The following is a 57671-nucleotide window of genomic DNA, read 5'->3' on the forward strand; positions in this document are numbered from 1 at the left end:
CTAAAGATAGCATATGGGACTGTTCCTGTAGCATCATCTATCGCCAGGAATAAGGTCAGCCATGGTCCTCGATCCTCCAACCAACGGTGATGGCTGCCGTCCAATTGTAGTAATATCCCTTCTTGAGGCATTCGCTGACGCCGGTATCGGTGACGTGGAGACCGGCCTCGCCGAGGGCTGGACAGGCCGGCCTTTGATAAAACCCGCCGTAAAGTGGAGCGGGAAATCATTATCCCCTCCCGTTCCGCCAGGAGTTCAGCTAGGTGGGTATGATTAACCCCACTATACTTCCCCTCTGCCAAGGAAACTACCTGCTGACGGATGGCTTGAGGCGTGACGTTAGCTGGCGTGCGGCCACGATTGCCATGGGCCAGAGTAGCAGCGCCTTCCTTTCGATACGCTGCCAGTATTCGCCATCCGTGGCGCTCACTCACTCCCATCACTTTGGCTGCCTCTTGCATGGGCCAATGCTTTTCCAGTACCCCGTTTAGAGTCTGTAACCTGTTCTGTTCTTTTGCAGTCAATGTCAGTTCTTTCATTGACTGACATTATCCCTGAACAATAACCTACTGACCTAATCGTATCCCACCAACACAAAGGGTAAAAGTGAAGAGAAGGGGTGTGAAGACCCCAGGTTGACTCTAATCGACGACCGTATTTACATGGTTTATACCGCCTATGATGGCCTGGTGGCTCAAATTGCTCTGGCTTCTATCAGCGTTAGCGATTTCTTGAACTATCGCTGGGCAGGCTGGCGAAGACATGGGCTGGTCTTCCCCGGATTTACTGATAAAGACGGCATCTTATTCCCGGAACGTTTTAATGGGAAATTCGCCATGCTTCACCGGGTGGACCCACATATATGGATAACCTTTTCCCGCCCTCTGCGCTGCCCCTGGCCCAGGGGAGAACACCAGATACTGACCGGGGCGCGTTCCGGGATGGCATGGGACGGGGCAAAAATTGGCGGTGGTGCCCAGCCAATAAAGACTAAGTACGGTTGGTTGCTCATCACCCACGGTGTTGACCATGCTCATATCTACCGGCTAGGAGCAATGCTGGTTGATTTAGCAGATCCAACAATCCTCCTTTATCGTTCACCCAATCCCATACTCGAGCCCACAGAAAAGTATGAAATAGGCGAAATAGACAAGTGCGAGGTGCCCAACGTGGTTTTTACCTGTGGGGCAGTGCCGCGGGAAGATAATAAAGAGATATTATATTCAGGGAGTGAACTACTGGTTTACTATGGTGCTGCTGATACAGCGATTGGTGTCGCTAGCGCTAGAATTGCCGACCTTATCCCTACTTAAGGCCATTGTACGTTTAATCATACTTGGCTGTTCGGTGTGTAAAGGTTAGCTTGGCTTCTTGTAGTAGGAGCTTAGGAATCCAGGACAGCCGCTTGAATTACTGATCGATGGTATGAGAAATAAATCGAAAAGTCTCCTGGGGCTTATCTAATCAGGACAAGAGTACCGATGAACTTTGCATGGTATATCGGAAAAACCTGGCAGGTAATTTTACTATAGTTGCTTGAAAAACCCTGCTAATCTTTTGCTTTCTTGTACAACAGCTTTTTTATTATTTACTGCCCCCCCTAAAGAGAGAAAGAAACCTGTCTTCATACTCATGGAATAGTCCCCATCTATCGAGCTCTCTCTTTAGCATGGACGGGTCAGTTTCACCCCTTTCAACCTGTCTGAATAGCTCTTCGATCCTTAACCTGGCATCCATTGGCACACCAGCACTATCTATATTTAACAGACCTCTTCTTCCCAGCTCAAAGATGTTACTTCTTATCGAACCTTCGGTTAATTCCTTAATAAATTTTAACAGTGAAACATCCCATAAATCATCAACACCCTTAATAATTGCGGCGAGCATATCCCCTTCCTTTTCTATTTTCTCATTTAGTGTACCCGCTACCACAGGCAAGGGGTCTGATACAATTGATAGTGCTTCCGGCCTGGGTTCGTTCTTATAATTGTAGAAAAGTCCAGGTGCATGAGGTCCATACTCCTTAATTACCACTTCAAGATATCTTCTTGCGTTTTCACCGAATCCTTCCAGATTTAAAAGGTATGAAGGTGTTACTATCCTTGGCCTCTCCGCACTGACTTTTCCTGCCCTGATAATTGTTTCTTCCTTCTTTGACGAAGGGTGTACCAGTTCAGTATATACAGGCACAGTTAGTAAATAGTAATTCACACGAGTAATGCCAAAAGTAGCCAGTTGCTGTGTTGGCAACCTTAATACCTCGGTATTATCTATCGCATATCTAATTCTTTCATCTCCGATTTCCATTAACCCACCCCTTGGATACAGCTCTGAGCTTTTCATTCTGAGGGCGGATGATAACGGGTCTGCTTAAGCGCATACTCGCAATTCATCTCCAGTGGTGCTTAAATCCAATTTCAAATATCCCCCTGAACCCATTCTACATCGATTTCAATGTAGCTTCAAGCGAATCCATTTTATCCGGGAAATCAGTGATGCTGAAACGGGAGATACTGAAACAAGTTCAGCATGGCAAGGTGGAAGAAATCAGCTATCTTAAGCCAGATATTAAAGATTAATGGTGTGTGATGTGCAGGAAAAAGCGGTCAATATTTATCCAAACGCCTATGTCGTTCTGAGAAGCCCAATTCATCGGGGACCGAAGAATCTCTCGAACTGGGTGAAAGGTTTAGATTCTTCCCCCGAGGCCGAGGCCGACAGGTCGGCCGACACTTTAGCTCAGGTCGGCTGATGCTTTGGCCAAAATCGAGGTCAGAATGACAACTGCTTTATCTTCGTGGCAACAAAAATGGGTCATCTGCTAATATGTACAGTGGAGCTAAGTATTACCCGCTTTCTTTGAAGTTCTAAACGATACTAGCTATCGTGTATCGACCCTATCCGAGTGGGATCGGTGCAGCACTACACTAAAAAATTCAATAGTAATGGTGCGATAACTTGTTCATTCCCATACCGCGCGAGGAAGAGCGTACTACAAGTGGTTGGAAACCTTTCAATGTGATGAGGTGGCCGGTATATTTATTGGGGCTGTAGACAAGCCTGATAGCTGGGGCAAGGCTGGGCAAAGGTGATATAATGAGAACCAAGGTTAAAAGCAGTGTACAGCTTGCATCCACCGAGGCACTGGTGCTAGGTGAATTAGAAGCTTGGCTGAATAGAACTGGTTCGGCTGGACGGTGTCTCATCGCATCGATGCCCTCGCTTCCGAATGGAGGCAAAGGATATTGCGACCTATAAGCATTCAGGGTGGGGTTATGAAGAGTACGATTAGCTAAGTGGTGGCACCGCCAATGGGGAGGAGTGGGAGGAAACATTTGCACATCGCCCATTTAAGCCTGACCAACTTCCGTAATTACCATCGCCTTGAGCTCGATCTACCGCCACACCTGGCGGTGCTCCAGGGCGGTAATGCTCAGGGTAAGACCAACCTCCTTGAGGCGATCTATCTCCTGTCCACTGCCAAGTCCCATCGTGCTACTGCGGAGCGGGAACTGATCAACTGGTCCACCTCAAGGGAGGAGCACCCGGTGGCCCGCCTGGTGGCCCGGGTTCAGAAAACGATGGAAAGCCTTCGGGTAGAGCTCGCCCTGAACGTAGCATATACCAGTCCTGAGGCTCATGTTCAAAAGCGGATCAGGGTAAATGGCGTGCCCCGCCGCGCCATCGACCTGGTCGGTCGGGTCAACGTAGTGCTCTTTAGCTCTCAGGACATTGACCTAATTGGCAGTACACCCTCGCTGCGTCGCCGCTACCTGGACATGACAAACTCCCAGGTCAATTCAAGATACCTCAGCGCCCTTCAGAAGTACAATAAGGTGCTCCTGCAGCGAAACCACCTCCTGAGGTTAATCGGGGAGCGGCGTGCTGATGGGAGCCAGCTTGACTTCTGGGACCAGGAATTGCTGGAACAAGGTTCCTATCTCATAGCGCAGCGTGAGCTCATGGTAGATGAGATCAACGAACTGGCTCAGCCGATCCACCACCAGATCACTGCAGGGCGAGAGGAATTGAGTATCAATTATCTGCCCAGTACAGGCACAATGGATTTTGGAGATAGGCTTCGGGATGTTCGTAAAAGGGAGATTGCCCGCGGGATGAGTCTGGTCGGTCCTCATCGTGATGACCTGGTATTTATGGTAGGCGATGTCAATATGAATGTTTATAGCTCCAGGGGCCAGCAGCGCACCATCGCCCTATCTCTGAAGCTAGCCGAGGCTCGCTTTATGCGCTTAAAAATAGGTGATGAGCCAATCCTGCTTCTAGACGATGTGATTTCTGAGCTTGACGCGGCGCGGCGTCATCAACTGCTAGGTTCTATTGCAAGCTATCAGCAGGTGGTGATCACTACCACCGATCTCGACCACTTCGACCCCGGATTTCTGGCTGGTGCAGTGCTGTTTGGGGTGAGCGAGGGAAGGATCAATTCCCTTTAGCGTGCTCCCTATTGTGGGGGCGGGTTGCTAGTCTGACCCTCCTGGAAATAGATACTGTTAATGATCGACATTGCTTGCGCTTCGTCCTCGTTCTCTGAATTCCTGATGTCATAGTGGCAGCGACCTACCCCGCCGTCAAGTCTGGTCTCTTGTCGCCTTCACCGGTGCTCTGATCAGGAACAGGGATACCGCTGAGATGAGGCACAGTATTGCGGTGATCAGGAAGGCCAGGTCATAAGAGCCACTGGCTTCGTGGACGAATCCGTATAGTACGGGGCCGATTGCTCCAAATAGCCCTGCACCAAACAGGAACACGACGCCAAAGAGCGCCGACATGCTAACCACCCCGAACAGGTCTCCCAGGTATGTGGGGAAAACTGAGAGGCCGCATCCGTAGCAGAATCCGATAAGCAAAGAAACCAAAAGAAGCTCCCTCTCGCTACTAACCCCCATAGCAAGAAAGCACCCCAGGGCGACGCCAATGGTGCAGAAATATAAAGCTGGCTTCCGGGAGGTGCCGAATCTGGACATCATCCAATCGGAGAGAAAGCCGGTGAGAAGCCGTCCCGCCACCGCTGCTAGCACCAGGAAGCTCAGGATTGTCACTGCATCCCCTGATGGTATATCCAGATCGCCTCCCCAGAAAACCAGGTGGCCAATGATCCCGACTACAGCGATATTATAGAACTGGGAGAGTATGAGCAGCCACCAGCTAGAGGTTCTGACGGCCTCTTTTACCGGCCACTTCTCTGAGCGGGCGAGGAAGTCCAACCGCTGCTCAAGCTCTTCAGCCTCGGGCTTGACGCCATCGGGGTACGCCCCCGATGACTCAGGGTCTTTCTTCAGAAATGCTCCCCCTATAACGGCACCCGCCACCATGATGAGTCCAAGGACGATGTAGCTATGGCTCCAGCCAATAACCTGGATCAGGCGGTGGATGAGCGGCAATAGCACTACCACACCTAACCCCGAGCCGGTCATGGCGATAGCTACAGTCAGGGCCGCTCGCCGCATGAACCACCTCCGCACCGTGGCCACTGTAGGAACGATAAAACATAACGCTATACCTGAGGGGGCGAGGACCCCGAAGAGCAGGTGGAATTGCCATGGCTGGGTTATCTGACTCAAAAGGGCTGTCCCAACTCCTCCGACGACAGCACCTATGATGACGAGCCTTCTCACCCCGATTCGATCCACTAGCATCCCCGCTACCAGCCCGAATATCGCTATCGTGATCGTATTAAGGGAATAGCCGAGGGACAGCATCCCCCTAGACCAGCCGAATTCCACCTCCAGTTCCGGGGCGAATATGGAGAAGGAGGCGATGGACGCCGAACTAACAAACATCGCCAGCCAGGCGGCCACTACAATTACCCAACCGTAGAAAAGCCTCTCTCCCTGTGCCGGCATGCTTCAGTCCCTCACTGCTCCAGACATACGCCCCCGATTATAACACATACACATATAGGCAATACAGGCGCTATACCTACGTGGGATAGCGTCATTTGTTATCGGGGAAGCTTATGAAGCCGGGGTAGGGAGAAGTCCATTACAAAACGAATACCAGGGAAGGTAAAAAAATGTTAATTCTATCTGTGGTATTGATAATGGCAGCGGTTGTAACAATCTACTATTGGTTTGATTTCCATTTTAAAGGGGTAGTTCATGTAATTATGGAGGACTGGTATATAAAATTCGAGAGAGACTACAATCGCTGATATATGGATGTCGGTTTGCGCTTTGGTAGGTGCTGTGGGTCTTTTAACAGGACAAGCTTATGGTTTAGTGTTTGCATTACTTGCGGCGGGGTCTCTACTATTGCTGGCCCTCATGGATATAACCTTCAATATACAAAATAACCTATATCGCCATCATTGTATCTCTATGAGACCGCTGAAAAAGAGGTGCCCCGATATAATCGGGGCCGGGGGTCTCCCCGATGTATCGGGCAGCTTTAAAAAATCCCCCAAGATTGGGGGATTAGGGGGTTGATTGAGACTATTTCAGCAGTCTCTCTATGCTTGAGAATAGCTGTCCTTTGACATCACCCGTTGTTTTCCTATCGTATGAAGTAGCCACCAATTATTTACTATGTATGGACGCTTTGCAGAAACGGAATTAAGAAGAGGGCAAGCAGAAATAGCACGCTGTTTTTATTATTTTTTACATGCCGTCATGATAGTGCTATAATTGCGTGAAAATCCTAATCAGGCAGATTTGGCGAGGAGAGAGTTGGATAATGACAGAAGATATTAGATGTCCCAAATGCGGCTCCAAAACAGTTGTGCGGACAGTAAAAAGAGGCCCGAATGTTAGCCGCTCATTCCATGTATGCACTCGTTACCCTGAGTGCAAAGGGAAAGTAGCAATAAGAGAGCAAAATGGCACCATTATTCAGGCGAAAGCAGTTCATAAGACCTACGATACGGGCAAGGTGACGGTGGATGCCCTCAGGGGTGTTGATCTGAGCATCACGAGGGGGGAGATGGTGGCCGTCATGGGGCCCTCCGGCTGCGGTAAAACAACCCTCCTTAACGTCCTTTCGGGGCTAGATGATGTTACCAGGGGCAAGGTGGTCATTGATGGTGACTCTATTCACGCTATGTCGGACAAGCAGCGCACCCGCTACCGAGCGGAGAAGATGGGGTTTGTCTTCCAGTCCTTCAATCTGCTACCGGTCCTCAGCGCCGTGGAGAACGTAGAACTTCCCCTCCTAATGGCCGGGGTGAAGCCAGGGAATGCCCGGAGGCGGGCACAGGAGGCCCTGGCCCTCGTGGGCCTGGAAGAGGAGGCGCCCAAGCTCCCCGCGGAGATGTCCGGCGGCCAGCAGCAGAGGGCGACTGTCGCCCGGGCGCTGGTCAATGAGCCAGCCATCGTGTGGGCCGACGAGCCCACGGGCAACCTGGACAGCGAGAATGCTGCCGAGGTAGTTAACCTGCTGTGCAGGATGAATAAGGAAAAGTCGCAGACCTTCGTCATAGTCACTCATGATATTGCCGTCGGTCGCAAGACGGATCGGATCCTGCGGATGGCGGATGGCCAGATCGTGGAGGAGCTCCGTATGGGTGGTTGCTAAACGCTGCTTCAGTTGGCGACGTAGAGAACGCTGCTAGAGTTGGAGGTGAAATATGTTTGCAAGGATAACGCTGTTTGAGATCGATACGCTCAGAATCAGCCTGGACGACGCGCTGGAGCGATTTAAAGAGTTAATCGTGCCAGAGGTGCGAAAACGGGAAGGATACGAGGGTATGTATGTGATGCGCACCCCCGAGGGCAAGGGCCTCATTTTAAGCCTGTGGGCGAGTGAAGAAGCAGCTGCGGCTGGCATAGCGAGTGGATATTACGAGGAGCAGGTCGCCAAGTTTATGGCCCTGTTTCGCGCGCCGCCTGGTCGTGAGAACTACGAGGTGGTCTTTGCTGAAGCCCCCGGTTTGAAGGGCGACTAAGTTTCTGTTGTCAAAATGGCTAATCCTGGCTACCAAGAGTAATCGGGTTGACTGAGAGCAATATGAGGAAGTAATGGAAAAGTTATTTGGCATACCGATCGATCAACTTATGATAGTCCTACTGGTCATCTTCGGCCTGGGGGTCGCCATCATGGCTGTGGTTGCCGTGCGAAACCGGGTAATCTTTAAAATGGCGTTGCGCAACCCCCCTCGGCGCCGGGCACAAACAGCCCTTATTGTGCTGGGCCTGATGCTGGCCACCCTTCTCTTCTCCGCCTCCTTTACCACCGGTGACACCCTTTCACATTCCATTCGGGTCGAAGTGCTGAGCGTGATCGGAGAGATTGACGTAATGGTGCTGTCAGAGACGCCAGAGGCGTCTGGCCGAACTGCCTACTTCGACCAGGCCTATTTTGAGACTGTTCGCGAGGGCCTGGAGGGCGTTCCCGAGGTGGAGGGTGTGGCCCCTCTGGCCGCCGAGGTTGCTCCAGTCGTCGCGCTGGACACGGGATTGAACGAGCCCCAGGTCAGCATCTTCGGCTATGCCGGGGAGTGGATGAGCGGCTTTGACGTGCTGGAGGATGAACAGGGGAGTATTCTCTCTTTATCTGACTTGGCTGGCGGTCAGGTGTATATAAGCAGCGAGCTCGCCAGTGAGCTAGGGGTGGACACCGGTGACACGGTGAACGTGTATTTGGGGTCTCAACCCGCTGCCATGGAAGTGGCTGGGGTGTACGAGAAGGGGGCGAACCCCGCTGGGGAGCTTTCTCTGGTAATGCCCCTGCCCCAGCTACAGGCGCTGTCGGGCAACGAGGGCAAGATAAACTACATTATTATCACCAACCGGGGAGATGCCATCCAGGGAGCTCAGCATACTGACGCGGTGTTATCCAGCCTGGAACCCCTGTTAGAAGGGAGTGGGCTGGAGGCAGAACCGGTGAAGCAGGATTTCCTGGATGATGCCGACGCTGCTGGGAGCGCCTTCTCCGCTATCTTCCTGATGTTCGGACAGTTCTCCATTGCGGCGGGCATTCTGCTTATATTCCTCATCTTTGTTATGCTGGCGGCGGAGCGGAAAGGGGAGCTGGGCATCGCCCGGGCGGTAGGCGCGCAGCAGGGACACATAATCCGCATGTTCGCATTCGAAGGGGCCATCTACGCTCTTATCGCTGCCGCCGTAGGTAGCCTGCTGGGAGTGGCGGTGGGATGGGGGATGGTCCGTATCATCGCCATTGCCTTGGGCCAGGTGGACCTTGAGTTGACCTTCTCTTTCCAATGGCAGAGTGTGATCATGGCCTACACCCTGGGGACAGTGCTCACCTTCGTCGTGGTCATTATCTCTTCATGGAGGATAAGTCGCCTTAATATCGTTCGGGCCATCCGGGATATACCCGAGCCTCGCATCAGTCGCAAGACTATCAAGGGGTTGATTCTGGCCATCCTGCTGCCGGTGTTAGGACTCACCCTCACCGTTTCAGGCCTTAAGGATGCACAGTTGAGCAGCTTCATGTTGGGGACCTCGCTTATAATTATCGGCTTGCCCCTACTGGCCAGGCGCTTTGGCCTGCAGGAGCGGGCCGCCTTCACTATTGCTGGTCTGGGCCTGGTGGTATGGTGGCTCCTTCCCCCAGGCGCCCTGGAATCCATTCTGCCAGAGATGCAGCAGGGCATGGAGATGTTCTTCCTTTCCGGCATCATGCTGGTTATTGGGGCAGTGTGGGCCGTCATCTACAACTCAGATCTGCTGATAGCGGCTATGGTAGGACTCTTCGGGCGCATCCGGGGCCTGGCCCCGGTGCTCAAGATCGCCGTATCCTACCCCTTACAAAACCGCTTCCGCACTGGCATTACCCTGGCCATGTTCTCCTTGATAGTGTTCACCCTCATCGTGATGGCCTTTATCACCCACAATATGGGTGCAATTTTCTCGGATACGGAGACGCTATCCGGCGGCTTTGACATCCGCGCTGATACCAGCTACACCAACCCCATCCCCGATATCCGGGCCTCCCTGCAGCAGGGTGAAGGTGTGACCCTGGAAGACTTCGAGGCCATCGGCAGCTTTAACGGAGCGCTGGTAAAGTTGAGGCAAGAAGTGCCGGAAACGGAACAAGAATTCACCGACTTCTACCTCCAGGGAGTGGATGCGGGCTACACTGACAGTGTTACTTACGGTTTCACCATGATGGCTGAGGGCTACGACTCACCACGGGAGGTGTGGCAGGCTCTTCAGGAAGAGCCCGGGACGGCTGTGGTCGCCGCCTTCCTCGTGCCTGTCAGGGGTGACTACAGCATGGGTGGCCCCGACTTGGACTTTCAACTGGAAGGGTTCTTCATAGATGACGAGACCCTGCCGGAGGTGTACATACAGGCGCAGGACGCCCGCACCGGGGTCGAGCAAAGGCTCCGGGTCATCGGGGTACTGGATCAGCTAGCCTTCTACGCTGGCGGGGTGGTAACCTCCCAGGAGACGGTGAATGCCCTGCTTTCACAGCAAGTGCCGCCTCTAACTTATATGTTCCGGCTCGAGGAGAGCGTGGATGCCGAAGCCACCGCCAAGGCGTTGGAGAAACAATTTCTAGTGCACGGAATGCAGGCAGAAGTGCTGGAAGAGGAGATCCGAGATATAGCCAGCATTAACCTGATGATGAATAACCTGCTCCAGGGCTTTATGGGTTTGGGCCTGGTAGTAGGTATTGCTGCCCTGGGGGTCATCGCTGCCCGCTCCGTGGTGGAGCGAAGAAAGCAGATCGGCGTGCTGCGAGCCCTGGGCTTCCAGAAGGGTATGGTGCAGCTCTCCTTCCTGCTGGAGTCCTCCTTCATTGCCTTGCTGGGCATTGCCCTCGGTGTTGCCCTGGGCGCGGGCCTCTCTGTCCAGATCATCGACCAGATGAGTGAGTTTTTCGAAGGGATGAAGTATCAGATTCCCTGGGTCAATATCGTGGTGGTGGTCGTCATTGCCTATGGCGCTTCGCTGCTTACCACCTATCTGCCGGCGCGGCAGGCTGCTAAAATCTATCCCGCGGAGGCGCTTCGATTCGAATAGTTTTCGCTGGCATGTTGTCCGAACAATTGGGATTCCCCCCTATCCTCGTTGACAATTCCGCCTTCAGCTAGTATTCTGCTTGTTGGTGTGCCATCTCATGCGCCCTTTCGGGGCGCATTTGGACATGATTTTAAGGGTCTTGTGGAGGTTTTTCCCATGTCGAAAAAGCTAGCGGTGATTCCGGAGCTGTGTTCCGGCTGCAGTATCTGTGAACTGGTGTGCGCCATCCAGCACTTCGGGGTGAACAACCCCAAGAAGTCGGCTATAAGGGTGCTGATTACGTACCCCCATCCGGTCATGAGAATGCCCATCGTGTGCAGTCAGTGTAAGGGTGCCCCGTGTGCCAAGGTATGTCCAACCGACGCCATTCGATGGATTGAGGGCGTCATCCACTTAGACGAGGAGGACTGCATTTCATGCTATAAATGTGTGGAGGCGTGCCCCTTCGGGGCCGTTTACGCTCATGAGGACTGTGACCTGCCTATCGTGTGTGATATGTGCGGGGGCGATCCGGAGTGTGTCAAGAAATGCCCCAAAGGGGCGCTCAGGCTCATTCCTGAAGCTGCGCTGGGTGAGTCCAGGCGCCTTGACAATGTACTGAGCTATACCCAGATGAAGGAGATCGAATTCTACGAGAAGGGAGAGAAGAAGATTATCCACTATGCCGAGATAGGTAGGGAAGAGCTATGAGTCTGAAGAGCGGATATTTTAAAAAGCACCTGCACGTAGACCTTGCCAAGGACAGTGCCGAACGAAGGGATCTGCCGGATGTATTCATCGATAAGTATATCGGTGGACGGGGCTTCGGCGCGAAACTGGTATGGGATAACCTGAGGAGGCACGATTTCAAGATAGACCCCCTCGGTGTGGAGAATCTCCTGGTCATCGCACCGGGGCCCCTGACGGGGGTATACCTGCCCGCATCGGGAAAGACCTCATTTGTCGCCATCTCACCGGCTACCGGCCTCTACGGCGATTCCTCGATCGGCGGCAGCTTCGGTGTCGAGCTGCGGCAGACGGGAGTTGACGTTCTCTCCATTACCGGTCGGGCGCAGCAGTTGTCCATCATTTTCGTTGACAACGATAAAACCATGGTCATTTCCATGCCTGAACTGGAGGGGAGAAGCTGCCTTGAGGCTGAGGGAATGATCAAGGAGCGGCTGGGCACCTACGCAGTTCATGTCGCTGTTATCGGCGTCGCCGGGGAGAACATGGTGAGATTCGCCTGTGTCAATGCCGACTGGGGCCGCAATGCCGGCAGGACCGGGTTAGGGGCGATCATGGGCTCAAAGAACCTGAAGGCGGTCGTGGTGCGGGGACAAAAGGACATTCCGGTTTATGACGTGCCCGGGCTGGTAGCGGAGACCGAGAAGGCCTGTAAATACCTCGAGGAGCACAAGTATTTCAAGATGTGGCAGCAGGAAGGCCTAATGAACGTCATCGATTACGCCAACGAGAAGGGGATTCTGCCAGCATACAATTTCAAGGACAGCGTTTTCACCAGGCACGATCAGATTAACGGCGCGACGATGCTCGACCACTATAAGATAGGCGATAGCGCATGTTTTTCGTGTCCCATGTGCTGTAGCAACATCTGCCTGGTGAAGAATGGTAAGTATGCCGGCACGGTGGTCGAGGGGCCGGAATATGAATCGTGTGCCATGTTAGGCCCGAACCTGGGAATCGATAATTTCGCTGCTATTCTCGCTGCAAACCGGCGGTGCGATGAGCTCGGGGTGGATACAATTTCGACAGGCAATATCGTGGGAGCGGTGATAGAGGGGTACGAGAAGGGAATCCTGTCGCTATCCGACCTCGATGGCAGGGAGATCACCTGGGGGGATGAGGATGCCATCCTGGAACTGATACAGAGGATCGCCGACCGGCAGGGGATCGGCGATGTCCTCGCTGACGGGGCTCGCCGTATAATCGAGAAGTGGCCCGAGATGGACAAGGTTATACTCCAGGTCAAAGGCCTGGAGCAGTCGGCCTACGACAGCCGCCCAAGCATCTCGATGGGGTTGGCATACGCAACCTCGGACATAGGCGCGCACCACACACGGGCGTGGACTATCGCCAAGGAAATGGAGGAGGGGCAGGGTTGGTCTGACGATGAGAAGGTCGATACTGTTATCTATCACCAGAAGCTGCGCCCGCTATTTGATATGCTCGGTGTCTGCCGCCTGCCCTGGATTGAGCTGGGACTGAGCGAACGGCATTACGAGAATTTCTACAGGTATGTGACGGGAAAGGAATCGACTCTTGAGGAACTGCTAGAACTGTCGAATGATATTTATGACCTGACGCGTCTGATAAATGTCCGCCTTGGCGTGAGTCGCAAGGACGATAGTCTTCCCCACAAGGTATGGGCTAACCCTCCTCTAACTGGGCCCAATGCTGGCAGGGTAATCGACAGGGATGATTTCCAGAGGCTTCTTTCGCTGTATTATAAGAAGCGGGGCTGGGACGAGGAAGGCAAGCCGCCGGCCAGGCTTGAGAAGAAGTTCGACGATTAGTAAGTAAGATTTCTCCCTATGAAGCAGGGGAGGAAAACTGAATAGACATTACATACCGCTGGCTTTCAATTAATACCAACCACGTTTATTTAGCCTGGGTTTGCCCACCTCGCCAAACTTCCTTTCATATGCTTGTTATAGCTACAGTGCTATAATATCGCAGCCAGTCAGATTTGGAGGGCGAATCAATGGATATACTAGAAGTAATTAAGACTAGAAGAAGTATAAGAAAATACACGCCAGACCCCATCTCCGAGGAGGAAATAAACAAGATTCTGGAAGCAGGCAGATGGGCGCCATCTGCGAGCAACAGGCAGCCTTGGAGGTTCATAGTTTTACGAAGCAGTGAGACGAAAAGAAAACTGGCGGAAACATTTACTTGGGGCGGATGTCTTTCACAAGCTCCTTTGGGGATTGCGGTAACGGTAAATCCAAGAGCGTCAAACCACCCTGTTGAGGATGGGGCTGTAGCAACGCAGAACATGCTTCTCGAGGCTCATTCGCTAGGCCTGGGAGCGTGCTGGATTGGGGCTTACGGCAGCGTAAATGAAGAAAGCGCAATGGACATCCTTAATGTTCCCGATGACGAGAGGCTCCTTTCTATTATTGCCATAGGTCACCCGGCCGAATCTCCCCAGAGTACGAGAAAAGAGCTAGACGAGTTGATTTTTACTGACAGGTATGGCAGAGCATAATGGGAAGTTTCCAATAAGTCTCATCTCACCCAGGTGATTCTGTTTTTTAAGCTCAGATAGCCGGATTATGGGGGCTACCCGAGAATGGGTGGCCCCTTATCTTACTAGCACACAACCTCACGTTGTAATTTTATAACTACATCTCGCGCACACACCCGTCCCCATTAACCTACCCCAATTCCGCCTTAACTACAAAAAGCATACTAGTCACTTTGTGGCAATCATACAGGTTTATAGATAGTGCGTTGTACTACTCCAGGGCCTGTCCCTTCTGGAATGCCTTCTATGGCGCTCTCTAAAATATGCTAATATATAGTCACGGTGAAGGTAGTAGTAGCAATGAGCGGCGGGGTGGATTCCTCCGTGGCCGCCGCTCTGCTCAAAGAGGAGGGTTACCAGGTCATTGGCGCGACCATGCAAATCTGGCCGTCGAACGAGCTGGCCGATGAGGCGGACAGATTCGGCGGTTGCTGTGGTCTCGATGCCGTGTCGGAGGCAAAAAGGGTAGCCTATAGACTGGCTATCCCCCACTATGTAATGAACTTTAAAGACCTTTTTGAACAAAAGGTCATAGATGACTTCTGTCGGGAATACAGCCTGGGAAGGACCCCCAATCCCTGTATCAGGTGTAATGAGCATATAAAGTTCGATGCCCTACTCAGCAGGGCTAAAGGTCTGGAAGCCGATTTTTTGGTCACGGGCCACTATGCGAGAATAGAATACAATGAGGTACGTGGGAGGTATCTTCTTAAGAAGGGGGTTGACCGTGGGAAAGACCAGTCCTACGTGCTATATAGGATGAGCCAGGATCAATTGAGGTATGCTTTAATGCCCCTGGGGGGCTTTACCAAGGAGAGGGTAAGGCAAATGGCTCGAGAACTGGGATTGCCGGTGGCAGACAAAGCGGAGAGCCAGGAGATTTGCTTCATCCCGGACGGTGACTACACCGTGTTCCTCAGAGAATATATGCCACAGGCGGTGAAGCCAGGGCCGATACTGGACCGGGAGGGTAATACCCTGGGAGAGCATCGAGGAATCCTGTTTTATACTATCGGACAGCGCAAGGGGCTGGGCATATCAGCCACTGAACCCTTGTATGTAGTAGCCATTGACCGGGGAAGAAACGCTGTTACCGTGGGTTCCAGGAGGGAGGTCTATGGGGATGAACTCATCGCCGCCGATCTGAACTGGGTAGCCATCGAGCCGCCAAAGCAACCCCTCGAGATAAAGGCCAGGATAAGGTATCGCCACCGAGAGGCGGATGCGGTGCTCACTCCCCTACCGAACGGGGAAAGGGTCCGCGTAAAATTCAAAAAGCCCCAGATGGCTATAACACCCGGTCAGGCGGTAGTTTTTTACCATAAGGATACTGTGGTGGGCGGCGGGACCATAGAATGGGCAAAGTAGGTATGAAGGTGTACGGCCAAGACAATCGCCGGTTGCAGGGGAGGGGGAATCAGGGCATCAAGCTCGAAATCAATAGCTAGATAGGTGTATGGTGATGAACGTAGACTGGGTATTTGCCAGGGTGATTCGCGGCGGGCTGACAGGTATCGGAGACCCTTTAGAGATGGAGAGGTATGGATGATGGACGAAATAAAAGGGTTAAATATACTTCGTATTACTGAGGAGGGCAGACACGAGGTCGAGGAGGTTGTCGTCAGGGAGTTTCCCCTCACCATTATTTTAAATAACCAGGAACTGGTAACCCTGCTCTGCAGCCCAAAAGACCTGAACTATCTGGCCATTGGTTTTCTTTCCTCCGAAGGTTTGATACAGCATAAAGGCGAGATCGGTAAAATTAGCCTCACCGACGATGAGAGCGTAGTACAGGTAGAAACCGAGGGGGCTAAGGGAGCGGCCACGGAGCTGCTATTCAGGCGTCTTATTACCTCTGGTGGCGGCCGTGGGGTTACTTCTTATCCCGCTTACGATGTCGCCAGTAAGGGGCGGGTGGAGTCCGAGATGAGGATATCGGCCGGTGTGGTTTTTGCCCTCGTAGAAGAGTTTCAGCAGCGCTCCCAGATTTATAAGGTAACGCACGGGGTTCATAGCGCTGCCCTGTGTGATGCAAAGGACATCCTGCTCTTCGCTGAGGACATCGGAAGGCACAATGCCATCGATAAGCTCTTCGGTAGGTGTATCCTGGAAGATATACCCATAGGTGACCGGTTGGTAATCTCCAGCGGCAGGATCTCCTCGGAGATAGTGCTGAAGATAGCGAGAAGGGATATCCCCATAGTAATCTCCAAGGCTGCTCCTACAGACCGGGCGGTTGATCTGGCTGCCCACCTCGGCATAACCCTTATCGGCTTCGTCCGGGGAAGGAGTATGAATGTCTACACCGGTGGCTGGAGGGTTATCGGTGATTAGAGGAGGTAAATATATAGAATAGAGTGTTGCTTTACACTATCACGCTGAAGGTTGGTGAAGTATCGCTCAGCCAATTCCAGGCGCACTACTCCTACAGGTGGTCATAGGTAGTCATCAAGCGCCGCCAGCAGTTCAGCCTGGCTCATAAAGCGTCCAATCCGAATATACTTGATAACCCCCTGCTCATCTATAAGGAAATTTGTCGGTGAATATCTAATATTGTAGGCACGGGCCGCTTCACCATAGCTGTCCAGAGCCATGGTGAACCCCAGGCCATAATACTCGGTATATTGCTGTACTGCACCACTGCTATCCACCGAGTCAATGGCGATGAACTGTATCTCATGCCCTTTTTCCTCGAAAGCGGCCTGAATATACGGCGTCTGCAGTCGACATGCCGCACAGTTAATAGCCCAGAAACTGAGGAAAACGGGCTGGCCCCTCAGCTCGTCTAGTGTTATGGTCTCTCCATCAATGGTAGAGGCTGTAAAAGCCGGGGCCAGGGCGCCAACAACCGGCGCAGTAGTAGAACATCCCCAGTTCAACATTGCTAGGACAGCCAGCAAGCTGAATACTATCCATCGCTTAATATTTTCTCGATTCATGAAGCTACTTCTCATTTAGAAATCAGGATAGATAGGCAAGGGTATTGGTAAGCACAAGCTTATTAGTAAGCATTAGTATTCCTATAGCGATGAGCAGTATCCCGCTGATGATTGAGATTACATTAGACCGACGCCTGAGCCATCTGATAACCGGAAGTGAAGCTCCCAGCGCCAGCCCGACAGCGATAAACGGTATCCCCAATCCCATCGAATAGGCGGCGAGCAAGTAGGCCCCTTTCCATGCCGTTTGTGAGTTAGCCGACATGGTCAGGATCAGCCCCAGTGTCCCATATGCGCAGGTTCCTATCCCCACTGAGAACACTGCCCCCATCAGCGCAGAGCGCAGATAACCAACGTTTCCCCAAAATGGCCGGCTAAGGCGTATCTCGTAGTTGAGCCAGGGTATCTTCATGGCAGCCAGCAGGTATAACCCAAACAGGATAATTATAACACCCCCAATTATACGTAGCAGGTCAGGGCGGAAAAACACCCCTATCAATCCCACAGACGCACCGAGGCCAATATAGACTACGGAAAACCCGACCACAAAGCTGATAGCGTGGAGAAAAATGGTCCAGCGCCTTGCTTCGGCTGATAGCGCAGCGGCACCACCCAAATTGGCCAGATATATAGGCACCAGCGGCAGCACACAGGGTGAGATAAATGCCGCCACCCCTGCCCCGAAGGCAATGGGCAAGGAAGGATCAGTCATGGAGACTAACCTCGATAAGCGCTGGCTTCTTAGGCCTCGCTGCCCACAGCATATGCATGCGATTATAGCACATTGGCCAGCAGTTGGCTGCACTGCGAAAGAAGCGGTAGGCAATATTTTTCCTTGATCGGGAGGGAAAAGTAGAGGAAGGTGGGTCGTCATGGGGCGCTTAAGAACCCGAAGGTGAGACATAAACCGAGAAAGGCAATTATAGTCAGAGGATCAACATGGCGTCGCCGAAGCTATAGAAGCGGTAGCCCTGGCGCATCGCCTCCTGGTAGGCTTCGAGAACATGCTCCCTGCCGGCGAAAGCGGTGACCAGCATAAGCAGGGTGGAGCGGGGCAAATGGAAGTTGGTGATAAGACCGTCCAGTGCGCGAAAGCGGTGCCCGGGCAGGATGAAGAGGTCGGTCCAGCCACAAAAAGCCTCGATCCTTTTTTCACTCTCTCCGAGACATGCACCGCTTTCAGATTGTGTATTTCCTTCAGTCAGGGTATCCAACTTCGGGCGGGCTGTTTCCTCGGCCTTAAGCGCCGCCTGCTCTAAAACCCTTACCGATGTGGTGCCGACGCAGATAATTCGCCGGCCCTCAGCTTTGGCCTGATTGAGCTGCTGAGCCACCTGCGGCGTTAGCTCGCCGTACTCCTTATGCATGGGGTGATCCCCGGGGTCTGCCGCCCGCACTGGTGAAAAGGTATCAAGCCCGACATGAAGGGTGACAAAGGCAAACTGTATCCCCCTTTCCATCAGGCAACGGAGCAGCTCGGGGGTGAAATGCAGCCCCGCTGTGGGGGCAGCAGCGCTTCCCTTTACCCTGGCGTAGATCGTCTGATAACGCTCCGGGTCCTCAAGGGGAAGCTTAATATAGGGGGGCAGGGGTACCTGCCCCAACCTTTCCAGAGCCTCTTCATCGGAGAAGCGGAGCACCCTGAGCGCTCCCTCCATCTGTTCGAGAACCTCGCCCTGCAGACCTTCTAATTCTATCCTTGTCCCCTTGCTCACCCTTCTACCTGGCCTGACCAATGCCTCCCAGAGGCCAGGTCCCATACGGCGAAGCAGCAGGAGTTCCACCCTTCCCCCTGAGCTCGCTTTTCGTCCGGTAAGCCGTGCTGGAATGACGCGGCTGTCATTGAAGACCATGACATCGCCCTCGTGTAGTAGATCCACCAGCTCAAAGAAGTATCGATGCGCTATCGAGCAATCGTCCCGGGAAAGAACCATGAGGCGTGAGCGGTCCCGGGGCTCTACGGGTGTTTGGGCGATGAATTTTAGTGGGAGGTGATAATCGAAATCGCTGGTCTTCATGTAACCAATTATAAAGTGAAGGCTCAGCCCATGTCGACTCGCCTATGACATGGACTTGCGGCATATGGTTTGCCGTGATTCAGGCGACTTGAGATAGTAAATTATTGAATTTAAAAAAGGGGCAGCGCTTGAGCACCGCCCCTTTTGCCCTATTCTGTCAGTCTCCTAGAACAGGCCCATCACCTTGCCGGTCTTGGTATCGATATCCACCTTTCTAAAGGCCGGATCGGAGCTGGTTCCCGGCATCAGGCTGATGGCACCGGCGCAGGGACACAGGAACTTTGCACCGGAGTAGATTAATACATCGCGAATGGGCAAGGTCCACCCTTTGGGTGTTCCCTTAATGGCTGGATCATGGGTGAGGCTGAGGTGGGTCTTCACCATCATGGTGGTGTAGTCGTCGTACATGGAATCGCCCTCTAGAGACTTTGCCTTGGCCTCGGCATCCGGGGTCCAGCTTACGCCGTCAGCCCCGTAGACCACCTTGGCAATGTTATTCACCCGTTCCCGCAGTTTCATTTCCAACGGATAGAGGAACTTAAACTCGTTCGTCTCCTCGCAGGCCTCCTTGACAACATCGGCTAACTCGAGGGCGCCGTCGCCGCCATCGGCCCAGTGCGTAGATACGGCGCAGCGGGCCCCCGCCTCCTCAGCCGACTTTCTCACCATGGCGATCTCTGCCTTGGTGTCGGTGTGGAAGCAATTAATGCAAACGACCGGGTTGATGCCTGACCTCCTGATGACCCCAATGTGGTGAACCATATTGGGCAGGCCCTTCTCCAGCAGCCCCAGGTCCTCTTTGGTGTACGAGTCGGGCAGGGGAATGCCCGCTACCACCTTGGGGCCGCCGCCATGCATCTTGAGTGCCCGGATGGTAGTGGTAAGCACCGAGACGTGTGGCTTGAGACCACTCAACCGGCACTTGACATTCCAGAACTTCTCGAAGCCGATGTCTGCGGCGAAGCCGCTCTCGGTTACATGGTAATCAAACATCTTAAGGCCGATGCGGTCGGCTATGATGGATGATTGCCCCACAGCGATATTGGCGAAGGGGCCGGCGTGTACCATGCACGGCTGATACTCTACAGTGCACATCAGGGTGGGGTTGATGGTGTTTCGCATCCAGGCGGTCATAGCGCCTCCCACCTCCAGATCGCCTGTGGTAACAGGTTTGCCCGATTTATCGAAGGCTACAGTGATGTTATCCATCCTCTCCCGCATGTCGGCTAGATCCCTGACGATGGATAGCATGGCCATGAGCTCGGAGCTTACCGCGATGCCGAACTTGGACTGCATGGTGAAGCCGTCCATACGGCCGCCGAGGCCGATGACTATATTTCTTAGGCTCTGAGCGCAGAAATCCATTATCCAGCCCATCTCCACCCTGGTGGGGTCGATGTCCAGGCGGCGCATCCTGGTGAGCCGGGCCAGTTGCTCGTCATTGTAGTTGCGCTCGTGCTGCATCCTGGAGGTGAGAGCCACCATAGCCAGGTTGTGGGCGTTCATGATATCGTTGATATCGCCGGTAAGGCCCATGGAGAACTCGGTCAAGGGAATGAGCAGCGCATTGCCCCCGCCGGCGGCGGTCCCCTTGATATTCATGGTGGGGCCACCAGAGGGCTGGCGGATGCAGCCGCCGCAATTCTTCCCTCGCTTGCCCAGCCCCTCCAGGAGGCCCATCGCAGTCGTACTTTTCCCTTCACCCAGCGGCGTAGGGGTAATGGCGGTTACCTCGATGTACTTGCCATCGGGCTTGTCCTTGAGGCGCTCGATTATCTTCATGAAATCGAGCCTGCATAGTCTTCCGAAGGGAATGATCTCGTCCTTCTCAAGGTGCAGTCTTTCCCGCCACTCATCGGGGGTTGGCATTTTGGCATCCGCTGCTTCGGAAATCTCCCAATCCTTCATTTTAGTGGCATCGTAGGCCATATAAATATAAACCTCCTTCTCTAATTTACTCACTCACGCGGAGCTATATTGCTTGAGATAGCTCATCGGTTGCGAGACTTATTGCTATTTCAGACCAAGAAACTCTAGCGCGTTATCCCGCAACACCCTCTGCTTGGTTTCATCCCTGATATCCAGCGCCAGGAACTGTTCCTTGGTAAGCTTCAGGCCATAGCTGTTGGAGCCGAACATGACCTTCTCGCGTCCCCGACTGCTGTTCATAAACTTGACCGTCTCGGGGGTCAGGTTGCGCGGGTTGTAGGCCGAGATATCGCCGTAGACGTTGGGGTGGCGGAATATCATTGAGCACCACTCGTCTACCCAGGGATAGCCGGTATGTGAAAGGTTAATCTTGAGGTTGGGGAAATCGATAGCCACCTTGTCTACCTCATAAGGGTGACCTACCCAGCTAGGCAGCGGCTCCGCGGAGTGCCCCACCTGCATCCCCACCGGCACCCCCAGCTCGCTGCACTTGGCGTACAGTGGATAGCACTTCGCGTCGGACGGGCAGAGGCCGAAGGTGATGGGGTGGAAGTAGACATACTTGAAGCCGTACTCTTTGACCGCCTTATCGATATCACGCAGGCTGTCATCGATGCGGAAGGGGTTGTAGCTGGCACCGCCGATAATCCTTCCCTTGCCCTCCTTCACCAGCTTGTAGATATCGTCAATGGGATACTCCATGATCACCTGGTGGTGGTAGTAGTATGACCACATCTTGACATCGGTGAGCATCACATACTCGAAGCCGACCTCATCCATCGTCTTTATCAGCGCCTCTACGCTATTATGGCCAGGCATAAATCCTTGTTCTTTAATCTTCTTGAACTGCTCTCTGGTAGGCGCCTGTCCGCCGAACTGGGTCTTAAAGGTGCTGCGTGCCATTATCTTGAACTCTTCCCAGTCAAACATGTACTCTTCATACCCTGCCTCGGTGGCATAGTTCATTATGTCGATTGCTTTAATGTCTGCAAGCTCTGCCAATTTAAACCTCCTTTTTATTTTTGCTCAGCCTGTGCCTCGGCAGCCCGGACGGTGTTCATCATCAGCATAGTCACCGTCATCGGTCCCACGCCGCCGGGAACCGGGGTGATCGCCTTGGCCTTTTCTTTAATGGCGTCAAAGTCACTGTCGCCCACAAGGATTCGCTTTCCTTCAGCGGTTGTGCCTACCTGGTTAACCCCGACATCGATTACCACTGCCCCTTCCTTAACCATGTCAGCCGTTATCGCCTTGGGTTTGCCCATAGCAGCGATCACGATATCTGCCTGTTTGACGATCGATGCCATGTCCTTCGTCCCGGTATGAACCACCGTCACTGTAGCATTGGCACCCTTCTGTTTCTGCAGCAGGATAGCCATCACCGGCTTACCAACGATGTTGCTTCGACCGCAGACAACCACATGCTTACCTTCGGGGCTGTTGCCGCTACGGACAAGCAATTCCTGGATGCCGTGGGGGGTGCAGGGCATGAAGTAGGGCTCGCCAATTAATAATTTACCCACATTAACCGGGTGGAAACCATCGACATCCTTCTTGGGATCGATTGCGTTCAGCACCTTATCCGAAGCAATGTGCTTGGGCAGTGGAAGTTGGACCAGTATACCGTTCCACTTGGGATCCTTGTTCAGTTCATCGATCTTGGCAAGAAGGATCTCCTCCTTAGTATCATCAGGATACACTAAAGTCTCAGACATGATACCCAGCTCATCGCTGGCCTTGCTCTTGGCTGTAACGTAGGATACCGAGGCCGGGTCCTCTCCGACTCGTATAATGAACAGGCCTGGGGTGATCCCCTTCTTCTTCAGCTCATCTACCTTGACCTTAAGCTCCCCGCGAATCTCTTTTGCAATCTGAGTCCCCGAAATAATCTCCGCTGTCATGTTATGTTTACCCCTTTCTCTCCTTTTCGTCTGCTATTTCTTTAGCGGTGGGGAAAATCCCACAGCTTTCAGCCTCATCGCAGTACCCGAGGCGATAACATTTAGGCTTAAGCTCCGCCCCCAGGCGCGGTGCTACACTTTCCACCTCTGCCTTAATCAACTCGAAGAGCTCCACGATCTCCCATTGCGCCCTGAGGCATAGCCGCAACGAGCATGCATGAAGCAACTCGCGGGCATTCATCGTCATAACCAGCCTTGTCACCATAGCACTGGGAAGTACATATCGGGCATCCTCCGCCGGGATACCCGCATTGATCATATCAATGTAAAGCCTATGGCAATCACGCACCATGTCGTGGTATTTGGGCTCAAGCTCGGTCCTGGCGCTAATTGACGTCGGGGTAATATAATCAGCCTCCTTCAGGGAGAGATACCGCTGGCTCTGCTGGGTGAAGCTCGCCATTCGATGGCGTACAAGTTGGTGGCTGGTGACCCGGGATATGCCCTCGATGGCGAAGGTGAAGCTGGCATGTTCAAAGGTGGAGAGGTGACCTGAGGTGAGGAGGTGAGTGAATAGGCGATCTATCGCCTCCGGGGTTAATTGCTTGCTGATCTCCTTGGTATCAACAGGTGAGGTAGAAACACGGGCCGCAGCAGCGATTGTGCGCTCAGGATCAGGGGTATAACTGATCAGGGAAACGTAAATCATAGCCACTTTGGCCTTGCAGGCCGTCAAAATTATAACATGTGCCGCCGGGGAAGGCAATAGTTTGCGAGCATTTTTTATTCTCTAACCTATCATATAGGAGGATTTGGAGCGGACTCAGAATATGGTATACTATGGCGGAGTGACTGTGTATCACGTTGGTGTGGACTTAATAGAGATAGAGCGTATTGAAAAGGTGTTAGCGCGCTGGGGGGAGCGCTTCCTCGAGCGGGTCTATACCGGGGCGGAGCGTGGCGATTGTCAGAATCGCGCTCCGTCACTGGCGGTTCGCTTTGCTGCCAAGGAGGCGGTGATGAAGGCTTTAGGCACCGGTATCAAAGGGGTTGGCTGGCGGGAGATAGAGGTTCTCCCCAATCGTGATGGCAAACCACTGGTTTACCTTTATGGTGGAGCGCTACAGAAGGCTCGGGGTTTGGGTCTGGGGGAACTGGCCATCAGCCTCTCTCACTCCCGGGACTATGCCATCGCTTCAGTTGTCGGGGGCAGTAGTGAAGATTGTAACCACAGATGAGATGAGGGAGATCGAGCGCGGCGCTGCCGAGCAGGGTCTTCCTTCCGATGTGCTCATGGATAACGCCGGGCTTGCCGTTGCCCTGCGGGTGAAAGATTGGCTCGGCGGCGCAGTGGGACGGCAGATCATCGTCCTGGTAGGGCCGGGCAACAATGGCGGGGATGGTTTGGTTGCCGCTCGCCACCTACACGACTGGGGGGCCAGGGTCAATATTTATATTTGCGGCCACCGAAAAGAGGATGATCCCAACTATAAAATAGTCACTGGTCGTGGCATCACCACCGCTATAGCCAGCCAGGATAGTAACCTGGCCGAGCTTGATAGCCTCCTATCCCTAGGCGATGTGGTAATCGATGCTCTCCTTGGCACGGGGAAGCTACGTCCACTTGAAGGCATCATTAAGGAGGTCTTGACTCGTGTGAGGGAGGTGAAAGATTCAAATCCTGGGCTTAAGGTTGTTGCCCTTGACCTGCCTTCGGGGCTGGATGCCGATAGCGGAGAAGTTGACCCCTCATGCCTTGCTGCTGACCTGACCATCACCTTAGGTTACCCCAAGGTGGGTCTCTTCTCCTTTCCCGGCAGAGACCTTGTCGGCGAGCTTATGGTTGCCGACATCGGTATCCCGGCAAACCTTGGGGGGGGAATCGCCACCGAGCTGATAACAGAGGAAATGGTACGGTCGATGCTTCCCCAGAGACCGCGGAGCGCCCACAAGGGTACTTTCGGGCGCGTGCTCGTCTGCGCGGGGTCGCTTCACTATGTAGGGGCGGCTTATCTCGCCTGTGAGGGGGCTATGCGAGTGGGCGCAGGGCTGGTAACACTTGCAGTGGCCCAGAGCCTCCAGCCAACACTGGCCTCGAAGCTAACCGAGGTGACCTATGCCCCGCTACCTGAGGCAGCGCCCGGGTTTATAGGTAGCGAGACCTCCCCATCCCTGCATGAGAAGCTCGCTGACTATGATGTCCTGCTCATGGGGTGTGGACTGAGCCAGCATCCCGAAGTGGTTGAGTTTATCCGGGATTCCTTGCTTGAGATGCCATCCTCCCTTTCCCCGCTCATGGTTCTCGATGCCGACGCGTTAAATACCCTGGCACAGACCCCTCAGTGGTGGCAGAAGCTGGGGCGGGATGCTATACTTACTCCCCATCCCGGAGAGATGGCGAGACTCAGCGGGCTTCCCACTGAGGAGGTCGGACGGGAGCGGTCTAGGGTAGCACGGGAGAAGGCTGCGCTGTGGCATAAGACGGTAGTGCTCAAGGGGGCGCATACTGTGGTAGCTTCGCCCGATGGAGGGTTAAAGATTAGCGCTGTGGCAAACCCGGGCCTGGCTTCAGCGGGCATGGGGGATGTGCTCTCCGGGGTCATCGCCGGGCTTCTGGCTCAAGGGCTTTCTTACTGTGCCGCCGCTACCTGTGGGGTCTATATCCATGGGCTGGCCGGGGAAATGGTGCGGGCCGAGCTTGGCGATGCTGGCATGGTTGCCAGTGACCTGCTGCCGGCCCTGCCCAGGGCAATAAAAAAGACCAAGGAAGGCTGAGATGTTACTGGCTATAGATGTAGGAAATACCAATATCGCCTTAGGCATCTTTGAAGGGGAGACGCTGCGCGCTACCTGGAGGGTGGCCACCGATATTGATAAGACCGCAGATGAGTATGCTGTGCTATTATTGAACCTATTACCCATGGAGGGTCTAAATCTCTCCGATATAGATCATGTGAGCATTGCCTGTGTGGTTCCCCCGCTACTTACCATTTTCGAGGAGTTGAGCCAGCGTTACTTTAATATCTCGCCGCTCATCGTCGGTCCGGGGGTGAAGACCGGCGTGCGGATCTGCACTGATAACCCGCGAGAGGTGGGTGCCGACCGGGTGGCAAACGCAGCGGCGGCTCACCATCTCTATAGCGGGCCGATGATCTTGATAGATTTTGGCACTGCCACTACGCTCGATGTGCTATCCAAAGAGGGCGATTACCTGGGTGGTGCCATCGCTCCCGGGATCCTCATCGCCGCAGAGGCGCTCTTCGAGAGAGCATCAAAACTGCCCAGGGTCGAGCTAGTTCCTCCGGAACACGCCATTGGCAAGAATACTGTAACCACGATGCAATCGGGGATCATCTTCGGCTATGTGGGGCTTATCGAAAGCCTGGTAAACCGCATGAACCGTGAGTTGGGACAGGATGCGTATGTAGTGGCCACTGGCGGCCTCGCTGAGATAATCGCCGGGCAGACCAAGGTGGTAAATACGGTTAACATGCACTTAACCCTCATCGGATTACGGTTGATTCACGAGCTGAATCGATAGGAGAGGAGAGATGGTTCGAGATAAGACCATAGTTCTGGGTGTCACCGGCAGTATCGCTGCCTATAAGGCGGTGGAGCTGGCGAGCAAGCTCATCCAAGATGGGGCACGGGTGGATGTGGTGATGACCAGGTCAGCGCAGGAGTTTGTCATGCCGATGACCTTTCGCAGTGTCACCCATCGGCCGGTAGTTACCGAGATGTTTGACCTGGAGTCTGAGTTTAGCATCGAGCATGTATCCCTGGCTGAGCGGGCAGATCTGGTGGTCATCGCCCCAGCTACGGCTAACATCATCGCTAAGCTGTCTGGGGGTATCGCCGACGACATACTCAGTTGCACCTTGCTTGCCACCAGGGCGCCTGTACTGGTGTCACCGGCGATGAATGTGAATATGTATGAGAATGAGATTACTCAGGAGAATATCGCCAGGCTGAAGAAAAGAGGCTATAAATTTATCGGTCCGGTTCAGGGTCGGTTAGCCTCCGGTGCCTGGGGATTGGGTCGCTTTGCTGAGATAGATGACATCCTGGGCGCGATTCATCAGGCGCTGGGCCGTGCTGGTGACCTGGCAGGCCGAAAGATCGTGGTGAGCGCCGGGGGCACACAGGAGCCTATCGACCCGGCGCGTTATATCGGCAATCGCTCCTCAGGGAGGATGGGCTATGCGCTGGCTGAGGCGGCCCGTGACCGTGGGGCAGAGGTGGTTCTAGTAAGTGCCCCGACTGCTCTTGCTCCTCCCATCGGCGTAGCGTTAGTTCAGGTTCAGACCACCCTCCAGATGAGGGATGCCGTCGATAGTGCGATCCGGCAGGCTGACGCACTCATTATGGCTGCTGCTCCTGTCGATTATCGTTCGGCTTCCATTTCCGAAAGGAAGATCAAGAGGGGGACGGAGTCTCTCACCCTGGAGCTGGTGGAAAACCCGGATATACTCAGCGGGGTCAAGGGCGGGAGAGGCGGTCTTGTCCGGGTTGGATTTGCCGCGGAGAGCGAAAACCTCGTGAAAAACGCCACAGAGAAGCTAAAAAAGAAGAAGCTCCATCTTATAGTGGCCAATGATATCACAGCGACCGATAGCGGCTTTGGCGTCGATACCAACCGGGTGGTACTCATCGACCGCTCAGGCAAGGCGGAGAGTCTGCCCCTGCTTACCAAATCGGAGGTGTCCGGTAAAATACTGGACAGGGTAGTGGAGCTACTGCCGAAAGTGAAGGCAAAGAGGTAGGTTCGTAGGATTCATGGCACAGAAGCTAGCAGAGATTCCCAAAGTCTATGACCCACGAATAGTGGAGACAAAGTGGTATCAGTTCTGGCAGGAGAAAGGATACTTTTCCCCCAAGATTGACCCCCAGAAAAAACCCTTCGTAATCATAATGCCCCCACCCAATGTCACCGGCGAGCTTCACCTGGGGCATGCCCTCACCGCAACCCTGGAAGACATCATGATCCGCTGGCACCGTATGAAGGGTGACCCCACCCTCTGGCTTCCCGGTATCGACCATGCGGGGATCGCTGCCCAGGTGGTAGTGGAGCAGGCGCTCGCTAAGGAGGGTATCACCAGGCATGGGATGGGGCGGGAGAAGTTCCTCGAGCGGATGTGGCAGTGGATGAAACAGTATGGCAGGGCGATAGCGGAGCAGCATAAGCGCCTGGGCGCCTCCTGTGACTGGAGCCGAGAGAAATTCACCATGGACGAGGGGCCTTCTAAAGCGGTACGCACTACCTTCGTTCGCCTCTATGAAAAAGGACTAATCTATCGAGGCGAGCGTATCATCAACTGGTGCCCTCGCTGCGTTACTGCCCTTTCAGATCTCGAGGTGGAACACGAGGACACCTCCGGCCATCTATGGTACGTGCGATACCATCTAAAGGGTAGCGACGAGTTCATCACCGTTGCCACCACACGTCCCGAGACCATTTTCGGTGACACTGCAGTGGCGGTAAATCCTGAGGACGAGCGACATAGGAGTCTTATCGGGAGGACGGCTATACTGCCCGCTATCGGCAGGGACATACCCATTATCACCGATGATGCTGTCGATCCCTCATTTGGTACCGGGGCGGTGAAGGTTACCCCGGCCCATGACCCGGTAGACTTCGAGATTGGACAGCAGCATGATTTGCCCTCGGTGAATATATTAAACCCCGATGGGACGATGAACCAAAACGCTGGCCCTTATAAGGGTCTTGATCGCTTCGCCTGCCGCGAGCGGCTTCTCGCCGACCTGGAGAGTGAAGGCCTTATGGTCAAGGTGGAGCGCCATCAACACTCCGTTGGGCACTGCTGCCGCTGCAATACCGCGGTAGAACCCTGGGCCAGCAAGCAGTGGTTCGTCAAGATTTCGCCGCTTGCTATACCTGCAATCGACGCGGTTACCGACGGCAGGATAAGGATCATCCCGGGGCGATTTACCAAGGTCTACCTAAACTGGCTAGAGAATATCCGAGACTGGTGCATCAGCCGCCAGTTGTGGTGGGGGCACAGGATACCGGTATGGTACTGCAACGGTTGCGGCCAGCTCACCGTGAGCATTGATGATCCCCGAGCCTGCATTCAATGCGGATCGTTGGAAATCGTTCAGGACCCCGATGTCCTCGATACCTGGTTCAGTTCGGCGCTCTGGCCTCACTCTACCCTGGGCTGGCCCGATACCACCGAGGATTTCAAATACTTCTATCCGACTTCGGTTATGGAGACGGGCTATGACATCCTCTTTTTCTGGGTCGCCAGGATGATAATGATGGGGCTGGAGAATACCGGGGAGGTGCCATTCAACACCGTTTACCTTCACGGGCTGGTGCGCGATGAGAAGGGCGAGAAGATGAGCAAGATGAAGGGCAACGTCTTAAATCCCCTGGATACTATCGAAAGCTACGGCACCGATGCCCTGCGCCTTGCCCTCTCCACCGGCACCTCGCCGGGAAACGATATCAGGCTGAGCAAGGGGAAGCTGGAGGCAGCCCGCAACTTCGCCAATAAGCTGTGGAACGCTTCCCGGTTCATACTGGGCAATATGGAGGAAGGGCAGGGTGTAAGGATCGAATTCGACTTGCTGCCACTGGAGGATCGCTGGATTCTAAGTCGCTTGAGTCACCTTGTCGCCAGCGTCGATAGCCTCATGGAAGACCTCCAGTTCGGAGAGGCACAGCGGCAGATACACGACTTCATCTGGGGGGAGTTCTGCGACTGGTATATCGAGATGGCGAAGCTCCGCCTCAAGGTAGGGGATGGCGAAAAAGGCAGGATATCCCCGATACCGGTACTTGCCTACGTCCTGGAGACCTCGTTGCGCCTGCTCCATCCCTTCATGCCTTTCATTACTGAGGAGATATGGCAGAATCTTAAAGGATACTTCGATTACGACATGGCTGAATCTATTATGGTCTCCCCCTACCCTGCCGCCGATGAAGAGGCGCTGGACGAAGAGGCGGAGAAACAGATGGCGGTGGTTATAGATATTGTTCGGGCGATTAGAAACGCGCGCGCCGAGTTCCGGGTGGAGCCATCCAGGTGGATAGAGGCACTGGTAGCTGCTGTGGAAACGAAGCCCGCAATTGAAACCCAGGCTCAGGCTATTGAGACCCTGGCGAGGGTAAGGCCGCTTACCATTATCGGCATGGAGGGTGCGAGGCCAGATAAAGCTAAGACGATAGTGCTTGAGGGGGCGGAGGTGATCCTGCCTATGGCGGGCATGGTCGACATTGAGGTGGAAAGGGAGCGTTTGAAGAAGGAGAGCGAGGTCACTCAGGCGGAGATCACCCGCTTCGAGGCCAGGCTTAATGATGAGAATTTTATATCCAAGGCGCCGCCGGACGTGGTGGAAAGGGAAAGGAAAAAGCTGGCTACCCAACTTGACCGGCTGATGAGGCTAGGTGAAAGGCTTTCCCAGCTTGGCTAGCACACTGAGAACCAGTAATCCATCTCGATATGAACTTCAAATTACGGTATAATGTAGAAGGAAGCATTTTTAAGGGGTTGAGGACGTAGAATGGAAACGAAGAAGAGTAATGAGATAAAGAATGCCGTGCGTGAGCTTTACGCCGGGATAGCGAGGCAGCACACGACCTCCTGCTGCGCACCGCGGAGCGAAGAGGCGTCGAGCTGTTGTAGCTCATGCGCCGCTGAAACAAGCCATGCTCAGAGGCTATATTCCACAGAGGAGCTGGAATCCATAGCGGCTGACATACCCTCGCTGGGATGCGGCAACCCTATTGCACTGTCGGAACTGCAGCCCGGAGAAGTGGTACTCGACCTGGGAAGCGGAGGGGGGCTGGACTGCTTCCTGGCGGCGCAGAAGGTTGGTTCCCAGGGCAAGGTTATCGGGCTGGATATGACACCAGATATGATTAAGCTGGCAAGGGCAAACGCGGAAAAGCTCTCACTGAGCAATGTCGAGTTTCGGCTGGGCGAGATGGAGTACATGCCCATCGAGAGCGAGTCGGTGGATGTGGTTATCTCCAACTGCGTGATAAACCTTTCCCCGGATAAGGACGCTGTCTTCAGGGAGGTTTTTCGGGCGCTCAAGCCAGGGGGAAGGCTCTGCGTTTCCGACATCGTCACCCACGGCGAGCTGCCGGCATCGGTTCGGGAGAGCCTAGAGCAATGGGCTGGCTGCGTGGCCGGTGCCCTTGAGGAGGGGGAGTACCTGGACAAAATTCAGGCCGCTGGTTTTGTTAGACTAGAGGCACAAGAAGAGCCCCCGACCGTCTATAAAGAGGAAACTGCCTGCGGAGTGGGAGCCCCGATAGTCAGCATTGCGGTGAAAGGCTATAAGCCGAGATAGTCGTCCCAGACATACCAATTGCATCACAAAACAAAATACTCTAGCAACTGCAACTGCGTGTTTTAACCTCTGTGATTGAAACACCCCCATAGGAGCGTAATGATGACCGAGGAAGAATCTAAATCCAGGAACGATTTCATCAAGGTATTCGAAGAAAAAACAAGAGAGGTTTTCAGCTCAGAGGCTAATCGAGAAAGGGTGGGAGAGCTAACATACAATAACTACTTGAAATGCTTTGGCTGCTCTCAATCTATGCTGCATGCTTTTCAAGAGGTTTTAGGGTTTAAGGACGATTTTTGGTTCAAGGCGCTGGGTGGCCTGCAAGGGGGAGGTAGTAGTGGATTGACCTGTGGTGCATTGCTTACGGGTTTCGTACTCATCAGCGCTAGAGTAGGGCGAAGCAATATTGAAGATGGTCTTGTAGCATTACTACCAGCCTTCGAGCCATCCCATAGACTGACCAACTGGTTTAAACCCATGTACAAGAGTACTGTCTGCTCGGAGATTACGGGGGTCAACTGGTTTGACCTGAATGAGGTGACAGAACACTACCTCAGCCCTCGGGGAATGGAAACGGTGGAAAAATGTGCCAGGCTAACGGGCGGGACAGCCAGCAAGGTAGCAGAGATACTGAGCCAGTTGTAGTATAGGCAAATCAACAATTAAGGGGAAGTTTGGTGCTTTATCGTGTTCTAACTGTCTGCGAAGGTCAGAGCTCTATAGCAAGCATATCGGTGAAAGCCTTCAAACCTGAGTAGTCTCCCCGCTAGAATCCCTTAGACGCTGCCCCATGCCCCACTGGCGCTCCAGCTCCCTGAGCGCCTTTTTTGTATCGCTGGCAATGCGCGCCTTATCAGAGTTGTTTAACCGATACTTGAAGAGCCAGTAGGTAAACTCCTTAAGCTCAACGAGTTTCATAGAATTGCGCCTGGGATAGCCCCTTTCTTTTCTGAATCTCCCAAGCAATTCGGTTATGGGGGCGCCATATATGCGCTCGTAGGCCTCCTCCCAGAGGCTATTGTTCTCATTAAAGGCACGTGCTCGCTGTTCCTTGCGTGCTTCCTCCTCCACAGCGAGTAGCAATGCCTCCTCTACGGTGATACCGTAGAAATAGTTGAGGTGAGCGCGGTATTTGGCCTCGCCGATGAGCTGGCAGAATTCCTCTTTAGGTAGCTCAATGGGTGCTCTGGCGTGGAAGAGAAGAGCGAGCATTTCTTTCTCAGGAATGAGATGATCGATCTCAGCGAGCAGGCGCTCAGCAAGGAGCAACCAGTCGAAGGCTTCGTTGGCGATGAGATAGCGATAATCCCGGCCGTTGTGGCTCTCCTCGGCCACAGTCCACTGCCCGATAGCCTCGAGGAGGGCAATATACCAGTGCTTTCCGTTTGCGATGTCCTCCCTTAGATGGCGAATCGCCTCGCTACCGTTCGAGACGCTGGTATCACCGAAGGGCTGTAAATGCTTCTCCATGCCACTCTCGCTATCGCCTCAAGAAGGCAAGCACCTCTTCAAGTGGCCTTGTATTCAATATATGGCTTGCTTCGCACCAACCGCGCCGAGCCACACCTACCCCGAAGCGAACCAGGTCAAGGTGCGAGGTGCTATGGGCATCAGTAACCACGGTCAGCTTCACCCCCAGCTCCATGGCCCGAAGGGCATGAATATCCTTTAGGTCGAGGCGACTTGGCATGGCGTTTATCTCCAGTGCGGTGTTGGTCTCAGCGGCGGCGCGGAAGACCGCCTCAAGGTCCACCATAATTGGCTCACGCTCCCCCAGGAGTCGGCAGGTGGGATGAGCGAGAACATCGACGTGGGGGCTCTTTATGGCACGAAGGATACGCTCCGTCATCTTGCCCTGCTCCTGGTTCATCGCCGAGTGTACCGCTGCGATAACGATGTCCAGCTCTGAAAGCAGATCCTCAGGGAGGTCCAGGGTGCCATCGGCACGAATATCCACCTCGATCCCGGCGAGGATGCGGAAACCATCCACCTGCTCATTGAGCTTGCCTATTTCGGTGATCTGTTTTCGTAACCTTTCCTCATCTAGCCCGTGTGCTACACCTCGCCCTGCTGAGTGGTCGGTTATGGCGATATACTTATATCCACGTTCCCTGGCGGCAAGAGCCATCGCCTCGATGGAATCGTGGCCATCGCTCCAATCGGTGTGTACATGGAGGTCTCCCTTTATATCGCCAGGCTCGATGAGACGGGGGATATCATTTTCCGCTGCCCTCTCCACCTCCCACTGCCCTTCCCTGAGCTCGGGCGGGATGAACTGTAGACCCAGCCTCCGGTAGAAGGACTCCTCATCGGTGAACTTCTCGGTGATGCCGCTCTCTAGGTCGGTCATCCCGTATTCGCTGAGCCTTAGCCCCTGGCGGTGTCCACGCTCCCTGATGGCGATGTTGTGCTGTTTTGAGCCGGTGAAATACTGGAGCAGTGAGCCAAAAGAGTCGTGGTCTACCAGCCTGAGGTCGATCTGGAGGTCGCCGGGGACGAGCACACTGGCCTTGGTACTCCCCTTGACCAGCGTCTCCTTAACCCGGGGCAGGCTAACGAAGGCACTAATAATACCTTCACGGTCATCGGCGGTACCCATGAGGTCGATGTCGCCGACGGTCTCGCGGAAGCGGCGCAGGCTTCCCGCCGGGGTGAGATTCTTAAGGCCGGGGCGTTCTCGAAGCTCCCGCATGATCCCCTCGACCACCGGTAGCGCGTCTCCGATAGGGGTGCGCCGCTCCTTGGTTCGCGTTGCCTGAAGCTGGCGCAGGATATTCTCCGCCACCTTGTCGCCCATACGGGGCATGCTGGCTAACCGCCCATCGCGGATTGCCGCTTCAAGGTCATCGATGCTGTTTACCCCCAGCTCATTGCAGAGGCGGATGGCGATCCTGGGGCCGATGCCGGGGATATCGAGGAGGGTGCTTATTCCCTCGGGGAACTCTGCCCTTAGCTCATCGTAGTAATGGAGGCGACCGGTGGTCACGAGCTCCATTGTTTTCTTGGCGATGGCCTCACCCACGCCGGGGATTTCCTCCAGGCTCTGCCCCTCCTTTACCATCTGCTCTACTTCCACCGGCAGGTGCTCGATGGTGCGGGTTGCCCGCTGATAGGCGCGGATCTTGAACTGGTTCTCGCCCTTTATCTCCAGCAGGTCGGCGATATCCGAGAAGACCTTCGCGATGTCGCTGTTTTTCATGAGCCCGATGCCATCTTTAATGCGTTAGCATTTGATCCCCAATTCTTTTTCAAGATCAAAATAGGCTTTTTTGCGGTCATAAAGTTCATCTATTTTTCCTAACTCAACAAATTTTAGCCTATTATCAATCTCATGAAATGTCCCAGAAAGCAGATTTTCAACCTTTTCATGATCTGACTCAGATGCCACGATATATATATGACTGTTCCACAAATCAAACGCGTGCTTTAATTTACCGAGAGCATGTTCTACATCGCCACCAACTTGAACCTCAAAAACGTAAGTTGGCACGGAATGGGCTAGTTTTCGCCATACAGCATCAAGCCTACTTGTTTTACTGCCTATCTTAATTGGGTATTCAGAATCGGCAAGGAAGCCCTGAATTCTCCCAATTTCAACCAATCTTAATTTCACTTCGTTATGGGAAGGTATAAATGGGGTTTCAGCCTCAGCCACTCGCATTCTATCCGGCTCTGATAGCTTTTGCACGTAATCCGTTGGCTGGATAGATTGGAGTTGGGAAATAAGCCAGTTGGCCATATACTCGTTAAGAAGTTGGAAACCTGAACGCGTGCGTTTCTTTAAATCCTCTGAAATTATTCTGGATTTAATCCATTCAGCATATGGCAAACACTTCTCTACATCGAACTCTAATCGCAGTGACCAAATTACTCGTTCCTCTTTTATTTCCTGAGGCCAGAGTGGCTTATCCTGATAAAACTTCGTTTTTACAACCCCATAACCAATAACACCAATTACTGGTTGCGTAGCATAAAAGAATATAATATCGTTCTCACATAACTCATCCCATAGGTGTCTCTGCGTTTGCTTAAGACCCCAGATATTCTGATAACTAAAAGCGGTTTTCCAATTCTCAGGTGAACCCACAGCTAACCAGTAATTTGCCATTATGCTACCTTCTCAACATACGTTGATAATCAGAATACCTGTTACCCAGCTTCATCTACATCATCCCAGCAACGTAAGTGACAGGCGTATTTCATACATGAACCCCAGAAGGTTATTAGATCTTCGTGTTCCGGGCCTCTTATCCATCCCTCGGCTACAACAACCACCGGCTGATTGCGTCTCATTGGTTTTCCGCACTTAATCACAGGTATGAACGCCTAACTTAGCCTCCATATGTCACCTTCCCTATCACTTCACTATCTCCCGCAGCATTTCTTGTACTTCTTGCCGCTGCCGCAGGGGCAGGGGTCGTTGCGACCCACCTTATTGCCCACGGCTACCGCCTCCTTGCGCCTGGCTGCCTCCGCCATCGGCGACGCGGCTGGTGCCTTCTCCGTCTTGATCTGTACTTTATAGATGGTGTTCACCACGTCGTGCTCCATACCGTCGAGCAGGCTCTGGAACATGGCCTGCCCCTCCTGCTTGTACATTATCAGCGGGTCCCTTCCTCCTGCTGCGTGCAGGCCGATTCCCTGACGCATGTTCTCCATGGCGGTCAGGTGTTCCACCCACCGGCGATCGATGGTGCGCAGCATAACCAGTCGCTCCAGTATCCGCATCTTATCGGGGCCGAACTCCCGCTCTCGCTCTTCATAGAGAGAGATGGAATGCTTAAGAAGCTGCTCCTTGATGTCCTCGCGTTTCATCTGGGAGAGGGCGCCTGCATTCAAGCTCGGTGGCAGGGGTAAAACTTTGCCTACCTCGTTCACCAGGCCTTCGAGGTCCCAATCTTCAGCATGATCGCTTTCAAGGTGAGAGGCAACAAGGCGCTTAAGCTCCTCAGCGATCATGGACTGGATATTAGATTTAATGTCTGCGCCGCTCAGTATCTTCCTACGCTCGCTATAGATCAACTCGCGATGCCTGTTCACCACATCGTCATAGTCCACCAGGTGCTTCCTGATGTCGAAATGGTATCCCTCGATCTTGGTCTGAGCACCCTCGATGGCCTTGCTCACCAGGGAATGCTCAATAGGGATGTCCTCATCGAAGTGGCCCCGCTCCATCAAGCCCTTGATACGGTCGCCACCGAAGCGGCGCACAACATCGTCCTCGAGAGATACGTAGAAGCGGGAGCTTCCCGGGTCACCCTGGCGTCCCGCCCGCCCGCGGAGCTGGTTGTCGATGCGCCTCGCCTCATGGCGCTCGGTGCCTATGATGTGGAGGCCACCCAGGTTTTTCACCCTTTCGCTCTTCTCCTTCAATTCCTTTTCAGGCTGGCCCTCAGGTTTTCCGCCCAATATTATGTCAACGCCACGTCCTGCCATATTGGTAGCCACGGTCACTAAGCCAGGCTGACCTGCCTGTGCGATAATCACCGCCTCCTTCTCGTGGTGTTTGGCGTTTAAGACCTGATGGGGGATACCCCGCCTCTTCAGCATTTCGCTCAGGTGCTCCGATTTCTCGATGGAGACCGTGCCCACCAGCACCGGGCGCTCATTGCCATGAAGCTCTTCGATCTCGCGGGCTACAGCACGGAACTTCGCTTCCTCGTTCTGGTAGATCTGGTCGGTATTGTCGGTGCGAATCATCGGCTTATTGGTGGGGATAATCACCACTTCAAGCTCATATATCTTATGGAACTCCTCGGCCTCGGTAACCGCAGTGCCGGTCATACCGGCAAGCTTTTCATAGAGGCGGAAGTAGTTCTGGAAGGTGATGGTGGCCATGGTGATATTCTCCCGCTGCACCTGAACCCCTTCCTTCGCCTCGATGGCCTGGTGTAGCCCTTCGGAGTAACGCCGGCCATGCATCATCCGCCCGGTGAACTCATCGATGATGATCACCTGTCCATCCTTGACCACGTATTCGCGGTCCCTGCGGAAGAGGATATGCGCCTTCAGGGCGCTTTCCAGGTAATACCTGAGGTGTGAGTGTTCAGGGTTTTCCCAGAAATCATGGATATTGAGTGCCCGCGCTACCTTGGCTTGGCCTTCCTCGGTGAGATTCACTGCCCTATTCCTCTCATCCACCTCATAGTCTCCCTCGGCATCCTCTATGGCGTCCTTCTTTGGACGAAGTCGAGGGGCAAGTTTGGCGAACGTGTCGTATGCCTGCGCAACCTCGGCGGGCTGCGCTCCGCTGATAATTAAGGGGGTGCGCGCCTCATCTATGAGGATGTAGTCCACCTCATCCACTATGGCATAGTGAAGGGGGCGCTGTACGCACTGGGAGAGGTCAACCACCATGTTATCCCTGAGGTAGTCGAAACCGAACTCGTTGTTGGTGCCGTAGGTAATATCTGCCGCATATGCCTGGCGGCGGGTAACCGGTCTCAGGTGCTGCCACGCTGCATCATCCGACTCGTGATCCGGGTCGAACAGGAAGGAGGCTTCATGCTGGATGCTGGCTACAGAGATGCCCAGCAGATGATAGATAGGGCCCATCCAGTGGCAGTCTCGCTTTGACAGGTAGTCGTTAACCGTGACCACGTGGGCCCCCTTGCCGGTAAGGGCGTTGAGGTAAACTGCACAAGTAGCTACCAGGGTCTTGCCCTCGCCGGTCTTCATCTCGGCGATCTTGCCCTGGTGAAGGACGATACCCCCCATAAGCTGTACGTCGAAGTGGCGCTGGCTGAGGGTGCGTTTTGCCGCCTCCCGAACCGCAGCGAAGGCCTCGGGGAGAAGCCCGTCCAGCGGTTCACCCTTCTCCAACCGGTCCCTGAAGTCATCGGTCTTTCGGCGCAGCTCATCATTGGAGAGGGATTCGAACTGGGGCTCAAGGGCGTTAATGCTCTCCACTGTGGGCTTTAGACGCCCCAGTTCCTTCTCATTGGAGTCCACCACCAGGCTGCCAAGCCACTTGAGCATGCTTATTCACCACCGATTATTCTCATGGCTTCCTCGGCCATCGATTCTAAAACCGCCACCGTTACCTCTCCCATGCCATCGACAGTGAAGGCATGGACCGAACTGGCAGCATCTGACCTCAGGATACAGGGTATGCCGTTGCTCTCCAGTAGGCCCTTTATGACGTGAGCCTCCATCTCGCCGGAGGAGCGGTACACATCCACCAATTTTTCGCCCATAGTTATCACTCACTCGAACATTGCACCAACAGAGAGCCCGGCGTGGATGCGGTGTATCGCTTCGCCAAGGAGCGCCGCCAGGGAGAGAATAGAAATCTTTTCGTTCTTCTTGCTATCCGGGAGGGGGATAGTATCGGTAACCACTACTTCTATAACCGGGCTTTTAGCGATCCTCTTAACGGCGGATCTGGAAAAGACGGGGTGAGTACAACAGGCGTAAATCTCAGTGGCCCCAGCTTTCTGCAAAGCAGTTGCGGCAGTAACTAGTGAGCCTGCGGTATCGATCTCATCGTCTATCAGGAGAGCGCGCATCCCGGCGACATTGCCAATGATATTGAGCGTCTCCGCCTTATCGATATTACCCACCCTGCGCTTCTCGATAATTGCCAGTGGGGTACTGAGCCTCTCCGCTAGGTCACGGGCCCGCTTGGAGATGCCGATGTCGGTGGCGACCACTACCAGATTCCCCAGAGCTTTAGTTTCGAAATAGTTACCCAACATGTATAGCGCGGTCAATTCATCCACCGGGATGGTGAAAAAGCCCTGGATCTGCCCGGCATGAAGGTCCACGGTCAATAGACGGTTGGCCCCAGCTACCGTGATCATATCGGCGACAAGCCGTGCGGTTATCGGCACCCTTGGCTGGTCCTTCTTATCGGTGCGCCCATAGCCGAAATAGGGGACCACCGCGGTGATACGCGCCGCCGAAGCCCGCCTTAAGGCATCGAGCATGATAAGTAGCTCCATCAGGTTTTTATTCACCGGGGATGAGATCGGCTGGATAACATAGACATCCCGCTCCCGCACATTTTCTAGAATACGCACAAAGATATTCTCATTGCTGAATTCGAAGACCTCAGCCTGGCCTAAAGGGATTTCCAGATAATCGCAGATCCCCTGAGCTAAGGCCGGGTGTGCGTTTCCGGTGAAAACCTTCAACTCGTCAATCAAAGCTCCTCCTTTTTCAATCATTCATTTGCCCTTGAACTGTGCTTCCCTTTTCTCGATAAAGGCGGCTACGCCCTCGCGGTAGTCCTCCGAGCTCAGCGCCAGCGCCTGGTAGGCTGCTGCCATCTCCAGCGCCGCCTCCAGGTCGGTATCAAGTGCCTTGTAGGCCAGCACCTTGGACATCTGGACAGCCAGTGGTGGGTTTTGGGCTATCTTTCCTGCCAGGTCCATGGTCTCCCGCTCCAGGTCATCGGCAGATACAAGGCGGTTCAGCACCCCGATTCGTTTGGCCTCTTCCGCCTCAAGGAAATCGCCGGTGAACAGAAACTCAAGCCCCCTGCCCAGCCCCATAAGGCGGGTGTAGAGCCATGTGCCACCACCGCCGGGGATGAGCCCGACCCTGACGAAACCGTTCCTGAACCTGGATTTCTCCGAGCCCACCCTCATGTCGCAGGCAAAGGCAAAATCGCAGCCAGCGCCCACAGCAGCGCCGTTAACCATGGCGATGGTCGGTTTGTCCAACCTTTGAAGCCCGAGGGCCACCTTCTGGTAGCTGTTCCGCACGTTATGATGCATCTCCACCGGGGTCCCGCTTAGCCCGCTAGCCTTACCGCCTTCGCTAATATCAGCGCCTGAGCAGAAGACCCTACCGGCGCCGGTAAGGACCACCACCCTCACATCGTCATTGCTGGCTATTTCAGCTATCGCTGCCACCATCTCCTGCAGCATCCGGGTGTCTAGGGCATTCATTTTATCAGGACGGTTCATGGTGATGGTAGCAATATGCTCCTCTTTTTTCAGGATAATGTTCCGGTAAACCATAGGATCCTCCCCCTCTTTATTGCAATGCTATTTAACAGGCTCCAACATTTCATTCTAGCATAAAAAAACCTCTCGATACAATTTATATACTCGTCCAGTACATTGGTGGCACGTCACCGTTCGCCTAATGTGGTTGTCATCTCGGGTGCAGCGAATCAATTTCACCCTTTTCCACCCACCCGCCCTGATATGCGGCACTGCCCCGACATATCGGGGAGACCCCTGCCATAGGAGAGCCCCTCTCTGGACTCCCCCTTTATAGATCCTGCTTAACCAAGTAACAACTACCATTAAACGGGATCAATTTAACTATGTGCCTCGATTATCGATTGAGGGCTTATTGCTCCTGCGCCATGGTCTCGAGCGCCGCCCGCGCTGCCTCCGTCTCCGCCTGTCGCTTGCTCTTACCACGACCCCTGGCGATTACACTGCCGACAATGGAAACCTCAACGGTGAACTCCTTGGCATGGTCCGGGCCTACCGCCTTAATGGTTCGATAAATTGGGGCCTCACCATGCCTTGCCTGTGCGATCTCCTGAAGCTGAGACTTATAGTCATAAAAAAGCCTGTGTTTGACAGCTCTACCTATCTCGTCGTCGAAGAGATGGAGCATAAAGTCCCGACATGCGGCAAAGCCCTGATCGATCAAGATAGCTCCGACCACCGCTTCGAAGGCTCCTGCTAGTATAGACTGCTTGGCGCGTCCCCCGCTGGCCTCCTCGCCACGCCCCAGATAAAGGTAGTTGCCAAGCCCCAGGGATCTGGCTAACCGTGCCAGGGTTTCCCCGCGCACCAGCGCTGCCCGGAGCTTGGTCATCCCTCCCTCAGATAGGTGGGGAAAATCTTCATAAAGCTTCTCGGCGATGACAAATCCCAGCAGGGAATCTCCCAGGAACTCCAGCCGCTCATTAGAGGGCAGGGCGAAGTCGGTGTTTTCATGCAGATAGGAGCGGTGAACCAGGGCTTGCTTGAGCAGAGCGGGATACCTGAAGGTGAAGCCGAGCGTATCCTGTAATTCCATGAATTCGGCAGATTCAGCCAAGATTTAGCCCCCCCATCAACATAAGTATTCCGCCTCGATTTGTCAAGGCAGGCGTGATATAATTCGAATCTAATGGAGAACCTGGCATTAAAGATGAGCCGGGGTATGCCTGGGAAACTCATCGCCTTTCTCCGCATCGCCGGGGAGGAAGCCCAGGCACAAGGGCAGAGGCTATATCTTGTGGGCGGTGCGGTTCGCGACCTTTTCCTGGGGCGTCCCAATCTGGACTTCGACCTGGTGGTAGAGGGCGATGCCCCTCGCCTCGCTCGCCAGCTTGCCAAGAAGGAGAGGCTGGATGGGGAGAATAGCAAAGTTGGGGAGCGGGTGACAGTTCACCGTCAATTCGGCACGGCAAAGTTCAGCCACGGGGGATTGAACATCGACCTGATCACGGCGCGCTCCGAAACCTATGCTAGACCTGGAGCCCTGCCCACAGTGCAGCCAGGAAAGATCCGGGATGACCTTCACCGGCGGGACTTTTCTATAAATGCTATGGCCATCGACCTGAGCCCGGCCTCTTTCGGCCAGTTGCTTGACCCTCATGGCGGTCGCAGTGACCTGGAGCAGAAACGAGTTGTTCGCATCCTTCATGAGCGCAGCTTTATCGATGATGCCACCAGAATTCTGCGTGCGCTTCGCTATGAACAGAGGCTTGGTCTCAAGCTCGAGCGTAATACCGAGCGGCTGCTCTGCGAGCATAAATCGATGCTGGACACTATAAGCGGCGACCGAATAAGGCACGAACTGGAGCTTATCCTGAAAGAGGACCGCCCCGAGCAAATCCTTAAGCGCGCACAGGCTCTAGGGGTACTCCAGCAGCTTCACCCTTCCCTGAGAGGCAATGGATGGCTGGCCCAGAGGTTTCGCCAGGCTCGCCGGGAAGCGATGGCCGACCCCACCCTTTACCTACTGTTGCTTGTCTACCACCTCAGCGAGACTGATATTGAGGGCCTCATCGACCGCCTTAAGATAGTGGGGGAATTGGGGCGAAACATGCGGCAGGTGCCCCGACTGAAGGATGAGCTCCCCATCCTGGCAGAAGACGCCCTCCCCAACAGCAGAATCCACCGTCTGCTCAAACGCTATCACCCAGGGACGATCGCTGCCTGTGGTCTGGCCAGCGATTCACCAATTATTCGCTCCCATCTGGAGCGATACCTAAACGAATTGCGTTATGTCAAGGCAATCCTGGATGGGGAGGATCTAAAGAGACTGGGGGCCAAGCCCGGACCTCGCCTGGGAAGGATGCTGGAAACACTGCGATGGGCAAGGCTGGATGGGCAGGTGAGCACCAGGGAGGAGGAGGAGGCGCTGGTCAGACAAATAATGGGGGAGAACCGGGATGGAGGGGGCGGAACTGGTGGGGGTAGCGAAGGAGGGATAGCAGAATTTGGCGGAGACATGTGACGTGTGTGGTGAACCCCTGGGCGAGGAGAATGTCTCCCGCTGCCTGATATGCGGCCGCAGGTTTCATATGGCATGGTCTACCGATGCGCCGGTGGAAAACTGCGGGCACGCCTTTTTCGATGAGCGCTCCTCGGCCCTAGGGTTTATCTGCAGTCCATGTGTAGATGAGAACCGAGAGATCGGCGGATCGATTATCGACATGGGGTAAATGCCAGTTTAGTTCAGAGCCAGCAGCCCGGGTCGGCGGCAAGCATATCGCCGGTTCTCTCGAAGGGTCGGCCACGACAGCCAGCGCATTCCACCCTATATTCGCATTCGCTACACTTACCCTTCAGTAGTTCCCGCGAGCGTAGCTGCGCCAGCAACTCTGCTTCGTTCATATCGAGTTAGCTTATAATTTGCGGCGATAGCATAAAGAAATAGGAAGGGATCCCCGAGTTCCACTTCATAATTTGAGCCACGCTACCACCTCTCCGGGTAACTGGCGCGCCGGGCCGCTTTTCGCTGTGCAGAGGGGCACCGAGTCCAGGAAAGCAGTACCGTAGTTCTTCGATTTAATCCTGCGGTCAAGCACCACGATAGCCCCCCGGTCGCTTCTGCTGCGGATCAGGCGTCCGAAGCCCTGCTTGAACCTTAGAACTGCCTGGGGCAGTGCATATTCGTTGAAGGGATCATTGAAGAACTCGGAGCGGGCCATAAATATCGGGTCGGTGGGCACGCTGAAGGGAAGCCTCGCCATCACCAGCACGCTCAGCGCCTCGCCTACCACATCGATGCCCTCCCAGAGGCTTGCGGTGCCCAGTAGCACGGACTGGGGATTGCTTTTTAAGGACTGGAGAAGCTGCCGTGGGGAGCCATCGAGCCCCTGCCCCAGAACGAGGATGTCTTCCCCCTGGAGGGGTGCACGGATAGCCTCATAGCTTGCCCGTAGTGCCGCATGGGAGGTGAAAAGGGCGAGAGTTCTTCCGCCGGTGGCACGGCATAGGTCGATTAGAACCTGCTCCACTGCTTGCTGATAGCCCGGCTGACCTGGCTCCGGAATGTCATCCGGGATATATACCAGCGCTGCTCCCATGTAATCGAAGGAAGAGCCCAGTAGGAGCTCGCCAGTATCTTCAAGACCCAGTCGCCCCTTTATGTACTCGAAGTGTCCCTCGGTGCTTAACGTGGCGCTGGTGAGCACCACGCATTCCTTCCGCGAGAAGAGCTCATCTTTTAGGGCTGGCCCCACATGAAGCGGCGCCGCACACAGGGTAAGTATGTCGCCTATTGAAGAGAGCCAGTGGATCGTTTCTCCCTTTTGGCTCTCACTCTCCTCCCCCTCTACCTGTTGATGGATTGTGGAATCAATTCGATGGCGCAGCTCGCTGCCGCGATAGATTAGGGATGAAAGCTCAACCATCAGGTTTTCGTGGTCCAGGGTGTCGGATAAAGGCTCCAGCATCGAATAAAGGCGATTTAGCGCGGAATCGATCTGTCCCAGTGCCAGGCTCAGGTTCTCCGCGGCGAGTGCTACGTTGCGCCAGTCGGGCTGGCTGAGCACCGTCCTGGTAAGGCGCAACCGATGCTCATACCTGCCCTTACCCTCAGCATGGGCCTCCAAAAAATGCCGGATAATTTCGAAGAACTCGATGACTCGCTCACGGCCGTGTTCTATAGTACGATGAATGCTTTGAGCTAACTCCTCTATCTCCTTCTGGCGGGATGGTGAAATGGAACTCCCTCTAAAGTAATCGCCCAACTGGAAAAGAAGCCCGGCATTATACGCCCCCACCGCCGCTTCGCTTTTTCCGCTCAAGAGATTTAGATAGCTAGCTAGGTCGCGCTCTCTCACCTCAAAGCCCCATTGCTCCGTAGCCTCTTCCTCAAGATGGTGTGCCTCATCGATGATGAGGTGGCTGTATTCGGGCAGAATAGTGCTCCCGGTGGCGATCTGGGAGAGTAACAGGGCGTGATTGGCAACGATAAGGTGTGCCCCCTCTGCCTTTCGCCTCGCCCGGTAGAGGAAGCAGTGCCCTCGCCTCTGGTAGGGGCACTGGCCTCCAAGGCAGCTCTCCGCCTGGGCGCAGACCCGATTCCAGATAGGGATTTCCTCTGCTCTCAGGTTGATCTCCGCCCGATCCCCGGTGGGGGTTGTTGCCAGCCAAACCAGTGTGCGCAATATCAACCTGACCTCCTCTAGGGAGAATGCTTGGTTCCTTCTTAGCAGATTCCATCGCCTGAGACATAGGTAGTTATTTCGCCCCTTAAGCTGCGCATATCGGAGGGAGCCTGATTCCAGCGCCCTAGCCAGGTCGGGTATGTCCTTTTTTGTCAGTTGCTCCTGCAGGTTTATGGTGTTTGTCGAGATAACTACGGGAACGTTATTCTCAAGGGCGAAAGAGATGGCTGGCAGGAGATAAGCAATGGACTTTCCCGTTCCTGTGCCCGCCTCCACTATAAGGCGCTCACCCCGGTTAAGCGTTCCCGCTACTGCCTGCATCATCTCTACCTGCTCAGGGCGATGCTCGAATTGAGGGAGTGCCTGCGCTACCGCACCATCCCTTCCCAGCATTCCAGTCAACTCCTCCAGGTCCAGGGGTTTGCGCTCTGGATTGGGGACTAGGCGCTCTTCTTTCTGGCGCGCCTGACTGAGGACATTGAGCTCCAATTCGCCAACCGGTGAAAAGACATCTCCCAGCTTTTCCCCTGATATCCGGCGAAAGAGGTGAGCCAGCGGCCAATCCATACCAGTACTCAGCCGATCGAGCTCAGCAATGATAGAGGTGTCAAGGCCCTGGGCTTTATCGAGGAGCGCCAGAAATACATCCTTGGCCGTTGTTGCGTCGGGAAGGGCGCGGTGGTGAATGGGGGAAGATACATTAAGCTCCACGGCTATCGCGGAGAGGCGGTAGTCGGAGAGCGTTGGCAGCAGGATTCTGGCGAGCTCGAAGGTATCGTATACTCTATTTTCTAGGCTTATTCCCTTTTCGGAAAGGAAGCCTAGGTCGAAGGTGGTGCTCTGCCCTACAATGGGGTGGTCGCCGATGAAGGAGACCAGATTGCCGAGAACCACCGCCAGCGGAGGGGCAGCCTCCACCTCTCGGGGGGTGATCCCGGTTAGTATTTGTATACCATAGGGCAAGGGGCGATAGGGCTTCACCATGGTGTGGAAGGTGTCAACCACCTCGTCACCACGAAACTTGACCGCCCCGATCTCAATAATCTCATCCCTTGTTGGGTCCAGCCCTGTGGTCTCCAGGTCAAGGGAAACGAGTGTCTCATCCATCGTGGCCATATCTCCAACACCACCTAGGTTCTAACAAAGCTGTGTCTTATATCGAGCGATACCGCCATGAATATCGATTCATGCCTTAAGTCGCCGCCACAGTATTATGATACTCACGGTCATAACCGCCAGACTAACACCGACGATTACCCAGCTCCACCATGGTAGCCCGCTCCACCATTCTCGCCCGCTCAATATCTCCCATCCCTTATAGGCCAGATAGCACCCAATGAGCGTCTTTGGCAAGCGTCCCGCGATGGTCGCCAGCAGGAATTTCCAGAAGGAGAACCGTAATGCTCCGGCGGCGATGCCAGCGACGTCGAAAGGAAGTGGGGTGAGGGCGAAGATAAATATAGTCGCACTGCCGTGGCGCCTCATCCAGTTCTCAGCCATTGTATACAACTTTGACTGCTCGTGAGTGATGATTGCGGCGCCTCCATAACCAGCAAGGTATGCGGTAGATTCACCCAGCCCACCACCAATAGTCGCTGCAACTGCCACCAGAGCCCAGTCGAGGGCGGGGTTGGCAGCGATGACCCCGATGATGGCGAAGCCGGGCAAGGGGAAAATAACAGTGGTGCTGGTTATAAAAGATACGATAAAGGCGCCAATAGTGCCATACTCCTCAAACCCTTTCATATATGGCCAGAGGCGATATATAGCATAGCAAAGGGCTGCTACCGCGATAAACATCACAGCTCCCAGCAGCCACCTAGTCTTTCCGCTTATCTCCCGTGGCTGGGAGATATGACGAACCATGCTAGCTAACAATGTGTTAGCGCCTTGCCATGGTCGAAACACGGTGAGCCTCCAAAACATCCCTGATAAGGTAACAACATAGTATCGCTTTTATCACGATATGCTCCGTAGCGGTATATACAATCATGCAAATCATCTTCATCCCTGCCTACGCTTCCATATTACTATGATGCCGACGATAATAACCGCCACGCCAACACCGATGATGACCCAGCTCCACCACGCGAGCCCGCTCCACCATTCGAGCTCGCTCAATATTTCCCATCCCTTAAGGGCCAGATAGCACTCGAGAAGCGACCGTGGCAGGCGTCCTGCAAGGGTGGCCAGCAGGAATTTCCAGAAGGGGAATCGCAGTGCCCCGGCGGCGATTCCCACAACGTCGAAAGGCAGCCAGGTAATGGAGAAGATAAATATGGTCGCACTACCGTAGCGCCCCATCCAGTTTTCCGCCCTCTTATACCTGGTTGAGTGTTCTGGAGCTATGACCACTGCGCCGCCGTAGCCAGCAAGGTATGCTGTAGATTCCCCAAGCCCCCCGCCGACCGCCGCTGCCAGTGCCACCAGAGCCCAGTTAAGGGAAGGATCGAGAGCGATAGCCACTATTGCAGCGATACCCGGTATTGGGAAGATAATAGTGCTGCTGGAGATGAATCCCACCAGGAAGGCGCCAAGATACTTATACTCCTTAAACTCTCCAAAGTAGTCGTAGAGGTGATAGATGCCATAGCAAATCAGAGCAATCAGGATGGCAATAACGGCTAATAGCAGCCACCTCTTCGTCCCTCTCAGTTCCATTAGCCAGAAGATGCGCTGAAGTAGGCTTGAGGAAGAGGTTTTAACCCTTCGCCATGGTCTGAACAAGATAAGCCTCCAGCCCCTCTCTTCTGAGGGAGCGATATAGCTTTTGCCCTTGAGCCTTACCCTGCACCATGGTGAAGAGGGTTGGGCCCGAGCCGGCGAGGTGAACATTGTCGGCTCCCAGCGCGAAAAAGCGCTGCCAGTATTCCTCCAGCCCTGCATAGGTGGCGAAGGCGATCCTCTCGAAGGCGTTGAAAAAGGAGGAGGGCGGAGGCTCACCCACCTGATGAAGTGAAGCTACCATACTCCTGGTGAATTGCCCCTCGCTGAAGCAGGATGGGTCCAGTGAGGCGTAGAGGCTCTCCGTTTTACGTGATGGGATAGAAACGGGTGGCCTGAATAGCAATACCTGTGAAGGGGGGAAGGTGGGTAGCGGGCTAATCCTCTCACCACGTCCTTCCCCGAGGGCGGTGCCTCCATAGAGGAAGAAGGCGGTATCGGAGCCGAGCCTCGATGCCAATGGCAGCATTTCATCCAGCGACAACCCCAGTCCCCACAGCTCGTTCAGCGCTCTTAAGGTTGCCGCGGCATCGCTTGCACCGCCGCCCAGCCCTGCGGCTATCGGAATGCGCTTTCTAATGGAGATTGCCGCCCCCTGCCGTGAGCCAGCGACTTCCTGAAGCAAGTTAGCTGCCTCCGTCACCAGGTTTGGTGGTTTTTCGTACTTTGGGGAGGGTGGGGAGAGTGCCAGGTCGGGATGGTTGCAATCCAGGCTTATACCGCGATGCTCTGCCAGGGACTCAAAAGAGAGCGTATCTTTGAGGTCGATCTGCTGGAGTACGGTGGCAACCTCGTGGTAACCATCGGCACGCCTGCCCAGCACCTCGAGGGTCAGGTTGATCTTTGCATAGGCAGAGACGGTTAGCATCTTTTTTCCGCACTTATAAAACGTCTCTTCATATAGGACGCTCTCAAGACGATCTATGTAGTCTACACTAATAGGGCATTAGTCCGGTTTAGAAAACACGCGATAAACCTGGGCCCAATCCTCCAGGCTTAGCGTCTCGGCGCGCCGACTCGGGCTTATCCCCGCCTGCTCCAGCAGGGCTTCGGCCTCACCCGCCGCCATCTCCAGACCCAGCGCCAGGGAATTTCGAAGTTTTTTACGTGGCGCTCTGAAACCGCCGCGAACGACACTAAAGAATTTGGCTTCATCTGTCACATCAACCGGGGGGTGCTCGTACAGGTCGATGCGCATAATAGCGGAGTCTACCTTGGGCTTGGGGTAGAAGCTCTTTGCCGACACGTAGTCCATGATAATGGGCTTGCCATAGAATTGCACGCTGATGCTAAGCAAGCTCATTCTCCCCGGCGGGGCCACTATAGCCTGAGCTACCTCCTTTTGCAGGGTAACTACCATAGAATGGGGCTTAATCCGGGACTCCAGAAAGTGGCGCAGCACTGCAGTTGCGATGTAGTAAGGTAGGGTGCCTACTACTTTATATCGGGTTTCAATATCCAGTAACGATGACGGGGCACATTCCAGGACATCGGTATTGATAATGGTAACATTAGGCCAGGAGGTGAGATTTTCCTGGAGGGCGGCAGCCATCCTGGTATCGATCTCGACGGCGATAACCCTGCCTGCTCCCTTCGCCAGCTCCCTGGTTAATATGCCCAAGCCGGGCCCCACCTCAACCACGGTATCAGCGGTGGTGAGCTCTGCTGCCGAGATCAGCCTCCTTAGCACCTGCTCGTCGACCAGGAAATGCTGCCCCAGACCCTTCTTTGCCTGAAGGTCGAGACGACGCAGTTCTCGCTTGGTTCGGTTGAGCAGCAACCCTCTGTCCATATAATAAAAAAAGGCCGTGCACCCACTGTCGACCCTGCCCCCTGGCTTGCCCCCTGCCAGCCAGCTCTGACCAGGCAGCCCTGCGGCACCCAGAAGACGCTACTTACCGCTGCTTCCTTCCGGACCTGACGGGGTTCATAGCCTACTGCCGCGCAGGACCCAGTCTTCAACGCCACTTAGTAGAGACAGTCCCAAAGGGCTCAAGACCTCGAGAGGGAGTTCCGCCCCGCTATAGCGGATTGCGGGTACAGGGCACCGCTAGCTCCCCGCCTAGCACGACCTCGTTCTGATACTAGCCTACACATAGTCCGTTGTCAAGCCACCGCCAAAACTGATCTCGTTCAGATAAAAGGGGAGTCCCCCGACATAATCGGGGTAAAAACACATAACAGGGCAGGTGGGAATAAATAGGTTCCTCCTTTCCAGATTCCTGTGAGCGAGGAGTATTAACCATCAACCATCACCAATCCCCGATTACTATCACTAATCCCTAATTCCCCAGTGTGACATGGGGATTGCCGCGCAATGACGATATGGGGTATGTTCAACTGTCATTGCGAGGACCCCGACGTGTCGGGGGACGTGGCAATCTCATTGATGTTCTGTCACGATACGTGGGGATTGCCGAGCAATCCATCCTGTCTATTTACATAGGTACAACCGAGGGTGAAAAGGCTTTTTCGTGCAGACTCCTGTCGATGGTTGGCAACACGCCAACCGTGGGAATTGAAGTATCTAATGCCGCTCGGGGTGAGCCCTTCGGCTAACTCAGGACGTACTTATCGGAAAGTGAACTGCCCCTCGACACGCTCAGGGCCAGCGGACTAGACTCCATTTTCGTAGCAATCTAACATGCCGCTTGCTGGCGGCACCACCGATGATGAAAATGTCGCATGTTTGCCCTGGCCTTGTCTGTCAGTGCTATGGAAGCAGGAACCCGGAGCCCGATGAGCCTGGATTCCCGCCTGCGCGGGAATGACATGGGCGTTTCATCTTATCCCGAGGCCGACAGGTCGGCCGACGCTTCGGCCCATATCAGGGCTCTATTTTCGTGGCAATGACAAAGAAAGTCGTTTTATTTTCTCGGCAATAACAGCAGGCTGTCAACCTTCTATCTGAATTAGGTCGAAGCCTTGCCTGTAAATGAGTTCTTCGTGTAGAATGAGAGGGTGATGGAGATCCGCAAGGCGGTAATCCCGGCAGCCGGTTGGGGCACAAGGTTCCTGCCGACGACTAAGGCCATCCCCAAGGAAATGCTCCCTCTGGCGGATAAGCCCCTTATACAGCATGTGGTTGAGGAGGCTAAGGCCTCGGGTATAGAGCGGATCATCATTGTAACCTCCTCGGGGAAAAGCGCCATTGAGGATTATTTCAGCCGGAACCGGGAGCTGGAATCTGCTCTTCAGCAAAAGGGCGAAACGGAGCTACTGGAGGAGGTGCGGCGCGTTGCCGCGCTGGCCGATATATCCTTCGTCAGACAGGAGGAGCCACTCGGGCTGGGGCATGCCATTCTCGCCACCAGAGAGCTGGTGGGCGATGAGGCGTTTATCGTTTCTCTGCCCGATGACATCTTCGATACCGAGCCTCCTCTCATTAAGCAGATGCTTGAGGTGTATCGGCGCTACAGGGGGAGTGTGATAGCCCTCCGGCGGGTGGCGAGGGAGGATGCCAGAAGATACGGTATGGTTAGGCAAGAGCAATTGGCGGAGCGGGTATATCGTATCCTGGACATGGTGGAAAAACCGGCGCCCGATGAAGCGCCCTCGGACCTGGCGATAATGGGCAGATATGTTCTAACCCCCGAGATCTTCGCCGCATTAAGAGCCACTCCGCCGGGAAGAGGGGGAGAGATTCAGCTAACCGATGGCCTGGCGCTCTTACTCAAGCAGCAAGCGATCTATGGCTATGCGTTTGACGGTACATATTACGATGCTGGTAAGCCATTGGGATTACTTGAGGCCTCTGTGTCACTGGGACTACGCCACCCCGGAATGGGCGCCGAATTCAGGGAATATCTGAAGAAGCTAGACTTGTACTAAAGCTTGAGCACCTCTACGAAGGCCTCGGGAGGCACCTCCACGCGTCCCACCATCTTCATGCGCTTCTTACCCGCAGCCTGCTTCCCCAGGAGCTTGCGCTTCCTGGTGATATCGCCCCCGTAGCACTTGGCGATGACGTCCTTGCGGTAGGGCTTGATATTCTCCCTGACGATGACCTTCTGCCCGATTGCCGCCTGAAGAGCGACCTCGAAACTCTGCCTGGGGATCAGCTTGCGCAGTTTATGTACCAGTGCCCTCCCCTGACGATAGGCCCGCTCCTGTGGTATGATGAGTGAAAGGGCATCTACAGGCTGGTTGTTTAATAGTATCTCCAGCTTGACCAGCTTCGCTGGCAGATATGCAGCGAGTGTGTAGTCCATAGAAGCGTAGCCCTGTGTACGTGACTTGAGCTGGTCATAGAAATCGACGATGATCTCAGCGAGGGGGACATCGTACTGGAGCAGAACACGCAGAGTAGCGCCAGCGTCCCGAGACTCCGACACCTCCTTAGCGAAATACTCCATCCCACGATAATCGCCTCGCCGTTCCTTGAGTAGTTCCATCACGCTGCCGATATACGTGACCGGGGTAATGATACTAACCGATATCCAGGGTTCCCTTAGCTCCGCGATCTCTCCCACTGGGGGCATCTTCGATGGGTTTGATACAGCAATCTCGGTGCCGTCGTTTTTTGTGACCTCGTATTCGACGCTGGGGGCGGTAGCTAGCAGATCGAGCCCATACTCCCGCCGCAGCCGCTCCCTGACGATCTCCATATGGAGCAGCCCCAGGAATCCGCAGCGAAAGCCGAAGCCAAGTGCAGCGCTGGTCTCCGGCTCAAAGGAAAGGGAAGCGTCATTGAGACTGAGCTTCTCTAGCCCCTCGCGAAGGTCATTGTAATCATCGCCCACCAGGGGGTAGAGGCCGGCAAAGACCATGGGCTTGATGGGGCGGTATTCGGGAAGCAGCTCCGCGGCACCCCCCTGGGCAAGGGTGATGGTATCGCCCACCGGGCACTCCGCAATGCTTTTGAGCCCGGTGGCCAGGTAACCCACCTCGCCGGTGCTGAGACGCGCCACCGGGGTTAGACCCGGCCTGAACACGCCGATCTCCAGGGCTTCAATGGGTCTCCCCCTGGACATCAGCCTGAGTTGCTCCCCTTTAGAGACTGCCCCATCGACCACCCGCAGATAGGCTATCACCCCCTTGTAGGGGTCGTACTTCGAGTCGAAGATGAGCGCGCGCAGTGGCCCCTCCGTCTCCCCTCCAGGGGGAGGGATCCTCTGTATGATAGCCTCGAGGATGTCTTTTATCCCGACCCCTTCCTTGGCTGAGGCGAAGATGACCTCGCTACCAGGGAAGCTGATGATACTCTCCAGCTCCCCGGCTACCTTCTCCGGCTGTGCATAGGGCAGATCGATCTTGTTGATTACAGGGATGAGCGCCAGTTTATGCTCCCGGGCGATATAGACATTGGCGAGGGTTTGCGCCTGGATACCCTGAGCGGCATCCACCACAAGTATCGCCCCCTCGCAGGCGGCCAGGCTGCGCGAGACCTCATGGGTAAAATCGACGTGCCCTGGGGTATCGATAAGGTTGAGCTGGTACTCCGCGCCATCGGAGGCTATATAGCTCATCCTCACCGCCTGAGCCTTGATGGTGATACCCCGCTCTCGCTCCAGTTCCATCTGGTCGAGGAACTGCTCTCGCATCTCCCGCTTGCTGATGGTGCCGGTTAGCTCGAGCAGGCGGTCGGCCAGCGTGGACTTGCCGTGGTCGATGTGGGCTATGATGCAGAAGTTCCTGATGTGGCTCTGCTCCATGGTAGCATCCTAGCATACAGCAGGGCTAATCTCAAGCTCTTCTGTTTAGCTAACCCTACAGTCGTAATTATGAAATCGGGCCGCTTTGCCAAAACCTCAAATTCTGCCAAACATAAGTCTAGGTGGGATAAACAAAGAAGCCTTCCAGCACAGATGCCGGAAAGCTTCTTTGTACAAAAGCGCAGCGCTTGCTCTATCTGATTACTTCTTGGCTGCCAAAATTCCTACAAGAGAGCCAAGAACTATAAGAAGCGCTCCCGTTGCTGAGAATGCCATCTTGGACGGCGTTAAGAACATGGAAAGTACCGAGCCCTCGGCGGGTCCTACCCAACCCATAATCGAGTTTAACAGAATCCACAGCGCCACCAGAAAGGCGATAACGGCAAGCCCCATCTTAGCGCCCTTACCCTTTGCCGTAAGCCAGGCTACAGCAAACCCTACGCTGAGGAGCGCTGGCCAGAGATGGGCATGGAACGTCGGGTTAATGGAGGTGTAGACTATCATGAGCATGCCGACGAACGCCAGGATGACAAAGACCAACCCCATTATATTTACCACTATCTTTTTTATCGTATCTGGACCGACCATCGATTCTAACATCCTTTTCCCTCCCTTTCAGTTTCTCTCGAGGTAACTGCCGGAGCCAGGTCACTGACCTGAAATATTTTTTCATATAATGTCACCTTTCGTGGGGAAGAGGAGATTCGAACTCCTACGCCCGAAGGCACATGATCCTAAGTCATGCTCGTCTACCAGTTCCGACACTTCCCCGTATCAACTGTCGAAGCTAAATCAGCCCGGCCTATATTAACGCGACCCTATCTCCTCGGCTAACTGAGGGGAGCGGCTGATGTGCGTTTCCTCCGTATCTACCACTATGTTGATAAGGCTCTGCGGGATCCTCGAACCGCACAATGGAATCCTAGCACAGTTCGAGGCCCTTCTCAAGTTTTTATTTCAAAGTGGATCAAGGGCCAATAAGAAGCCTTCCAGCACACGGCTGGAAGGCTCTTTTCGGTCAATATCTTATAAGTATGCTCTACTAGGCTCGGCGGGCGGCCATTATCCCCATGAGGCCGCTGACAAGGAAGAGCAGCGATCCGATTCCACCCATGGCGTAGGCGATTGCGGATGTAATCGTGGACTCGGTTAATCCGCCCAGTCCCGCTGTAATGTTCGCTACGGTTGTGATGTTCGCTAAGTCATTAGCAAACAGGTCCCAAAAGAGCTGATAACCATACGTTACCGCATCGGCCTCGGCAGGATGGTGTATGTATGACGACCACCCATATAGCACTGCCAGCGAGTTATACAGCAAGAACACGAAGGCAGCCAGCGTGATAAGAGCTATACCGTACCTAGCGATCTTGGGGGCATTGCGCCACAGGCACCACACGATGGCGCAGAACAACACCACAAGGGCTGTCGTGCAATAGGCCAGAAAGAAGGGCTTGTAGGTGGTCGCCACAATAATAAGAGCCCCTATCAGGGCAAAGATCCAATAACGTCCCCCCAAGCTACCCAACTGGCTTTTGATATCCTCCATCTTTTCAGCCATGTTTTATCCTCCTCAGTAAACTCCAAGAAAGCCATGCTTTTCTTGGTAGGATCTTAGTCAGGCCATTGGCCTGGGTCAATTATGCCATAGGACCTCCTTTCCTGGGGAAGAGGAGATTCGGACCCCTACTCCCGAAGGCACGTGATCCTACGTCATGCCTATCTACCAGTTCCGACACTTCACCACTACCAAATTGTCAACGCCTGGAAATTCATAATTGGACTATGCTACACCGTTTCTTCGATTCTGTCAAGTAAGGGGCGGCTCTTTGTTATATTTACGTGGAAACAGCTACGAGATGGTACAAGCCCCAGCAGCATTTTTCTCCAGTAGACCTCCACATTCCTTATGCCATATGAGTTGCGCTTCAGCATCTTTATCTTGGTGTTACATCCCTCGGTATACCCATTGGTCGTCCGGTTACCTAAGTGATTTAAAATGGGCTCCCTCCATAGCTTTTGGTAGTGAATCCGCTGATGAGCGAGGCGAACCCGCTATTGGTAGCCACACTCCACTCATAGGTATAAGAACCCATATCAGTCCATACCAGGTGAACGGTCGCCACGTCATAGAAGATTGTGCCTGTATCGGTGGCAAGGTTTACTGGTGAAAGGAGCGTAATAGTTGAAGGGTGGATAGGTGTCAGCGTAGGCGTAGGAGTAGGTTTTAGCGTAGGTGCAGTGGTAGCCGTAGGCTTTGTAGTAGGTGTAGGTGTAAGAGTGATCTCTTTTTCAGGCCATCCTGTGACTGCTAGTGTAACTAGCGCAGTTAAAACTGGAAGGAAAAAGAGGAGGGCGTCTACCCGATCTGAATATGAAGATGCTTGAATAAATAATCCCGGACAATTGATGAAGAAAGCGATAGAAGATGCCAGGAGTTAAGCGGAGTGTTAAGCGAAAAAGAAAAACAAGATGTGAGCCGCCAGGGACTCGAACCCTGAACCTACTGATTAAGAGTCAGTTGCTCTTCCATTGAGCTAGCGGCCCAGTGGCAGAAAACACCATAGCATCTCCATATTGCAAAGTCAAGACTGGGAAGAGAGAACCCCACCGATAGCCCAGTTCTCCCTTGCCACATCCTCGAATATCACGGTAGTTGCCTCCGGGGTGGTGTGCGCGATGGTAACAATCGCCTCGGTTATCACCCTGGCAAGCTCCGCCTTCTGAGATTTGGTCCTGCCTTGCCACATCTCCACCCGAACAATGGGCATTCCTATCACCTCCTCTTGCTAAGATTTTCCTGCCGTAGTATATTAATTTAGGCTACTGTGGAGTTTAATATGGGTCCCAGCCTCTGGCATCGAATCAAGCTCAGGTTTAAGAAAGCACAGGGGAAGAATATCTTCCTCTGCGATAGCTGCAAGTGGGACTGGCGAAGCACCTGCCACCGCCCCGAGCGTCCCAATGCAACCTGGTGCACCGACTACGATAAACGGGGCAAGTAGTTACCAGCCATGGCTGAGCCGCGTCACCAGGAAGGTTGGTAGCTCCTTTTGCACCATCCTCTCTTGAGTATCCGCGATGTCGTAATCGATGCGATAATAATAGATTACCTTGTCCCCTTCGTCATAGATAGCATATGCCGCGCGCGGGTCTCCATCGCGTGGCTGACCGACGCTGCCGGGATTAATGATCAGGCGGTTTTCTCCCAGCCTCAGCGATTCGGGCATGTCCTTGAGCAGGCAGGTTTCGCCGACATGCTCAAAGACTAGGGGGACATGGGAATGTCCGATGAGGCAGTACCTGGTCTTAAAAGAGCGGAAGTTATCCCTGGCGCTTTTCTCCGATAGCACGTATTCCCAGATTGGATCGCGCGGGCTTCCATGGGCAATGGTGAAATCACGATGAGTTAGCGTCAGGGGAAGGCTCTCCAGGTATTTTACATCCTCAGCGCTTAACTGCTCGCCGGTCCAGCGGCATGCCTGGGCGGCATCCGGGTTGAAATCCGAAATATCAACCTTGCCAATGGCAGCCCAGTCATGATTTCCGGCAACACAGAGGTGAGGACGGTTACGGAGCAGCGCAATGCAGGCTGAAGGGTCAGGTCCGTAACCAACGACATCGCCCAGGCACCAAAGCTCCTCCACTCCACCCTTTTCTGTGATGTCCTGGAGCACTGCCTCAAAGGCGGCCAGGTTTCCGTGAATGTCTGCCAGGAGCGCATACCGCATCTCCTCTCAAATATACCAGCTTTTATCGATCTTGGCTAGATAAGTCAGGCCAGAGCGGGTATAATCGTGATATGAAAGTCTCAGAGTTGGGGGAGTTTGGGCTTATTGAGCTCCTGGCCAAAATTGTGGGGCAACCAAAGGGCAAGCAGGTGCTCATCGGTATCGGTGACGATGCTGCCTGCTGGCGCACCGGGGTCTCCACACAGATTGCCACCAGCGACTCCCTGATCCAGGATATCCATTTTACCCTGAGCACCACCACCTGGCGGGAGCTGGGATGGAAGGCGCTTGCGGTGAACCTGAGCGATATCGCCGCTATGGGTGGCCTTCCCCAGTATACCCTGGTGTCGCTGGGGCTGCCCGGAGATATCGAGGTAGCGAGCGTCGCAGAGCTCTACGAAGGGATAGAGGAGCTGGCGCGCCTTTTCGATGTGTCCATCGTGGGTGGGGATTCGGTCGGTGCACCGGTGGTAATGGTGAGCCTGGCGGTGGTGGGCAAGGCTCAAAAAAACCAGAGCGTCCTCACCCGCTCAGCAGCGGTTCCCGGGGAACTGATTGCGGTAACGGGATATCTGGGTGCATCTGCGGCGGGGCTGGCAATACTCCAGGGAGTACTCGAGCTTTACCTGAAAGACGAGGAGACTGTGGGCACGCTCAGGGAGGCACACCTGAGACCACATCCCC

54 protein-coding genes, 2 tRNA genes, 1 other RNA gene and 1 pseudogene (1 of these 58 running past the window's edge) are annotated in these 57671 nt (G+C 54.3%); 25 read left to right on the forward strand and 33 right to left on the reverse strand.

Annotated features, from left to right (window positions below):
• A partial coding sequence (locus VMX96_01135) for a helix-turn-helix domain-containing protein (GenBank protein ID HUU62518.1) occupies positions 1 to 539 on the reverse strand: 539 nt, incomplete at its 3' end.
• A gap of 75 nt (positions 540 to 614) precedes the next feature.
• On the opposite strand from VMX96_01135, the pseudogene VMX96_01140 reads away from it, so the two are divergent.
• A pseudogene (locus tag VMX96_01140) lies at positions 615 to 1313 on the forward strand (glycosidase).
• A gap of 271 nt (positions 1314 to 1584) precedes the next feature.
• Here the strand turns inward: VMX96_01140 and VMX96_01145 are convergent.
• A complete protein-coding gene (locus tag VMX96_01145) occupies positions 1585 to 2307 on the reverse strand; it encodes a hypothetical protein (protein ID HUU62519.1) in 723 nt (240 codons plus the stop codon).
• 47 nt (positions 2308 to 2354) lie between these two features.
• Between VMX96_01145 and VMX96_01150 the strand changes: the two genes are divergently transcribed.
• Entirely contained in the window at positions 2355 to 2579 is a 225-nt protein-coding gene (locus VMX96_01150; GenBank protein HUU62520.1) for a hypothetical protein, read from the forward strand.
• 756 nt (positions 2580 to 3335) lie between these two features.
• Positions 3336 to 4454 (forward strand): DNA replication/repair protein RecF, encoded by a 1119-nt coding sequence (gene recF, locus VMX96_01155; GenBank protein ID HUU62521.1) that lies wholly within the window; start codon positions 3336 to 3338, stop codon positions 4452 to 4454.
• 135 nt (positions 4455 to 4589) lie between these two features.
• Here recF and VMX96_01160 read toward each other — a convergent pair whose 3' ends face one another.
• Positions 4590 to 5864, reverse strand: a complete 1275-nt coding sequence (locus VMX96_01160; GenBank protein HUU62522.1) for an MFS transporter — start codon at positions 5862 to 5864, stop codon at positions 4590 to 4592.
• 829 nt (positions 5865 to 6693) lie between these two features.
• On the opposite strand from VMX96_01160, the gene VMX96_01165 reads away from it, so the two are divergent.
• From VMX96_01165 to fdhD, 8 genes are all read left to right on the forward strand, one after another.
• A complete protein-coding gene (locus tag VMX96_01165; GenBank protein HUU62523.1) occupies positions 6694 to 7530 on the forward strand; it encodes an ATP-binding cassette domain-containing protein in 837 nt (278 codons plus the stop codon).
• A 52-nt stretch (positions 7531 to 7582) separates the two neighbouring features.
• A complete protein-coding gene (locus VMX96_01170) occupies positions 7583 to 7900 on the forward strand; it encodes an antibiotic biosynthesis monooxygenase (GenBank protein HUU62524.1) in 318 nt (105 codons plus the stop codon).
• A gap of 73 nt (positions 7901 to 7973) precedes the next feature.
• Positions 7974 to 10946 carry an FtsX-like permease family protein gene (locus tag VMX96_01175; protein ID HUU62525.1) on the forward strand — a complete coding sequence of 991 codons (2973 nt, stop codon included), beginning with the start codon at positions 7974 to 7976 and terminating at the stop codon, positions 10944 to 10946.
• A 156-nt stretch (positions 10947 to 11102) separates the two neighbouring features.
• Positions 11103 to 11636 carry a 4Fe-4S dicluster domain-containing protein gene (locus VMX96_01180; GenBank protein ID HUU62526.1) on the forward strand — a complete coding sequence of 178 codons (534 nt, stop codon included), beginning with the start codon at positions 11103 to 11105 and terminating at the stop codon, positions 11634 to 11636.
• Complete coding sequence (locus tag VMX96_01185; protein HUU62527.1) at positions 11633 to 13462, forward strand: aldehyde ferredoxin oxidoreductase family protein; 1830 nt, start codon at positions 11633 to 11635, stop codon at positions 13460 to 13462. The genes VMX96_01180 and VMX96_01185 overlap by 4 nt, the downstream gene beginning before the upstream one ends.
• A gap of 188 nt (positions 13463 to 13650) precedes the next feature.
• The gene (locus tag VMX96_01190; protein ID HUU62528.1) at positions 13651 to 14157 is read left to right on the forward strand and encodes a nitroreductase family protein; all 507 of its coding nucleotides are present in this window, start codon (positions 13651 to 13653) and stop codon (positions 14155 to 14157) included.
• Positions 14158 to 14469: 312 nt separating this feature from the next.
• Complete coding sequence (gene mnmA / locus VMX96_01195) at positions 14470 to 15564, forward strand: tRNA 2-thiouridine(34) synthase MnmA (protein ID HUU62529.1); 1095 nt, start codon at positions 14470 to 14472, stop codon at positions 15562 to 15564.
• Positions 15565 to 15741: 177 nt separating this feature from the next.
• A complete protein-coding gene (fdhD, locus tag VMX96_01200; protein ID HUU62530.1) occupies positions 15742 to 16530 on the forward strand; it encodes a formate dehydrogenase accessory sulfurtransferase FdhD in 789 nt (262 codons plus the stop codon).
• A 101-nt stretch (positions 16531 to 16631) separates the two neighbouring features.
• Here the strand turns inward: fdhD and VMX96_01205 are convergent, their stop codons facing one another.
• The 7 genes from VMX96_01205 to thyX all read right to left on the reverse strand — a co-directional run bounded on the left by VMX96_01205 (position 16632) and on the right by thyX (position 23692).
• On the reverse strand, positions 16632 to 17135 hold the full coding sequence (locus tag VMX96_01205; protein ID HUU62531.1) for a peroxiredoxin family protein: 504 nt from the start codon (positions 17133 to 17135) through the stop codon (positions 16632 to 16634).
• A gap of 22 nt (positions 17136 to 17157) precedes the next feature.
• Positions 17158 to 17847, reverse strand: coding sequence for a cytochrome c biogenesis protein CcdA (locus VMX96_01210; GenBank protein ID HUU62532.1), 690 nt, complete (start codon positions 17845 to 17847; stop codon positions 17158 to 17160).
• Positions 17848 to 18061: 214 nt separating this feature from the next.
• Positions 18062 to 19153, reverse strand: a complete 1092-nt coding sequence (gene queA / locus VMX96_01215; GenBank protein HUU62533.1) for a tRNA preQ1(34) S-adenosylmethionine ribosyltransferase-isomerase QueA — start codon at positions 19151 to 19153, stop codon at positions 18062 to 18064.
• 165 nt (positions 19154 to 19318) lie between these two features.
• On the reverse strand, positions 19319 to 21082 hold the full coding sequence (locus tag VMX96_01220) for a formate--tetrahydrofolate ligase (GenBank protein ID HUU62534.1): 1764 nt from the start codon (positions 21080 to 21082) through the stop codon (positions 19319 to 19321).
• 84 nt (positions 21083 to 21166) lie between these two features.
• Positions 21167 to 22084, reverse strand: coding sequence for an amidohydrolase family protein (locus VMX96_01225; protein ID HUU62535.1), 918 nt, complete (start codon positions 22082 to 22084; stop codon positions 21167 to 21169).
• Between the two features lie 14 nt (positions 22085 to 22098).
• Entirely contained in the window at positions 22099 to 22983 is an 885-nt protein-coding gene (locus tag VMX96_01230; GenBank protein HUU62536.1) for a tetrahydrofolate dehydrogenase/cyclohydrolase catalytic domain-containing protein, read from the reverse strand.
• A gap of 7 nt (positions 22984 to 22990) precedes the next feature.
• Positions 22991 to 23692, reverse strand: coding sequence for an FAD-dependent thymidylate synthase (gene thyX / locus VMX96_01235; GenBank protein ID HUU62537.1), 702 nt, complete (start codon positions 23690 to 23692; stop codon positions 22991 to 22993).
• A gap of 103 nt (positions 23693 to 23795) precedes the next feature.
• Between thyX and acpS the strand changes: the two genes are divergently transcribed.
• The 7 genes from acpS to VMX96_01270 all read left to right on the forward strand — a co-directional run bounded on the left by acpS (position 23796) and on the right by VMX96_01270 (position 31950).
• On the forward strand, positions 23796 to 24221 hold the full coding sequence (gene acpS, locus VMX96_01240) for a holo-ACP synthase (protein HUU62538.1): 426 nt from the start codon (positions 23796 to 23798) through the stop codon (positions 24219 to 24221).
• A complete protein-coding gene (locus tag VMX96_01245) occupies positions 24199 to 25758 on the forward strand; it encodes an NAD(P)H-hydrate dehydratase (protein HUU62539.1) in 1560 nt (519 codons plus the stop codon). The genes acpS and VMX96_01245 overlap by 23 nt, the downstream gene beginning before the upstream one ends.
• A 1-nt stretch (position 25759) precedes the next feature.
• Entirely contained in the window at positions 25760 to 26524 is a 765-nt protein-coding gene (locus tag VMX96_01250; protein ID HUU62540.1) for a type III pantothenate kinase, read from the forward strand.
• 10 nt (positions 26525 to 26534) lie between these two features.
• Positions 26535 to 27746, forward strand: coding sequence for a bifunctional phosphopantothenoylcysteine decarboxylase/phosphopantothenate--cysteine ligase CoaBC (gene coaBC / locus VMX96_01255; GenBank protein ID HUU62541.1), 1212 nt, complete (start codon positions 26535 to 26537; stop codon positions 27744 to 27746).
• A gap of 13 nt (positions 27747 to 27759) precedes the next feature.
• Positions 27760 to 30420: a valine--tRNA ligase gene (locus tag VMX96_01260; protein HUU62542.1), complete on the forward strand. Its 2661-nt coding sequence runs from the start codon at positions 27760 to 27762 to the stop codon at positions 30418 to 30420.
• Between the two features lie 90 nt (positions 30421 to 30510).
• A complete protein-coding gene (gene arsM, locus VMX96_01265; GenBank protein HUU62543.1) occupies positions 30511 to 31305 on the forward strand; it encodes an arsenite methyltransferase in 795 nt (264 codons plus the stop codon).
• A 99-nt stretch (positions 31306 to 31404) separates the two neighbouring features.
• Positions 31405 to 31950, forward strand: coding sequence for a C-GCAxxG-C-C family protein (locus VMX96_01270; GenBank protein ID HUU62544.1), 546 nt, complete (start codon positions 31405 to 31407; stop codon positions 31948 to 31950).
• A gap of 99 nt (positions 31951 to 32049) precedes the next feature.
• Here the strand turns inward: VMX96_01270 and VMX96_01275 are convergent, their stop codons facing one another.
• The 8 genes from VMX96_01275 to rnc all read right to left on the reverse strand — a co-directional run bounded on the left by VMX96_01275 (position 32050) and on the right by rnc (position 41313).
• Positions 32050 to 32775 (reverse strand): hypothetical protein, encoded by a 726-nt coding sequence (locus VMX96_01275; GenBank protein HUU62545.1) that lies wholly within the window; start codon positions 32773 to 32775, stop codon positions 32050 to 32052.
• Between the two features lie 10 nt (positions 32776 to 32785).
• Complete coding sequence (polX, locus tag VMX96_01280; protein ID HUU62546.1) at positions 32786 to 34504, reverse strand: DNA polymerase/3'-5' exonuclease PolX; 1719 nt, start codon at positions 34502 to 34504, stop codon at positions 32786 to 32788.
• Between the two features lie 24 nt (positions 34505 to 34528).
• Positions 34529 to 35413: an EVE domain-containing protein gene (locus VMX96_01285; protein ID HUU62547.1), complete on the reverse strand. Its 885-nt coding sequence runs from the start codon at positions 35411 to 35413 to the stop codon at positions 34529 to 34531.
• Positions 35414 to 35670: 257 nt separating this feature from the next.
• Positions 35671 to 38283 carry a preprotein translocase subunit SecA gene (gene secA, locus VMX96_01290; protein HUU62548.1) on the reverse strand — a complete coding sequence of 871 codons (2613 nt, stop codon included), beginning with the start codon at positions 38281 to 38283 and terminating at the stop codon, positions 35671 to 35673.
• A gap of 2 nt (positions 38284 to 38285) precedes the next feature.
• Positions 38286 to 38501 carry a DUF2007 domain-containing protein gene (locus VMX96_01295; protein ID HUU62549.1) on the reverse strand — a complete coding sequence of 72 codons (216 nt, stop codon included), beginning with the start codon at positions 38499 to 38501 and terminating at the stop codon, positions 38286 to 38288.
• Between the two features lie 9 nt (positions 38502 to 38510).
• The gene (locus VMX96_01300; GenBank protein ID HUU62550.1) at positions 38511 to 39473 is read right to left on the reverse strand and encodes a ribose-phosphate pyrophosphokinase; all 963 of its coding nucleotides are present in this window, start codon (positions 39471 to 39473) and stop codon (positions 38511 to 38513) included.
• Positions 39474 to 40271 (reverse strand): enoyl-CoA hydratase-related protein, encoded by a 798-nt coding sequence (locus VMX96_01305; protein HUU62551.1) that lies wholly within the window; start codon positions 40269 to 40271, stop codon positions 39474 to 39476.
• A 337-nt stretch (positions 40272 to 40608) separates the two neighbouring features.
• Entirely contained in the window at positions 40609 to 41313 is a 705-nt protein-coding gene (gene rnc, locus VMX96_01310; GenBank protein ID HUU62552.1) for a ribonuclease III, read from the reverse strand.
• Between the two features lie 105 nt (positions 41314 to 41418).
• On the opposite strand from rnc, the gene VMX96_01315 reads away from it, so the two are divergent.
• Together VMX96_01315 and VMX96_01320 are read left to right on the forward strand one after the other, a co-directional pair.
• Entirely contained in the window at positions 41419 to 42720 is a 1302-nt protein-coding gene (locus VMX96_01315) for a hypothetical protein (GenBank protein HUU62553.1), read from the forward strand.
• Entirely contained in the window at positions 42704 to 42928 is a 225-nt protein-coding gene (locus VMX96_01320) for a hypothetical protein (protein ID HUU62554.1), read from the forward strand. Before VMX96_01315 ends, VMX96_01320 begins: the two co-directional genes overlap by 17 nt.
• Before the next feature lie 13 nt (positions 42929 to 42941).
• On the opposite strand, the gene VMX96_01325 is transcribed toward VMX96_01320, so the two are convergent.
• The 7 genes from VMX96_01325 to ffs all read right to left on the reverse strand — a co-directional run bounded on the left by VMX96_01325 (position 42942) and on the right by ffs (position 49676).
• Positions 42942 to 43100, reverse strand: coding sequence for a hypothetical protein (locus VMX96_01325; protein HUU62555.1), 159 nt, complete (start codon positions 43098 to 43100; stop codon positions 42942 to 42944).
• 65 nt (positions 43101 to 43165) lie between these two features.
• A complete protein-coding gene (locus VMX96_01330) occupies positions 43166 to 45988 on the reverse strand; it encodes a helicase C-terminal domain-containing protein (GenBank protein ID HUU62556.1) in 2823 nt (940 codons plus the stop codon).
• A gap of 78 nt (positions 45989 to 46066) precedes the next feature.
• A complete protein-coding gene (locus VMX96_01335; GenBank protein HUU62557.1) occupies positions 46067 to 46759 on the reverse strand; it encodes a VTT domain-containing protein in 693 nt (230 codons plus the stop codon).
• 126 nt (positions 46760 to 46885) lie between these two features.
• Complete coding sequence (locus VMX96_01340) at positions 46886 to 47608, reverse strand: VTT domain-containing protein (GenBank protein HUU62558.1); 723 nt, start codon at positions 47606 to 47608, stop codon at positions 46886 to 46888.
• Positions 47583 to 48473 (reverse strand): 4-(cytidine 5'-diphospho)-2-C-methyl-D-erythritol kinase, encoded by an 891-nt coding sequence (gene ispE / locus VMX96_01345; GenBank protein HUU62559.1) that lies wholly within the window; start codon positions 48471 to 48473, stop codon positions 47583 to 47585. Before ispE ends, VMX96_01340 begins: the two co-directional genes overlap by 26 nt.
• Before the next feature lie 78 nt (positions 48474 to 48551).
• On the reverse strand, positions 48552 to 49385 hold the full coding sequence (rsmA, locus tag VMX96_01350; GenBank protein HUU62560.1) for a 16S rRNA (adenine(1518)-N(6)/adenine(1519)-N(6))-dimethyltransferase RsmA: 834 nt from the start codon (positions 49383 to 49385) through the stop codon (positions 48552 to 48554).
• A gap of 26 nt (positions 49386 to 49411) precedes the next feature.
• Positions 49412 to 49676: signal recognition particle sRNA large type (ffs, locus tag VMX96_01355), an RNA gene on the reverse strand.
• Positions 49677 to 49951: 275 nt separating this feature from the next.
• Between ffs and VMX96_01360 the strand changes: the two genes are divergently transcribed.
• Positions 49952 to 50164 carry a hypothetical protein gene (locus VMX96_01360; GenBank protein HUU62561.1) on the forward strand — a complete coding sequence of 71 codons (213 nt, stop codon included), beginning with the start codon at positions 49952 to 49954 and terminating at the stop codon, positions 50162 to 50164.
• 405 nt (positions 50165 to 50569) lie between these two features.
• A complete protein-coding gene (gene galU, locus VMX96_01365; protein ID HUU62562.1) occupies positions 50570 to 51436 on the forward strand; it encodes a UTP--glucose-1-phosphate uridylyltransferase GalU in 867 nt (288 codons plus the stop codon).
• Here the strand turns inward: galU and lepA are convergent.
• The 5 genes from lepA to VMX96_01390 all read right to left on the reverse strand — a co-directional run bounded on the left by lepA (position 51433) and on the right by VMX96_01390 (position 55287).
• Positions 51433 to 53259, reverse strand: a complete 1827-nt coding sequence (gene lepA, locus VMX96_01370) for a translation elongation factor 4 (protein ID HUU62563.1) — start codon at positions 53257 to 53259, stop codon at positions 51433 to 51435. The genes galU and lepA overlap by 4 nt on opposite strands.
• Positions 53260 to 53460: 201 nt before the next feature.
• Entirely contained in the window at positions 53461 to 53859 is a 399-nt protein-coding gene (locus VMX96_01375; protein ID HUU62564.1) for a hypothetical protein, read from the reverse strand.
• Positions 53860 to 53948: 89 nt separating this feature from the next.
• Positions 53949 to 54030: transfer RNA gene (locus VMX96_01380), tRNA-Leu, on the reverse strand.
• Positions 54031 to 54301: 271 nt separating this feature from the next.
• Positions 54302 to 54817 (reverse strand): hypothetical protein, encoded by a 516-nt coding sequence (locus VMX96_01385; protein HUU62565.1) that lies wholly within the window; start codon positions 54815 to 54817, stop codon positions 54302 to 54304.
• Positions 54818 to 55044: 227 nt separating this feature from the next.
• Positions 55045 to 55287: a transposase gene (locus tag VMX96_01390; protein ID HUU62566.1), complete on the reverse strand. Its 243-nt coding sequence runs from the start codon at positions 55285 to 55287 to the stop codon at positions 55045 to 55047.
• 120 nt (positions 55288 to 55407) lie between these two features.
• Here VMX96_01390 and VMX96_01395 point away from each other — a divergent pair, with 120 nt between their 5' ends.
• Positions 55408 to 55644 carry a hypothetical protein gene (locus VMX96_01395; GenBank protein HUU62567.1) on the forward strand — a complete coding sequence of 79 codons (237 nt, stop codon included), beginning with the start codon at positions 55408 to 55410 and terminating at the stop codon, positions 55642 to 55644.
• An 87-nt stretch (positions 55645 to 55731) separates the two neighbouring features.
• Here the strand turns inward: VMX96_01395 and VMX96_01400 are convergent.
• Both VMX96_01400 and VMX96_01405 read right to left on the reverse strand, forming a co-directional pair.
• Positions 55732 to 55803 (reverse strand) — tRNA-Lys (locus VMX96_01400).
• A gap of 38 nt (positions 55804 to 55841) precedes the next feature.
• Positions 55842 to 56027 carry a tautomerase family protein gene (locus VMX96_01405; GenBank protein ID HUU62568.1) on the reverse strand — a complete coding sequence of 62 codons (186 nt, stop codon included), beginning with the start codon at positions 56025 to 56027 and terminating at the stop codon, positions 55842 to 55844.
• A gap of 69 nt (positions 56028 to 56096) precedes the next feature.
• On the opposite strand from VMX96_01405, the gene VMX96_01410 reads away from it, so the two are divergent.
• Positions 56097 to 56261 carry a hypothetical protein gene (locus tag VMX96_01410; protein ID HUU62569.1) on the forward strand — a complete coding sequence of 55 codons (165 nt, stop codon included), beginning with the start codon at positions 56097 to 56099 and terminating at the stop codon, positions 56259 to 56261.
• Here the strand turns inward: VMX96_01410 and VMX96_01415 are convergent, their stop codons facing one another.
• Complete coding sequence (locus VMX96_01415) at positions 56262 to 56987, reverse strand: metallophosphoesterase family protein (GenBank protein HUU62570.1); 726 nt, start codon at positions 56985 to 56987, stop codon at positions 56262 to 56264.
• A gap of 71 nt (positions 56988 to 57058) precedes the next feature.
• On the opposite strand from VMX96_01415, the gene thiL reads away from it, so the two are divergent.
• Positions 57059 to 57671, forward strand: partial view of a thiamine-phosphate kinase gene (gene thiL, locus VMX96_01420; GenBank protein HUU62571.1) — the 5' portion only. 389 nt of this gene lie beyond the right edge of the window; the window shows 613 of its 1002 coding nt (coding positions 1–613); the start codon lies at positions 57059 to 57061; its stop codon lies off the right edge, out of view.

Source organism: Dehalococcoidia bacterium, assembly GCA_035528575.1.
GTDB lineage: Bacteria > Chloroflexota > Dehalococcoidia > E44-bin15 > E44-bin15 > DATKYK01.

Coding starts and splice junctions, on each gene's coding strand:
- VMX96_01315 (HUU62553.1), top strand. CDS start 41,419: ATGCCTGGGAAACTCATCGCCTTTCTCCGCATCGCCGGGGAGGAAGCC.
- secA (HUU62548.1), bottom strand. CDS start 38,283: ATGCTCAAGTGGCTTGGCAGCCTGGTGGTGGACTCCAATGAGAAGGAA.
- VMX96_01185 (HUU62527.1), top strand. CDS start 11,633: ATGAGTCTGAAGAGCGGATATTTTAAAAAGCACCTGCACGTAGACCTT.
- VMX96_01375 (HUU62564.1), bottom strand. CDS start 53,859: ATGTTAGAATCGATGGTCGGTCCAGATACGATAAAAAAGATAGTGGTA.
- VMX96_01220 (HUU62534.1), bottom strand. CDS start 21,082: ATGGCCTACGATGCCACTAAAATGAAGGATTGGGAGATTTCCGAAGCA.
- queA (HUU62533.1), bottom strand. CDS start 19,153: ATGAAGACCAGCGATTTCGATTATCACCTCCCACTAAAATTCATCGCC.
- VMX96_01270 (HUU62544.1), top strand. CDS start 31,405: ATGATGACCGAGGAAGAATCTAAATCCAGGAACGATTTCATCAAGGTA.
- VMX96_01285 (HUU62547.1), bottom strand. CDS start 35,413: ATGGCAAATTACTGGTTAGCTGTGGGTTCACCTGAGAATTGGAAAACC.
- VMX96_01210 (HUU62532.1), bottom strand. CDS start 17,847: ATGACTGATCCTTCCTTGCCCATTGCCTTCGGGGCAGGGGTGGCGGCA.
- VMX96_01330 (HUU62556.1), bottom strand. CDS start 45,988: ATGGATGAGACACTCGTTTCCCTTGACCTGGAGACCACAGGGCTGGAC.
- VMX96_01145 (HUU62519.1), bottom strand. CDS start 2,307: ATGGAAATCGGAGATGAAAGAATTAGATATGCGATAGATAATACCGAG.
- VMX96_01160 (HUU62522.1), bottom strand. CDS start 5,864: ATGCCGGCACAGGGAGAGAGGCTTTTCTACGGTTGGGTAATTGTAGTG.
- VMX96_01405 (HUU62568.1), bottom strand. CDS start 56,027: ATGCCCATTGTTCGGGTGGAGATGTGGCAAGGCAGGACCAAATCTCAG.
- VMX96_01275 (HUU62545.1), bottom strand. CDS start 32,775: ATGGAGAAGCATTTACAGCCCTTCGGTGATACCAGCGTCTCGAACGGT.
- VMX96_01175 (HUU62525.1), top strand. CDS start 7,974: ATGGAAAAGTTATTTGGCATACCGATCGATCAACTTATGATAGTCCTA.
- VMX96_01295 (HUU62549.1), bottom strand. CDS start 38,501: ATGGGCGAAAAATTGGTGGATGTGTACCGCTCCTCCGGCGAGATGGAG.
- VMX96_01150 (HUU62520.1), top strand. CDS start 2,355: ATGATAACGGGTCTGCTTAAGCGCATACTCGCAATTCATCTCCAGTGG.
- fdhD (HUU62530.1), top strand. CDS start 15,742: ATGATGGACGAAATAAAAGGGTTAAATATACTTCGTATTACTGAGGAG.
- galU (HUU62562.1), top strand. CDS start 50,570: ATGGAGATCCGCAAGGCGGTAATCCCGGCAGCCGGTTGGGGCACAAGG.
- lepA (HUU62563.1), bottom strand. CDS start 53,259: ATGGAGCAGAGCCACATCAGGAACTTCTGCATCATAGCCCACATCGAC.
- VMX96_01385 (HUU62565.1), bottom strand. CDS start 54,817: ATGGCTGAAAAGATGGAGGATATCAAAAGCCAGTTGGGTAGCTTGGGG.
- coaBC (HUU62541.1), top strand. CDS start 26,535: ATGGTTCGAGATAAGACCATAGTTCTGGGTGTCACCGGCAGTATCGCT.
- VMX96_01190 (HUU62528.1), top strand. CDS start 13,651: ATGGATATACTAGAAGTAATTAAGACTAGAAGAAGTATAAGAAAATAC.
- thyX (HUU62537.1), bottom strand. CDS start 23,692: ATGATTTACGTTTCCCTGATCAGTTATACCCCTGATCCTGAGCGCACA.
- VMX96_01205 (HUU62531.1), bottom strand. CDS start 17,135: ATGAATCGAGAAAATATTAAGCGATGGATAGTATTCAGCTTGCTGGCT.
- VMX96_01165 (HUU62523.1), top strand. CDS start 6,694: ATGACAGAAGATATTAGATGTCCCAAATGCGGCTCCAAAACAGTTGTG.
- VMX96_01300 (HUU62550.1), bottom strand. CDS start 39,473: ATGATTGAAAAAGGAGGAGCTTTGATTGACGAGTTGAAGGTTTTCACC.
- VMX96_01415 (HUU62570.1), bottom strand. CDS start 56,987: ATGCGGTATGCGCTCCTGGCAGACATTCACGGAAACCTGGCCGCCTTT.
- VMX96_01410 (HUU62569.1), top strand. CDS start 56,097: ATGGGTCCCAGCCTCTGGCATCGAATCAAGCTCAGGTTTAAGAAAGCA.
- VMX96_01325 (HUU62555.1), bottom strand. CDS start 43,100: ATGAACGAAGCAGAGTTGCTGGCGCAGCTACGCTCGCGGGAACTACTG.
- VMX96_01260 (HUU62542.1), top strand. CDS start 27,760: ATGGCACAGAAGCTAGCAGAGATTCCCAAAGTCTATGACCCACGAATA.
- arsM (HUU62543.1), top strand. CDS start 30,511: ATGGAAACGAAGAAGAGTAATGAGATAAAGAATGCCGTGCGTGAGCTT.
- VMX96_01250 (HUU62540.1), top strand. CDS start 25,760: ATGTTACTGGCTATAGATGTAGGAAATACCAATATCGCCTTAGGCATC.
- polX (HUU62546.1), bottom strand. CDS start 34,504: ATGAAAAACAGCGACATCGCGAAGGTCTTCTCGGATATCGCCGACCTG.
- VMX96_01305 (HUU62551.1), bottom strand. CDS start 40,271: ATGGTTTACCGGAACATTATCCTGAAAAAAGAGGAGCATATTGCTACC.
- ispE (HUU62559.1), bottom strand. CDS start 48,473: ATGCTAACCGTCTCTGCCTATGCAAAGATCAACCTGACCCTCGAGGTG.
- VMX96_01170 (HUU62524.1), top strand. CDS start 7,583: ATGTTTGCAAGGATAACGCTGTTTGAGATCGATACGCTCAGAATCAGC.
- VMX96_01180 (HUU62526.1), top strand. CDS start 11,103: ATGTCGAAAAAGCTAGCGGTGATTCCGGAGCTGTGTTCCGGCTGCAGT.
- VMX96_01230 (HUU62536.1), bottom strand. CDS start 22,983: ATGACAGCGGAGATTATTTCGGGGACTCAGATTGCAAAAGAGATTCGC.